The following is a 57,671-nucleotide window of genomic DNA, read 5'->3' as shown; positions in this document are numbered from 1 at the left end:
CAAGATCGCCGTTCTCGTCAAGTCAACGCGCAACGCCTTGATCGGTTTCGTCGTACTCGGCTTCGCGCTGTACTGGGCATCCCGCGGCGAGGCCGACGAGATTGCGCCGGGTCTGCGAGCCAAAGCCGCCTTCATCTGGGAGAAGTTCCCGAAGTTCGTGCTCGGCTTCTTGGCTGTGTCGGCCATCGCCACCGCGGGTTGGCTGACCAAAGGCCAAAGCACCAACCTCGCGAACATTTCGAAATGGGCGTTCCTTCTGACGTTCGCCGGCGTCGGACTGAACACCAACTTCCGGGAACTCGCCCGCACCGGCTGGCGTCCCTTGGTTGTCGCGATCATCGGCCTCGTCGTAGTGGCGGCGGTATCCCTTGGGCTCGTGCTGCTCACATCCCGCGTATTTCATTGGGGCATTGGGGCGGGCTGACTTCGGCGAGTTCGTCACCGTCCTGCCAGATTTGCCGGTTACGCTCACGCCGTGCTGAGCAGGCGTGGTTTCTTGGGGGTAGCCGGTGCCGCGTTGGCCGCCGCCTGCAGCCGCCAGAAACCGGGCACCGTCGCCAAGGACGGCTCGGTCACCGTCAAGCACGTGTTCGGTGAGACCAAGATCCCGGCACCACCCAAGCGGGTCGTCAGCGCGGGTTTCACCGAACAGGACGACCTGCTCGCCGTCGGCGTCGTCCCCATCGCGATGACCGACTGGTTCGGCGGTCAGCCGTTCGGCGTATGGCCTTGGGCGCAGCCCAAACTCGGCGCCGCGCAGCCCGTAGTACTCAGCCTGGCCGACGGTATCCAGGTCGATCAGATTGCGTCGCTGAAACCCGACCTGATCGTCGCGACCAACGCCGGGCTCGACCGGGACACCTACACCAAGCTGTCGGCCATCGCGCCGACGATCGCGCAGTCCGGCCCAGACGCGTTCTTCGAGCCGTGGAAGGACCAGGCCACCACGATCGGGCAGGCGGTTTTCAAGAACGACGACATGCAGAGATTGATCGGCAGCGTCGACGAGAAGTTCAAGACGGTGGGCTCCACCAGTCCGCAATTCGCAGGCAAGAAGGTACTGCTGCTGCGGGGCACTCTCTACCAGGACAGCGCGCAGGTGACGGAGACCGGCTGGCGCACGGACTTCCTCACCCAGATGGGATTCACAATTCCCGACACCGGCGGCTGGCTCATCCCCCGCGACAAGATGGCGTCGGTGCTCGACACCGCCGAGGTACTGATCTGGAGCACCGAGAGCGACGAGGAACAGGCGGCGCTGCTCGCCGACCCGACGATCGCCAAACTGCGAGCAACAGTCCAAAACCGCAACGTCTTCACCGGTAAGGACCTCGCCGGTGCGATCGCGTTCGCGTCGGCGCTGTCCTACCCGATAGTGGCCGACCAGCTGCCGCCCCTCATCGCGAAGGCGCTTGCCTGATCTAATGTGCGGGTGACCAGCGACCAGACCGACACCAAAGAGCAGCACGCCGCATTCGCTCAGGTCGGGTCCGCTTATTATCCGGCTCTCGCCGCTGTCTTCACCGCGCTCGTGATCATCTCGAACGTGACGGCGACGAAGGGCGTCGCGTTCGGCCCGATCATCGGCAACTGGTCGATCATCACCGACGGCGGATTCATCGTCTTCCCCCTCACCTACGTCATCGGCGATGTGTTGTCTGAGGTCTACGGGTTCAAGGCCGCCCGCCGGGTGATCTATCTCGGATTCGCGATGAATGCGCTGGCCGCCCTCGCGTTCTGGGTGACGATCTACCTGCCTGCCGCCGACTTCTATACCAACCAGGAGCACTTCGAGAACATCGTGCACGCCTACACCCAGCTGATCGTCGCGGGGCTCGCTGGGTTCATCGTCGGGCAGACCATCAACGCCTGGGTCGTCGTGCTCATCAAGGAGCGCACCAAGGAGAAGCACCTCTGGGCGCGTTTGGTCGGCTCGACGTTCGCGGGCCAGCTCGGTGACACCCTGGTGTTCTGCAGCCTCGCGGCGAGCGCGATCGGCATCAACACCGTCAGCGACTTTGTCACGTACACGGTGCTGGGTTGGTTGTACAAGACCGGCGTCGAGGTGGTCATGCTGCCCATCACCTACCGCGTGATCGCGTATATCAAACGCCACGAACCCACCTACGCACCCACAGTTTGAGCCTTCGATAAGGCTCCTCTGGCAAGGCTCATAGAGCCACCCCATGGCTTGCTACTCGCGAGTAGGTTCGGGTCATGAGCGTGACAGCGGATGTGATGGATACCGGCCTGAGCACCGGCCCCATCACGGTTCATGACTACGGCGATGCGGCCCTGCTGCTTGAGTTCAGCAGCACCGCAGAAGTATTGGCCTGGACCGAGGCGCTACGGCGGGCCGAGCTGCTCGGCGTGCTCGACATCGTTCCGGCATCCCGCACCGTGTTGATCAAGCTGGCCGGGCCGCGATATCAATCGCCGACCCGGCAGCGGCTCAGCAAGCTGCCGGTGACGGCCGAATCGGTGGCGGAGCTGAGCTCGCCACCCGACGGCCGCGCCGACGTTGAGATCGATGTGGTCTACGACGGCGAGGACCTCGACGAGGTGGCCCGCCTCACCGGATTGACGCCCGATCAGGTGATCGCCGCGCACACCGGCACCCCATGGCGGGTCGGATTCGGTGGATTCGCACCAGGATTCGCCTACCTCATCGGCGGTGATTCGCGGCTGGAGGTGCCCCGCCAATCCGAGCCGCGCATGAAGGTGCCAGCCGGTGCCGTCGGCTTGGCCGGCGAATTCAGCGGTGTCTACCCGCGGGAATCGCCCGGCGGTTGGCAACTGATCGGTCACACCTCCGAAAACGCAGCCGTGCTGTGGGACGTCGACCGGGAGAATCCCGCGCTGTTGACGCCCGGCATGTGGGTTCAGTTCAAGGCGGTGAGGTCATGACCACAGCTGAATACGCGGCTCAGCCGCGCGTCACGCTCGAGATTCTGCGCACAGGGCCGCTGGCGCTGGTCGAAGACCTCGGCCGGCCAGGACTGGCACAGATGGGCGTGACGCGCTCCGGCGCCGCCGACCGCCGGTCGCACATGCTGGCCAACCGTCTGGTGGCCAATCCCGGTGACCGCGCCACCGTCGAGGTGACGTTCGGCGGATTCTCCGCGCGGGTGCGTGGTGGCGATGTCGCAATCGCGGTGACGGGCGCCGACACCGATCCGTCGGTGAACGGAAAGCCGTTCGGCACCAACAGCATTCACTACGCGCATGATGGCCAAGTGATCTCGCTGGGGGCACCGCATTCCGGCCTGCGTTCATACCTTGCGGTGCGGGGCGGGATCGATGTCTCGCCCGTTCTCGGTTCACGCTCGTATGACGTGATGTCGGCGATCGGGCCGCTGCCCCTGCAGCCCGGCGACGTACTGCCGATCGGCGATCACGCCGAGGAATTTCCCGAACTGGACCAAGCACCGGTGGCCGCGATCGAGGACGATGTCGTCGAACTGATGGTGGTACCCGGTCCGCGCGACGACTGGTTCGTCGATCCGGATGTGTTGATCCGCACCAACTGGCAGACCACCAACCGCACCGACCGCGTCGGCATGCGGCTGGTCGGTATGCCACTGGAGTACCGCTGGCCAGACCGGCAACTGCCGAGCGAGGGAGCGACCCGCGGGGCAATTCAGGTGCCGCCCAACGGGTTCCCGGTGATTCTGGGGCCAGACCACCCGGTGACCGGCGGGTACCCGGTGATTGGCGTGATCGTCGACGAGGACATCGACAAGATCGGGCAGATTCGCCCGGGCCAGACCGTACGGATGCACTGGTCGCGACCACGGAAGCCGTTCGAGGACTAGCTTCGGGGTGCCGAACGTTCCGTACCGCTCGACAATCGGGCCGGAATTCGAGCGGTAACGAACGTTCGCCCGGCCGCTGGAGCGCGGATCCTGGTAGAACGACAGTGTGCACACCCAGGTCCACACTGCCCGCCTGGTCCACACCGCCGATCTCGACAACGAGACCCGCGACGACGCGCGCCGGATGGTCGTCGAGGCCTTCGACGGTGGGTTCTCCGACGCCGACTGGGAACACGCGCTCGGCGGCATGCACGCCCTGATCTGCTACCACAACGCGCTGATCGCACATGCCGCCGTCGTCCAGCGGCGCCTGATCTACCGCGACACCGCCCTGCGCTGCGGTTACGTCGAAGCCATGGCGGTGCGTGAGGACTGGCGCGGGCAAGGCCTGGCCCGCGCCTTGATGGACGCGGTCGAGCAAGTCCTGCGCGGCGCCTACCAACTCGGGGCGCTGAGTTCCTCGGAGGCCGCCAGGCCCATCTACATGGCCCGCGGCTGGCTGCCTTGGAAGGGGCCGACGTCGGTACTCGCGCCGGCCGGGGTGACTCGCACGCCCGACGACGACAACGGGCTGTTCGTCTTGCCGATCAGCGTCGAGCTCGACACCACCGCCGAAATCACGTGCGACTGGCGCGACGGCGACGTCTGGTGACGGGCGTAGTTTGGAAGAGGTGACGACTCCGGCCTCCTTCCGCCCCAACCCCGAAGCCTTCGACAAGCTCTACCGCGGGGAAGCCGCGTTCGAGGGCGGCCCTCCGCCCACCGCTATTCCGTGGGACGTTCATCAGGCGCAGCCGCGGTTGATGGAAGTCGAAGCGCTGGGCGGCATTTCGGGTGAGGTACTCGACATCGGCTGCGGCCTCGGCGACAACTCGATCTACCTGGCGTCGCGCGGACACTCGGTCACCGGGCTGGACGGTTCGCCTGCCGCGATCGAAGAGGCACGCCGGCGCGCGGCCGACGCCGGCGTCTCCGTCACATTCGATGTGGCCGACGCCACAAGCCTGACGGGATACGACGGCCGATTCGACACGGTCATCGACAGCGCCTTGTACCACTGCCTCGCCGAGGATGGCCGGCATGCGTACATCGCCGGGCTGTACCGCGCGACGCGGCCCGGTGCGCGACTACATCTGTGGTGCTTCTCGGACGGCAACATCAACGGCGTGATCGCACCGATGGGTTCCGTGCCGGAATCCGATCTTCGCGACACCCTGACGGCCAACGGTTGGCGCATCGACTTCCTCGGCCCCACCGCGTATTTGGGCAACGCGCTCGCGTTCGGCGGTGGCCGAGAGCTTCCCGAGGCGATTGCCGAGCAAATGCCTCCCGAAGTGCTGGCGCAGATGCGCGAGGTGGCCGCGCGGTTCGAAAAGATCGCCGACCTGCTCGACGACGGCCGCGTCTATCTGCCGTTCACCGTCGTGCACGCCCATCGCGTCGATTAGATCTCACACGGCCGCCCGCGCAAAGGTGAGCGGAATTTCACGGCGGGGTTATCGCGGAGCACTTTCGGGCAATAAAGCGTTCCTAGCGTTAACCGCATGTCGCATCGCATCACCGATTGGGATCCCGAAGACACCGTCGCCTGGGAGGCCGGTAACAAGTACATCGCCCGCCGCAACCTGATCTGGTCGGTGGTGGCCGAGCACATCGGCTTCTCGATCTGGTCCATCTGGTCGGTGATGGTGCTGTTCATGCCCGAGTCGGTGTACGGCTTCTCCGCTGGCGACAAATTCCTGCTCGGCGCGACCGCGACGCTCGTCGGCGCCTGCCTGCGCATCCCTTACACGCTGGCCACCGCGACCTTTGGCGGCCGCAACTGGACGGTGTTCTCGGCGTTCGTGCTGCTGATCCCGACTCTCGGGACGATGTGGTTGCTGGCCCATCCCGGTCTGCCGCTGTGGCCGTATCTGGTGTGCGCCGCGCTGGCCGGCTTCGGGGGCGGCAATTTCGCGTCATCGATGACCAACATCAACGCGTTCTACCCGCAGCGGCTCAAGGGCTGGGCGCTGGGCATCAACGCCGGCGGCGGCAACATCGGCGTTCCGATGGTCCAGCTCGTCGGCCTGCTCGTCATCGCCACCCTCGGCAACCGGCAGCCCTACTGGGTGTGCGCGTTCTACCTCGTCGCACTGGCGGTCGCAGGCGTCGGCGCCGCATTCTTCATGAACAACCTGGAACAGCACAAGATCGACTTCACCGCGATGGGCGCGATCCTCAAGGAGCGTGACACCTGGGTGATTTCGCTGCTCTACATCGGCACGTTCGGCTCATTCATCGGGTTTGCGTTCGCGTTCGGCCAGGTGCTGCAGATCAACTTCACCGCCGGCGGTCAAAGTGCGTCCCAGGCGTCGCTGCACGCCGCCCAGATCGCGTTCATCGGCCCCCTGCTCGGGTCGCTGTCGCGGGTGTACGGCGGCAAGCTCGCCGACCGCATCGGTGGCGGCCGCGTGACACTGTGGGTGTTCGCCGGGATGATCCTCGGCGCCGGCGTGTTGGTCGCGACGAGCACCATGGACGACAACACCAAGGGACCGGCGACGGCTTTGATGCTGGCCGGTTACGTGATCGGCTTCATCGCGCTGTTCCTGCTGTCGGGCATCGGCAACGGGTCGGTCTACAAGATGATCCCGTCGATCTTCGAGGCCCGCAGCCGCTCCCTCGACGTCACCGAAGCCGAGCGGGTGACGTGGTCACGCGCGATGTCGGGGGCGCTGATCGGGTTCGCCGGCGCGATCGGCGCGCTGGGCGGTGTCGGAATCAACCTCGCGCTGCGGCAGTCGTATCTGACCAGCCATTCCGCCACGTCGGCGTTCTGGATCTTCCTGGCGTTTTATGTGCTGGCATCGGTGGTGACCTGGGTGAAGTATGTGCGGACCCCGGTATCGGCTGCCGTTCACACGTCGCAACCCACCTCGGACTTGGCCCGGACGTGACCTCCTTCGTCTCCGGTCAGGGCTGCAGGGCAACAACGGCGTTGCCCTGCTCACACCGGGCGACACGTCGCGGCAACGGCCGAGTAATCGCTTGGAAACATGAGCCGCATACACAGGAATCATGAGTGAGCCGGACTGGGCGCCGCTCACCGGCTTTCGGGTGGCGGTGACGTCGGCCCGACGTGCCGACGAACTGGGTGCGCTGCTGAAACGCCGCGGCGCCACGGTGACCAGTGCAGCTGCGATCGCGATGGTGCCGCTGCCCGACGACCAACAGCTGCGCGCCAACACCGAGGCGCTGATCGACGTTCCACCCGACATTGTGATCGCTACGACAGGGATCGGCTTCCGGGGCTGGGTGGCCGCCGCCGACGGCTGGGGGCTGGCCAACAACCTGATCATCGCGTTGGGCAAAGCGCGCATTGTTTCCCGCGGCCCCAAGGCGACCGGCGCTCTGCGCGCCGCGGGCTTGCCCGAGGAATGGTCGCCGGAGTCCGAGTCGTCCCGCGAGCTGCTGCACTACCTCGTCGAGGGCGGGATTTCCGGGCAGCGCATCGCGGTGCAGCTGCACGGCGCGACCGACGAATGGGACCCATTTCCGGAGTTCCTCGACGAGTTGCGCGCGGCAGGCGCAGAAGTGGTGCCGATCCGGGTGTACCGCTGGCATCCGGCGCCCCGCAACGGCGACTTCGACGCGCTGGTCGCCGGCATCGCCGAGGAGCGGTTCGACGCGGTCAGCTTCACGTCGGCGCCCGCGGTGGCGTCAGTGTTGATGCGTGCGGCCGAGATGGGCATCGAGGACGAGGTTTTGAGCGCGTTCCGGACAGTTGTGCATGCGATGTGCGTCGGCCCTGTCACCGCGCGGCCGCTGGTGCGGTTGGGCGTCCCGACGTCGGCACCCGAGCGAATGCGCTTGGGCGCGTTGGCTCGCCACATCACCGACGAGCTGCCGCTGCTGCAGTCGCGCACGGTGCGCGTGGCCGGGCACCTGCTGGAGATCCGTGGTACGTGTGTGCTGGTCGACGGTGCGGTCAAAGCACTGTCGCCCGCAGCGATGGCCACGATCCGCGCGCTGGCGCATCATCCGGGATCGGTCGTGTCACGAGCCGATCTGCTCAGCGCGCTGCCGGGCAGCGGCACCGATACGCACGCGGTGGAGACGGCCGTGCTGCGTCTTCGAACGGCGTTGGGCGACAAGAACATCGTCTCGACGGTGGTGAAGCGGGGCTACCGACTCGCCGTCGACGAAGAAATGCCACACGCGCAATGAGTCTGATATTGGTCGCCCACGGCACCCGCAAACAGCGGGGTGTGGAATTGATCGGTGATCTCGCCGAACGAGTGTCGGCGAGCTTGGGCCGCCCCGTGAATGTTTCGTTCGTCGACGTGCTCGGGCCTACACCATCCGAGGTGCTGCGGCAGATGCCAGACGAGCCCGTGGTGTTGGTGCCGGCGTTTCTGTCGCGCGGGTATCACGTCACCAGTGACATTCCTGCGCATGTCGAGGCCAGCGGGCATCCCGACGTCACGGTGACCGAAGCCCTCGGCCCCGGCCCCGAGCTGGTCCGGGTGCTGACCGACCGGCTGATCGAATCGGGTTGGCGGCGAGACGATTCGGTCATCCTGGCGGCAGCTGGCACTTCCGATCCGATGGCGCAGCGCGATTTGCATACCACCGCGACGGGACTGTCGGCGATCACCGGCTCCCGGGTCGAGTTGGCGTTCGCCGCCACAGGAACGCCACGAGTTTCGGACGCGGTGGCCACCCTTCGACGGCAACGGCGCGGACGCATCGTCGTCGCGTCATACCTGTTGTCGGACGGTCTGTTTCAGGACCGACTGCAAGCCAGCGGCGCGGACGTGGTCACCGAACCGCTCGGCACACATCCGCGTCTTGTGCGGCTGATCGCGAACCGGTTCAGTCGTGCCCGCTATTCGGCGGAAGGCCTGCGACAAGCGGTGTATCGACACCAACCCGTCCCAGTGCACTAGCACCGCCAGGATCGCCTAGCGGAGCGTCGCGCCCTGGCAGGATTTCGGTGAAAAAAGCGGCGTTGTCGGCAAGGTGCCGTAACTGATCTTCCGGCAGGTCGGTCTCGTAGTAGATCGCGTCCATCCGGCAGATCAGTTTGCATGCTCCGCAATCCACGCACTCGTCGGGATTGATGTACATCACGCGGTCGCCCTCGTAGATGCAGTCGACGGGGCACTCGCCCACGCACGACTTGTCCACGACATCAACGCATGCGCTACCGATCACGTAGGTCATGCTTTCGACGGTATTGAACTCCTGCGCCGAAATCGTGGGCCAAAAGTCCTCACTTTTGTCCGCCAGCAGACGCAAAACTGCCCAAAATCACCGCAAAATGGACACTTTTGCGTCTGCTCGCGGTGGGTAATTAGGCACCGATTTCCACGGAGCCGTCCACGATTCGAGTGGGGTAGACCGGCAGGGCGACATCAGGGTCATCGAGGCAGGCACCGTCGTCAAGGGCGAAGGCCTGCTTCTTGATCGGCGTCTGGACGGTCGGACGACCACCGCGATCGCCGACAATCCCGCGCGACATCACGGCCGCCCCGGAGAACGGGTCGATGTTGCCGACCGCGTGCAGCGAACCGTCGTCAAGTTTGAACAGCGCCACCTGTGCGCCGTCGGGCAGCAGCACCCCCACCCCGCGGTTGGGGATCAAAAAGTCGTACGCGCAGGCGGTCGTCCAAACCTGGACATCGTTGAGCAGAGTCATCCTTGGGGCACCTTTGGCATTCCGATGGGCACTATCCGACCCGACTGTTCTGTGAACTCGATGGTGGGATCCGCGACGTCGGGCGCATTGACGAACGAGACGAAACGCGACAGTTTGTCCGGGTCCTCGAGCACGCCCTTCCACTCACAGGCGTAGCCGGCGACATGGCGCTCGATGGCCTCTTCGAACTCCGCGGCAAGGCCTAGCGAGTCGTTGCAGACCACGTCACGCAGATGGTCAAGCCCGCCTTCCATCGCCTCCAGCCACGGCGCAGTGCGCTGCAGCCGGTCGGCAGTGCGGATGTAGAACATCAGGAACCGATCGATGTAGCGGATCAGGGTCTCGTCGTCGAGATCGCCTGCCAACAGCTGCGCGTGTCGCGGCGACATACCGCCGTTGCCGCAGACGTAGAGGTTCCAACCCTTCTCGGTGGCGATGACACCCACGTCCTTGCTCTGTGCTTCCGCGCATTCGCGTGCGCACCCCGAGACGGCCATCTTGATCTTGTGCGGCGCGCGCAGGCCCCGGTAGCGCTTCTCGATATTGACCGCCATGTCGACGGAATCCTGCTGACCATAGCGGCACCAAGTGCTGCCGACACAGCTCTTCACCGTCCGCAGCGCCTTGCCGTAGGCGTGGCCGGATTCCATGCCGCCGTCGACCAGGCGACGCCAGATCTCCGGAAGCTGATCCACCCGGGCGCCGAACATGTCGATGCGTTGACCGCCGGTGATCTTGGTGTACAGGTTGAAATCCCTTGCGATCTCACCGATCAGGATCAGCTGCTCTGGGGTGATCTCACCGCCCGGCGACCGCGGCACGACCGAATAGCTGCCGTTCTTCTGGATGTTGGCCAGAAAGTGGTCGTTGGAGTCCTGCAGCGACGCCTGCTCGCCGTCCAGAATGTGCTCGGAGCTGGTAGACGCCAGTATCGACGCGACCGCGGGTTTGCAAATGTCGCAACCCTTTCCGGTGCCGAACCGTTCGATCAGCCCGGTGAAGGTCCGGATCGATGTCGCGGAGACGATCGAGAACAGCTCGGCCCGCGACTGGCTGAAGTGTTCACACAGCGCCTTGGACTGTTCGACGCCCTCGGCCTCCAGTAGCTGCTTGAGCAGAGGCACACACGAGCCGCACGAGGTGCCCGCCAGAGTGCACTTCTTCAGCTCCGGAACATCACAGCAGCCGCCCGCGATGGCCTCGGTCAGATCGCCCTTGGTGACGTTGTTGCACGAGCAGATCTGTGCGCCGGCCGGCAATGCGCCGACCCCCAAGGCGCTGCCGCCCTCGGATCCGGCAGGAGCGATGAGCGCCATCGGGTCGCCGGGCAACGCCTCGCCGACCATCGGCCGCAGCACACCGTACGCTGACGCGTCGCCGACCAGGATGCCGCCGAGCAGCGTCTTGGCATCATCGGAGAGCACCAGCTTCGCGTAGGTCTGGTTGACTGCGTCGTTGACAACCACCTCGAGGCATTTCGGCGTGACGCCCATCGCGTCGCCGAAGCTGGCGACGTCGACGCCGAGCAGCTTGAGCTTGGTCGACATGTCGGCCTCGGGGAACTCTGCGGCTCCGCCAAGCAGCCGGTCGGCGACGACCTCGGCGCTGGTGTAGCCCGGGCCGACCAGGCCGTAGCATCGGCCCTCGATGGCGGCCACCTCGCCGACCGCATAGATGTTGGGATCTCTCGTCGCACAAGATAAATCAGTGAGCACACCGCCGCGCTCGGCGATCTCGATGTCCGCTGCCCTTGCCAACTCGTCGCGGGGACGCACGCCAGCCGCGAACACGACCAGGCCGGCGTCGATGACCGTCCCGTCGCTCAGCTTCACCCGCACCGAGTCGTGTTCGGCGGACCGCCGGACGGGCCGATTGCGTTGTGCCGGTTCGATGGCTTGGGTGCCGACACCGACATGCACGGTGATGTCGAGCTCGCCGACCATCCTGCCGAGCAGTGCACCGCCCGCCTCGTCCAGCTGCTGGGCCATCAGGCGCGGGGCCATCTCGACGACGTGGGTCTGAAGGCCGAACTGGCGCAACGCATTAGCGGCCTCGAGGCCAAGCAGACCGCCGCCGATCACCACACCGACCGGGGCATGGCCACCGTTGACCGCACGCTGCGCGTCCGCGCGAATCGCGTCGAGGTCGTCGAGCGTCCGGTACACGTGACAAGACGGAAGGTCGTGACCCGGCACCGGCGGTACAAAGGCGTACGAGCCGGTGGCGAGCACCAGCGCGTCGTAGGCAACGCGATCGCCGTCCGCGGTCATGACCGATTTGGCCGTCCGGTCGATCTCGGTGACGCGGCTGCCCAACCGCAGATCCACCAGCTCGTCGCCGCGGTAGTCGTTGCCCGGTAGCGCGAGCAGGCCGCGGTCCCAGTGGTCGGTGTATCCAGTGAGCCCCACGCGGTCGTAAGCGGCGTCGCTCTCCTCGGCGAGCACGGTCACCCGCCAGGCGCCGTCGCCGTCGCGCGACCGCAGCGCCTCGACGAACCGGTGACCGACCATGCCGTGGCCGACGACCACGACGTTTCTTGTAGACCGCATGCCGCAGAGGTTAAGCAGCCGATATTGCCGCAATGTCGCCTTGTGTGAACCGGCCATCACGGTCTCCTCACTGTCCTTCCCGACTGGGTGTGAGCGGTTCGCCGACGGCGAACGCACAGCTGGAACATGAGTGGGGTCAACTCAAGTTCTACAAGTAGCGGGCCGGCACGGCGCCGGCCGCCGCAACCGAGGAGACAGAACAAATGAGCACTTTGGCGTTACGGACGCATCCCGCACGAGACATCGATCGCTGGGTACGGGGCTTCTTCGGCCCGGTGACGGCCGACGACTGGTTGGCCGGCGCCTTCACACCGGCCGCGGAGATCGTCAAGGACGGTGATGACGCGGTGGTCCGCGTCGAGCTCCCCGGCGTGGATGTCGAGAAGGACGTCAACGTCGAGGTCGATCGCGGCTACCTGGTGATCCGCGGCGAGCGCCGCGATGAGCGCGCCGACGAAGCGGGCGGCCGCACGCTGCGTGAGGTCCGCTACGGCTCGTTCCGCCGATCCTTCAAGCTGCCGACTCACGTGACCGGTGAAGCCATCTCGGCGTCATACGACAAGGGTGTGCTGACCGTACGGGTCGCCGCCGCCCACAAGGGTGCCGAGGCGCAGCACATCGCAATCGAAAGCAAGTAGGGCTAGCGACAGCAGAATCCGGTGGGACCCTTAGGGTTCCACCGGATCGTCGTTCTCGTCGCCGAAGCTAGATGAACGCCGCCACATCCCTTAGATATGGCCGGCGTTTGTCGGCGTCGTCGTCACATATGGGTTGGTGGTCGTGGCGCTCGTCGACGTCTCGTCGTCGCCGGGAGCCTCGGCGGTCGACTGGGCGGGCCCGGTGACGACTGGATTGTCTTGGCTGGTTTGCACGCTCGGCAGCGTGTAACTCGTGGTCGACTTCGAGGTCGTGGTGTACCTCGACGAGGTGGCCGACGAGGAAGGGAACTCGACGGGCGCAGGGGGTCTCGACGACTTGTGGGCGGTGTGGATCACGGCCCACACCAGCAACGCCAGCAGGACGGCGGCTGCTACACCGCCAGCAATCACCACCTGCTGCTGGTCGTGCCAGTTGGACTCGTCGTCGTCGCTCACGGCCGGAATGCTAAGCCCAGCGAGCCAAAATCTCCTTGGCGCGGGCGGATAGCGCGTACTGGAAGAACGGGCCGAAGCTGATCCGGCCCACGCCCAACGGGCCGAAGGACGCGGGGTCGGACTCGTCGGGAAGCGCGATCGCATTGATCGGCAGAGGCAGCTCGGAGGCCAAGCGCCGCAACGTGTCCGAGTCGTGGCGGCCGACCGGGTAGAGCGAATCGGCGCCGGCCTGCGCCGCTTCCTTGAGTCGGGCGATCGCGCGGTCGACGCGGTCGGATTCGTCGCCGTCCTGCCTGAGGAACAGATCCGTGCGGGCGTTGATCACCACGTGCACGCCTGCATCGTCGGCCGCCTTGCGAAGAGCGCCGACCAGCTCGGCGTGCTCGGTGGATGAGCGCAGGCGCCCACCCTCGCTGTGCACGGTGTCCTCGATGTTCAGTCCGACGGCCCCGGCGTCCAGCAGTCCTTCGATCAGGCGGGTGGGCGCTTCGCCATAGCCGGATTCGATGTCGACCGATACCGGCACGTCAACGGCGGCGGTGATCTGCTTGACGCGGGTGAGCACGTCGTCGAACGTCATACCCTCCTGGTCGGCCTTGCCGACCGAGTCGGCCATGGGATGACTGCCCACCGTCAGCGCGACGAATCCAGCATCCACGGCTAGCCGCGCCGACCAGGCGTCCCAGACCGTCGGCAACACCACCGGGTTCCCCGGCTGGTGCAAGGCGAGCAGCGCCTCCGCGCGCTGCTGCAAGACAAGGTTGGGCACTGACCTACCTCCGCTTTCCGACGTGATCTGTCTCACTCCAAACTGCATGATGTGGCTAGCATCAGGTGTCGTAATGTGATCCCTGACACCTTCAGCCCAAGGAGGTCAATTGTCCACCACTACAGAACTTGCCGAGCTGCACGACCTTATCGGCAGCCTGCGTCGGTGCGTGACATCGCTAGCGTCGAGGTATGGGGACAGCCCCGCCACCCGCCGGATCGTCAACGACGCCGAACGCCTCCTCAATGACATTGACCGGCTTGATATTGACGCCGAGGAGCTGGAACTCGCCCGCGGCGTGAGCCATCACCACCAGGTCGGCGAGAAGATCCCGATCCCCGACACCCCTTACGACACCGCCTTCTGGGGCGATGAGGACGATCGAGGAGTCGCAGGCTAGCGTCGCGGCTGTCTGATCGGGTCATAACCACACCGAAAGGGAAAAGTGAGCGCACCCACCGCCGACCGCAAGGCGACCGGCGTCTTCTCGCCGAGCCGTGCCCAGATTCCACAGCGCACCCTGCGCACCGACCGGTGGTGGCAGTCACCGCTGATCGTGGATCTGGGCTTCGCCGCGTTCGTGATCTACGCGACGGTCCGGGCGTTCCTTCAGAACAACTATTACGTAGCGGAATACAACTACCTGACGCCGTTTTACTCGCCGTGCATGAGCAAGGGATGCATCCCCGAAGCCAGCCACTTCTGGCCGCAGATCATCCCCGACGTGTGGTGGATTCCGTTCGCGGCGTTATCGCTGCCCTTCCTGCTGTTGTTCCGGCTGACCTGTTACTACTACCGCGGCGCCTATTACCGGTCGGTGTGGCAGTCCCCGACCGCGTGCGCGGTGGCTGAACCGCACGCGAAATACACCGGCGAGACCCGCATTCCGCTGATCATCCAGAACACGCACCGCTATTTCTTCTATGTCGCCGGGATCATCTCGGTGATCAACACCTACGACGCGATCGTCGCGTTCCACTCCGACAAGGGCCCCGGCGGCTTCGGATTCGGTTTGGGCAACGTGATTCTGGTCATCAACGTGATCATGCTGTGGGTGTACACGCTGTCATGCCACTCGTGCCGGCACATCGTCGGAGGCCGCCTCAAGCACTTCTCGAAACATCCGGTGCGCTACTGGTTCTGGTCGCAGGTGAGCGTGCTCAACAACCGCCACAAGCTGTACGCGTGGGTAACGCTCGGCACACTGATGCTCACCGATTTCTACATCATGCTGGTCGCCAGCGGGACGATCTCTGATCTCAGATTCATTGGCTGACAACGCATTCTGACGTATGGCGAATTAGCGAGCGAGGATTAATGGCTGAAGTTGAACGGCACTCCTACGACGTCGTCGTGATCGGTGCCGGCGGCGCGGGTTTGCGTGCGGTCATCGAGGCGCGTGAACGTGGCCTGAAGGTCGCGGTGGTCTGTAAGTCGTTGTTCGGCAAGGCCCACACCGTGATGGCCGAGGGCGGCTGCGCGGCCGCGATGGGCAATGCCAACCCGAAGGACAACTGGCAGGTCCACTTCAAGGACACCATGCGCGGCGGGAAGTTCCTGAACAACTGGCGAATGGCCGAGCTGCACGCCAAGGAGGCGCCCGACCGAGTCTGGGAACTCGAGACCTACGGTGCGCTTTTCGACCGCACCAAGGACGGCCGCATCAGCCAGCGCAACTTCGGCGGGCACACCTACCCGCGACTGGCCCACGTCGGCGACCGCACCGGCCTGGAGATCATCCGCACCCTGCAGCAGAAGATCGTCTCGCTGCAGCAGGAGGACAAGGCCGAGTTCGGCGACTACGAGGCCCGCATCAAGGTGTTCCACGAGTGCACCATCACCGACCTGATCTTGGACGACGCAGGCGGTGAAAAAAGAGTGGCCGGCGCGTTCGGATACTGGCGGGAGAGCGGGCGTTTCATCCTGTTCGAGGCGCCCGCGGTGGTGATGGCCACCGGCGGAATCGGCAAGTCCTACAAGGTGACGTCGAACTCGTGGGAGTACACGGGTGACGGGCACGCGCTGGCACTGCGGGCCGGCGCGACGCTGATCAACATGGAGTTCGTCCAGTTTCATCCGACCGGCATGGTGTGGCCGCCCAGCGTGAAGGGAATCTTGGTCACCGAGGGTGTGCGCGGCGACGGCGGAGTGCTGAAGAACTCCGAGGGCACCCGCTTCATGTTCGAGTACATACCTCCGGTGTTCAAAGGCCAGTACGCCGAATCCATCGAAGAGGCCGACCAGTGGCTGAAGGACAACGACTCCGCGCGCCGCACTCCTGACCTGCTGCCGCGCGACGAGGTGGCCCGAGCCATCAACTCTGAGGTCAAGGCCGGGCGCAATTCGCCGCACGGCGGCGTCTTCCTCGACATCGCGTCGCGGCTGCCCGCCGAGGAGATCAAGCGCCGGCTGCCGTCGATGTATCACCAGTTCATGGAGCTGGCCGAGGTCGACATCACCAAGGAGCCGATGGAGGTCGGGCCGACCTGCCACTACGTCATGGGTGGCATCGAGGTCGATCCCGACACCGGCGCGGCCAAGACGCCGGGGCTGTTCGCCGCGGGCGAGTGTTCGGGCGGCATGCACGGCTCCAACCGGCTGGGCGGGAACTCGCTGTCGGACCTCTTGGTCTTCGGCCGCCGCGCCGGGCTCGGAGCATCGGACTACGTCCGGGCGCTGTCGGATCGGCCAAAGGCATCAGAGGAGGCCATCGAAGAGGCCGCCAAGCTGGCACTGGCGCCCTTCGAAGGTCCGACCAACGGCGACAGCGCCGAGAACCCGTACACCTTGCAGCTTGACCTGCAGGACACGATGAACTCGCTGGTCGGCATCATCCGTAATGCCGACGAGGTCTCCGAGGCGCTGGGCAAGCTCAGCGAGCTGCGCGAGCGGTTCAAGCATGTGCATGTCGAGGGCCATCAGCAGTTCAACCCCGGCTGGCATCTCGCGGTTGACCTACGCAACATGCTGCTGGTCAGCGAATGCGTGGCCAAGGCCGCACTGGAGCGCACCGAGAGCCGCGGCGGCCACACCCGCGACGACCACCCGTCGATGGACCCGACGTGGCGCAAGGTTCTGCTGGTGTGCCGGGCGGAAGGCGACGCGGTTGTCCCCGACGTCAGCATCACCCGCGAGGATCAGGTGCCCATGCGGGGTGACCTACTCGAGCTGGTCGACATCGAAGAGCTGGAAAAGTACTTCACCCCTGAAGAGCTCGCCAACCACCCGGCAAGGAGTAGCTGATGGCCTATCAAGCGAAGATGCGGGTGTGGCGGGGCGACGATGACGGCGGCGCGCTGAAGGACTACTCCGTCGAGGTCAACGAGGGCGAGGTGGTGCTCGACATCATCCACCGGCTGCAGCAGACGCAGGCGGGCGACCTGGCCGTGCGATGGAACTGCAAGGCGGGCAAGTGCGGCTCGTGTTCAGCTGAGATCAACGGGCGGCCCCGCCTGCTGTGCATGACGCGGATGTCGACGTTCGACCCGGCCGAGACCATCACGGTGACACCACTACGGACCTTCCCGGTGATCCGCGACCTCGTCACCGACGTATCGTTCAACTACGAAAAAGCCCGGGAAATCCCGTCATTCACGCCGCCGAAGGATCTGCAGCCCGGCGAGTACCGGATGATGCAGGAGGATGTGAACCGGTCGCAGGAGTTCCGCAAGTGCATCGAGTGCTTCCTGTGCCAGAACACCTGTCACGTGGTGCGCGACCACGAGGAGAACAAGAAGGCGTTCGCCGGCCCGCGCTACCTGATGCGGCAGACCGAGCTCGACATGCATCCGCTCGACACGCTCAGCCGTCGTCCGGAGCAGGCGCAGGAAGAGAACGGTCTGGGCTTCTGCAACATCACCAAGTGCTGCACCGAGGTGTGCCCCGAGCACATCAAGATCACCGACAACGCGTTGATCCCGCTGAAGGAGCGTGCGGTCGACCGCAAGTACGACCCGGTGGTGTGGCTCGGTAACAAGTTGTTCAGGAGGAGTTGAGCCGCAGGCTGTCGTGGGTAGTCTTCATGACAGCGGCCAATCAACGACGAAAGGCAGCATCGTGAACATGCGAGAGCCCCATAGCATCAACGACATTCGTACGGCGATCCGCGAGCTCAGCGCGCGAGCAGAGCTGGCCCGCAAGGAAGGGCGTCCCGAGGATGCCGCCGAGATCGAACAGCGCATCCAGGGCTATCGCGACGAACTCAGCGCGCGTCCTTAGTCAGGCGCCCAGCCGGCGAAATGTGCTGCGGTGAAACACAATCGGCGCGACATCGGCATGCACGGTGATGTCGCACACCCGCAGAATGACGATGGTGTGATCCCCGGCTGGGACCAATTGCTCGATTGCGCTCTCCAACCAGACGGCGGTGCCGTCGACGAACACCGCACCCGAGTCGCGTGACACCGTCGCGAGTCCCGCGAACCGATCACCGGTCTTGGCGGCCAATGTGCGGGCGGCGTCGTCATGAGCTTCGCCGAGGACGCTGATGCCCAGATAAGGCAGGCCCTTCAGCTTGGGCCACGTCGTGGAGGTGTTCTGCACACAGAACGACACCAGCGGCGGGTCGAGGGAGACCGGTACGAAGGTGCTCGCGGCCAGTCCCACCCGGGTGCCGTCCACCTCGGCGGCGATCGCGATGACGCCGGACGGGAAATGGCCAAAAGCATCCCGCAGCGTGGTCGGGGTCAGATCGTCAGCGCTCATCGGTTCCATCTTTTCATGCACCCGTGCACGGTGGCCACGGCCCGGCGGGCGGTAACCTGACGTCGTCATGTGGATCACGCTCCTGGCGATGGCCGTTGCGGTCAGCCTGGAGCCGTTCCGGATCGGCATGACGGTCCTGATGATCAACCGGCCGCGGCCGCGGCTACAGCTACTCGCCTTCCTCGCTGGCGGCTTCACGATGGGCACCACGGTGGGCGTGATCGTGCTGTTCGTGCTGCGGCCGGCCTTGGGGTCGGCCCATTTCACCCTGCCCAGAGTGCAGATCGTGGTCGGTGCGGTGCTGCTGGTCAACGCTGCACTGGTGGCCACAGGCCTAATGGGACGCGTGGGAGGTAAGCGCGTGGGCCGAGCGGGCCGAGCCGACCGAGAATCGGGAGCCCTCGCGACGCGTACCCGGCAACTGCTCGACGGCCGTTCGCTGTGGACGGCGGGCGTCGCGGGCCTCGGCATCGCGCTGCCGTCCGTCGACTATCTCGCGGTGCTGGCGCTCATCGTCGCCTCGGGTGCCGCAGCCGCCACCCAGGTCGGTGCCTTGCTGCTGTTCAACGTGGTGGCGTTCGGATTCGTGGAGATCCCGCTGATCTGCTACCTGATCGCACCCGAACGCACCCGCGCGACCCTGGCGGCGCTGTACGACTGGCTGCGATCGCGTCGGCGCCGAGCGGTGACCATCTTGTTGGCCGTGGTCGGCTGCGTGCTCCTGTTCGCGGGGTTGGCCGGACTCTAGCCGGGGTGATTCAACACGTACTGCATGCCGGCGAGGAGTTGCGACACTGGATCGGCACCACCGCCGAAGGCCGCCTGGGTCGCAGGTGCGGTGACCGCAGCCGGGTCGTAGCCGCGCGCCGGATCCACGGTGATCGGAGCGGTCAGCGGATCGTCGTTTCGTGAATAGCCCGCATCCACCATCGGCTTCAGTACGCCGTCGAGCTGATTGAGAGTGCCCTCATCCACCCCGAGGTATTTGAAGGGCAATACCAGGGGAAGGTGCTGCTCGGGAATCAGATAGGTCGTCGTCTTCGCGCCTCGGGAGTTGACGGTCGTCCTGATGTTCTGCGGCGGTACGTTGCTCGGTTTGGTGAACGCCACCGCGGTGTGACCGGTCGCAAGGCCCACGACCGCGTTGAGGAGCGACATCCAGTTGTCCGGCCTGTCTGGCCAGTCGGCGATGCTGTCGTATGCAGAGACGAATTGGTGGGTGTCGTACTGGCTGTCCACCGGAGCCGGCATGCGGAAATCGAGTGCCGGAACGACGCTGCCGACGGGGAACATCTGCGTCAGGAAACTCTCACCGAAGGCGTGCTTGGCCAACGGGTCGCCATAGGTCGCGAAGCTCAAGGTATTCGGCGGCGGCGCGGTCGGATCGTTCGCGAGCTTCGCCTGTACGGCGTCGAGCACCATCGCACCCTCGGACAAGCCGATCGCGGTGCCGGGACCACCGCTGCGGATCGCCCCTTCGAGGTTGCCCTCTCCCTCGTCGACCGACTCGCCGATGCTCGGACCGTCGATACCAAGGCCGGGAAAGCCGTCCTGCAGCCGGCTGATGCCAGGAAACAACCGTTCCAGGACGTGCCCCTGAACCTGGCCCGCGGGGTAGTTGACGATCTGCCGATCCAGTCCTGGGAACCAATCGGCACCCGTGCGCTTGATGTACTCGTCGTACGGAATGCCCAGCACGTGCGCACCGCCGAGCGCGTACCCTCGCCCGGGCGTCCCCAACGGCGGCGGCCCGTCGCTCGGCGCGCCATGGTCGGGTGTCCAGCCGGCTTGCGCGTCATCGGCTGCCGCCATCCCGGACCCGAAACACCCTGCGACGCCGACGGTTACCAGCGCAGTGACAGATGCGAACAGCCTCCGCATTCCCACTCCCGCCTGCCCGACGACGCGTCTGTACTGAATCGGACCCTACTCCGCCTACCCCGCGTCCAACCGAACGAACTGGTCCTGCCGGTACTGCTCGGCGCAGGCGGCGCGCCGGACCTTGCCGCTCGTCGTGGTGGGAATCGACCCGGGCGGTACCAGTACGAGATCCCCGACATTCAGGCCGTGCGCGTTGGATATCGCCGAGGTGACATCGCTCTTGACCTCACTGAGCCAGTGCGTCGCCTCTGTCGTGGAATCTCCCCGCTTCTTGACCTCGACGACGGTCACCAGCTTCTCGGTACTGTTCACCGGAACCGAAATCGCCGCGACCCGACCGCGCGTGATCTCTTGGACCGTGGCCTCGATGTCCTCGGGATGATGGTTACGACCGCGAATGATCAGCATGTCCTTGATGCGGCCGACAATGAACAGCCCACCGTCGGAGACGAAGCCCAAATCGCCGGTTCGCAGCCAGGGTCCGTCAGCGGTGCCGGGCGAAGGGTCGACGAGCGTCGCGCCGAAGCACTGCTGCTCCTCCGGTGACCTGCTCCAGTAGCCGGCCGCGACATTGTCGCCATGCACCCAGATCTCGCCGACGACGTCCGGCGCGCATTGCCGGTGTGAGTCGACGTCGACGATCCGCACCACCGGCGACTGCGGCAGTTCGTATCTCACCAAGGCTGAGCCGGTCCCGGGCGCACACCGCGCAGCGCGTCCCGCGGATAATTCGTCCACATCGAAACGGGCCGCCTCCGACGAATCACTCCAGGTGCCACTTGCCACGAAGACGGTCGCCTCCGCAAGGCCGTATGAAGGACGCAGCATGTGGTCGCGAAAATTGAAGTGCGCAAACCGATCTGCGAAGCGTTCCAAGGTGGCCGGCTCGACACGTTCGGCGCCGTTGATGATGCCCACCACCCCGCCGAGGTCGAGCCCGGCGAGGTCACTGTCGGTGGTGTTGCGGGCGGCCAGGTCAAAGGCGAAGTTAGGCGCCCCCGAAAAAGCACGAGCATTCAGCGCCAGCGCCCGCATCCATCTGGCCGGGCTTTCCACGAACGCAGTCGGGCTCATCAGCGCGGCGCGATGGCCGCTCAGGATGGGTGCGCAGATGCCGACCATCAAACCCATGTCGTGGTAGAAGGGCAACCACGAGACCCACGTGGCATCCGTCGAGGATTTGGCGTTTGCACCCCCGAAATACGAGCGCATCAACTGCTCGAAATTCGTCTGGAGGTTGCTGTGCGAGATCATCACTCCGGTTGGCAGCCGGGTCGAACCCGAGCTGTACTGCAAGTACGCGGTGTGGGGAAAGTCAGCTGTCGAAAAGGCGGCGCCGCCCTCGGCGTTCAGATTGATCGAGTCGATTTCGACGACCTTCGGAAGCGCATCCAGCGGTGCTTGATCGATGTACCCGGTGACGTCGTCGGCAACCGCGGACGTCGTGATGACGACGGAAGGCGACGTATCGGCCAAGACCGCACTCAGACGATCGTGACTCGAACCGCGGTGGGGAAGCGGGAGCGGCACCGCGACGAGCCCGGCCTGCATGGCTCCCAGGAATGCCACGACGTAATCCAGGCTTTGCGGAGCAAGGATCACCGCCCGGTCTCCGATTGACGCGTGAAGGCTGAACTCGCGTGCCATATTCAAGGTTCGGTGAGATAGCTGCGACCACGTGAGACTCTCGGAAACACCCGCCGCGTCACCGACATAGTCGGTGAACGTGAACGCGTCGTCGTCGGGGCGCAGGCTGGCACGTCCGTGCAGCATCGAGAGGATGGATGACTGGGGCTGCAGCGTCGTAGGCGTCACATTCCGTCCGTAACAACTCGTCGAAGCCGGCGGCTCGCTCGGCTTCGTCTCGTAGTTTCACACACCCCACGGGTGCGCGCTGACCCGGCTGGGCGCGGCTCGTTGGTCACCGCGGCACCGACCGTTGCATGCTCAGTCGTGAGGGCCACCAGTTTGCCCGCCCCACCAGCGTGGCCATGGCTGGCACCGTGACGGTCCGTACCAGGAAGGTGTCCAGAAGGACGCCGACACCGATCAAAAATCCGCCCTGGACCACCGTGGTGATGTTGGAAAACAGCAGACCCGACATCGAGGCGGCAAAGATCAAACCAGCCGCAGTGATCACCCCGCCGGTCGACGTCAGGGTGCGAATGACGCCGTACCGCATGCCGTGCGGAGACTCGTCGCGCATTCGCGACACAAAGAGCAGGTTGTAGTCGGCGCCCACCGCGACCAACACCACGAAGGCCAGTGGAGGCACGCTCCAATGCAATTGCTGGCCGAGTAAGTATTGAAATGTCAGGACGCTGATACCGAGCGCCGCAAAGTACGAGATGACCACGGAGCCAACCAGATAGAGCGGCGCGACAATCGCACGCAACAGCGCCATCAGGATGAGCAGCACGACGACGAGCGTCACGATGATGATGAACCGGATGTCGTGCTCGTAGTAGTCGCGCGTGTCCCGCAGCGCGGTCGGAAATCCGCCCATCGATATCTTGGCGTCCGCCAGTTGGGTGTTCGGTTGCGCGCTTTTCGCGGCGTCGGTGATCGCATTCACCTGATCCATCGCTTCGGCGCTGAACGGATCGAGTGTGGTCTGCACCAGGTAACGGGCCGTGTGGCCATCGGGCGAGATGTAAATCTTCGCGGCCTTCTTGAAGTCGTCGAGTTGGAGAATCTGGGCCGGAAGATTGAAGCCCGCCATCGACGGATCTGCCGCGTCATTTCGCATTGCCAACAGAAACGCCGCGGCCTCGTCGAGTCCGTCGCCCATCAGCTTGACCTGGCCGACGAGTTGGTCCACTCCGCCCGCCACCTGCTGGCTGCCGTCTGCCAACCGGTTGGCGTTCTGCCTGGCCTGGGTCAGGCCCGCCTGCAGTCCGCCGGGTTTGTCGAGACCCATGCTGCGCATCGCCGAGCTGAACTGCGAGAGCGCATCGTTGAGTTGTTTCACCGTTGCGTTGAGGGTCTGTTTGTCCTCGAACCCCTGCAGTTGCCCGGCCAGCGTATTGATCTGGTCAAGGCGACCGTCGTCACGCGCGGCCATCAGTTTCTGAAACTGCATGCGGGTATCGCTGCATGAAGGGTTGGCATCGCAGACCGCGTTGCCGTTGAGCGCCGCCAGCACGGGACCCACCCACCCGAACATGTCCCTGACGGTCGCGAAGTTCATGCCCATGGCATTGCCGAGCGCATTGATGCTCTGCACAAGCTGGGCGGCGGTTTCGACCTGCTTGACCAACTTGTCTCCGCCAAACTGGCTTCGCATCGAGCTGACGGCGTCGATCAGCCGCTGCATGCTGGGGGCGATTCGGTTGATTTGAGCGCGTACATCGCTGAGGCTGGCGGCCAGGGTGCCGGCCCCGTTCTGCAATCGGTTGAGATCCTTGGAGTTGTCGCTGATCACGGCCGAGCCCTGGGCCATCCGATCGCCGACGATGCCCGCCTGATAGGTGGCTCTGAACTCCTGCGGCACCTCTCCGGTGGGTCGGGTGAGGCCGCTGACGAGACCGATGTTGGGCAGTTGGCTGACCCGCTGTGCCATCTGCTCCAAGTCTGCGAGGGCCTGCGGTGTGCGCAGGTCGCGCGGTGACTGAACGAGGATGTATTCGGGGACGGCCTGACTGATGGGGAAATGGCGTTCCAGCGCGGCGTACCCGATTGAGCTCGGTGCCGAAGGCCCGAGCGCTTTGCGATCGTCGTAGTTGTAGTGCACCAGGCTCGCGCAGCTGGCGAGGATGATCAGCACGAGCAGGCTCCCAACCAGATGGGCCTTCGGCCGCCGCGCAATGCGTATCCCCGAACGCCGCCAGAACCGGGCGGTGAGTTCGCGCCGCGGTTTGACCCAGCCGCGCGGCCCGGCCAGGACAAGGATGGCCGGCAGCAGAGTGACCGCGGCGAGGTATGCCACCCCGACCCCGATCGCGCACGCCACACCGACCGTGGAGAACACCCCCATCCGGGCGAAGCTGATCCCGAGGAAAGTGATTCCCACCGTGGCGGCGGAGGCAGTGATCACCTTGCCGATCGAGATCAACGCCCGCCTCACCGCGTCATCGAGATCTGCGCCTTGTCGCAGATAGTCGTGATAGCGGCTGATGAGAAAAACCGCATAATCGGTCCCCGCGCCGGCGATCATCGCGGACAGAAATATGACGGACTGGTTTGAAACACCGATTCCGAAGAGATCAGAGACGCCGGCCACCACGGCCTGTGCGGTCACCAAGGACGCTCCGATCGCCGCCAGCGGCAGCAGCATGGTGATCAGGTTGCGATACACCACCAGCAGCACGAGAACTACCAGGACACCGATCGCAATCTCAATCGGGAGGCGATCGTGTTCGCCCGCGACGGTGAGGTCGGCAACAGTGGCCGCGGGTCCGGTGACATGCACGTCCAGTGAAGACCCAGCGGCAGCGGAGACACTGTGTTTGACGATGGCGGCAACTCGGTTATAGGCCTCGTAGGCGCGCGGCGTGCCCAACTCGCCCGCAAGACCGACCGGCAACACCCAGGTCGTCTTGTCCTTGCTCGTCAGGAACGGGCGCAACTGCGGTGTGGTGAAGAAGTCCTGAACCATCACGACATCTGTGACGTCGTCGCGCAGCGCGTCCACCACCTTGCGGTAGGTGGTCTCGTCGGCGGGCTTGAGCCCGGATTTGCTGATGAAAGCAACGACGAGAAGGTTCTCCGAGCCCGATTCATGAAACGCGTCGGTCATCTGCCGAGCCGCGACACTCGATGGGGCGTCGCTGGGCAGGATCGCGAGCGGATGCCGCTGGGCCATCTCGTTCAAGCTCGGGAAGGTCAGCGGGAGTGCCACCGCAATCGCGACCCAAACCCCTATGACCACCCAGGGCAACCGCACCACGAGATCGGCTAGCCGTCGCATATCGCCCTCACCCTCTGGAATTGCTCCACGCTATGCGATGCGTCCCCAGTGCCCGCTGTCAGCGACCCGTACAGATACCGACTTCATTGCCTCCATGTAGCGGGTAACCGATTTCTGGGCAACCGGGTTGTCGGGATGCATGATCGCCATCACCGTGCCCTCGCCGTACCGAAAAATGTAGATAGTCAGCTGATACGAAAACCGTCCGTCAGGGTAGATGCCGACGTTATTCGCGAGGCCCATATCGGCTGCCGCGAGGATGGCGTTGAGCGGAGCGGCGCCGCCGTGCAAGAAGTTCGACACCGGGAAGTTCGGCTGCGGCCATTTCAACCACGGTGCCAATTCCAGCACGCGGTAGTACGGCACTCTCGACATGTCCAGGCCCGAATCGAAAGAGGCCTGCGCTGCCCATGCGGCGTCGCTGAATGAGGTCGCTGCTATCGGTACGGTGATCGGGATCAAGCCGGTAAACCAGCCCTGCGTCATGAAATTGTCGCTGGCTGTGCGGGAATCCCTCGGAGTGAGCCCGTAGTAGGTGAGAGCACCGGTGAACTCGTGCTCCACCAGGCCGAGACAAGCGAACAAGCCGCCGACGAAGCGGGCGCCGGCCGCGGTGCAGGCTGACTCGAAGCGTTCCGTCTGTGCGGTGTCCATCAGGATTTCAGAGGTCATGCCGCTGGTGGTCGACTCCTTCGGATCGCCGAGCGGGAGCGGAAATTCGGGAAAGCCGTCAGCGTTGTTCTCGGCGAAGTCAATCCAGGCGCGTACCCCTGGCGAATCCACCGTCAGCGCTGAGGTGTTTTCGCGCTCGCGGACACAGAAATCGTCATAGCTACCGGCATCCGGAAGCGTAAGGGCCTGACCGCCGCCGCTCAACGCCGAATACATGCCGTTGGCTTCCATCATGGTGGTGCCGATCAGCGTCGCGTCGCCGTGTACGTGATCCATCGCGGCGAAGAAGGTGAAGTGCCCGTCGTGCTGGACGATGCCGAACGTGAAGCAGCCCCATTCCAGCGGACTCGGGATGTCCACGACATGCGCGCGGATCTCGTCGACGGTCAGGTGGCCCTGATCGATTGGTACGAATTCGATGTCAGCCGGATCGTCGATCGAATGCCGGACGAACTCGCCGTCCGAGGTCTGTTCGAACCAACTGCGGAACGTGTCGTGCCGCCGCAAGTACTCGTTGACCGCGTGATCCATGGCAGGGATGTCGCACTGGCCGGCCACGTCACAGCTCGCGATGATTTGCCGGGAAAAGTTCAGCCCCGCCGATGTCCGTTCGCTGTAGTTACGAAGGTGCTGGCCTTGCATGTAGCTAACCGGGACCGGGCTGATCTTTGCTCGGAGCGCCTTCTCCTGCGCCTCGGCGGTCGGATGCCAGGAGGTGACCGACCCCGGTTTCAACGACCATTCTTCAAGTGCGCCAACCGTGATTTTCCCGATGCGCAAAACTCGGTCCTCTCCGTACTCCCGCTATCGCCGGCTCCGGGTCCGGCATGGCCCGTTGCTGCGTCAACATACCCCCGGTTTCACCGCAGGCACCCGGCGCAGGCCGAGCCCCGGCCAGCTACGCCGCGCATGCCACAGGTGTGCGTGCAATAGTGTCCTGTCGGGGGAAGGTCATCTGCAGGCACGACAGGTGTCCCGCAGAGTTACGTTCGGACCGCCGATGCAAGGAGGCCAACGGCATGGGATCCGCCGACCATCCGTTCGAGTCGGCCCCGCGTTTTGCAATTGTCGGCTACGCAGCGCGTTTCCCGGGTGCCAGGGATGCCGATGAATTTTGGGACGTTCTGCGCGAGGGCCGCGACGCGATTTCGGAGGTGCCCAAGGACCGCTGGGATGCCGACGAGTTCTTCGACCCGGAACCCGGTGCGCCCGGCAAGGTCGTGACCCGTCGTGCGGGTGTCGTCGATGACGTAACGGGGTTCGACGCGCCGTTCTTCGGTATGTCGACCCGCGAGGTCAGATTGATGGACCCGCAGCACCGGCTCCTATTGGAGACAGCGTGGCGCGCCGTGGAACATTCGGGTACCGCGCCGACGGCTCTGGCTGAAACCAACACTGGTGTGTTCGTCGGTTTGGCCACCCACGACTACCTCGGCATGGCGTCCGACGAGATGTCTTATTCCGAGATCGAGGCCCATTTGGCCATCGGGACATCGAATGCGGCGGCGGCCGGCCGGATCAGCTATCGGCTGGGGCTGCAGGGCCCCGCGGTCGCCGTCGACACGGCGTGCAGCTCGTCGCTGGTGGCAATCCATCAGGCGTGCCAAGCGCTGCGCTTGGGAGAGTGCGACCTCGCACTGGCCGGCGGCGCGAACGTCCTGCTCACTCCGGCGACCATGATCACCTTCTCCAGCGCGCACATGCTCGCGCCCGATGGCCGGTGCAAGACGTTCGACGCGGCCGCGGACGGCTACGTGCGTGGCGAGGGATGCGGCGTCATCGTCATCAAGCGCCTCGAGGACGCGATTCGCGACGGTGACCGGATTCGGTCCGTGATCCGCGGCAGTGCGATCAACCAAGACGGCGCATCGGGTGGCTTGACGGTGCCGAACGGCGTTGCCCAGCAACGGGTTATCACTGAGGCGCTGAAGCGCGCCCACCTCGAACCCAGCGACGTCGGATACCTGGAAGCACATGGCACCGGGACATCGTTGGGTGACCCGATCGAGGCTCAGGCCGCAGGTGCGGTGCTCGGCGCGGGGCGCGAACCCAGCCAGCCGCTATTGATTGGCTCGGTCAAGACGAACATCGGACACCTGGAAGCGGCGGCGGGTATCGCGGGCGTCATCAAGGTCATCCTGTCGCTCGAAAACGAGTTACTGCCGCAGCACCTCCACTTTCAGAACCCGTCGCCCCACATTCCCTGGGACAGGCTCGCGGTGCAGGTGGTCGGCGAAGCCACCGCCTGGGAACGCAACTCTCGGCCGCGCATTGCGGGAATCAGCTCATTCGGGTTCGCCGGGACAAACGCTCACGTCATCCTCGAAGAGGCACCCGAGGAAGCGGCACAGGTCACCTCGGCACCGGGGCCGGTCGAGCAGCCCGAGCACCGACGGTTCAGCATTCTTCCCCTCTCGGCGCGGACGCCCGCCGCGTTGGTGCAGGTCGCCGATCAATACCGCAACTGGTTGAACACGCACCCGGAGGCCACGTTGGCCGACGTGTGCTTCACCGCCGGCACGGGGCGCGCACACTTGGAGCACCGGGCCGGCTTGGTGGTCGATTCGAAAGAATCCGCCATCGAGTTACTCGGCGCGCTGGCGGACGACCGCCCGGCATCGGGTTTGGTTCGGGGCGAATCCCATGACACACCGAAAACGGCGTGGCTGTTCACCGGTCAGGGCAGCCAGTATCCCGGCATGGCCCGGGAGTTGTTCGACACCGAGCCGGTGTTCGCCGAGACGCTGAATCGTTGCGCTGCGGCGGTCGCTGGAGTTCTCGAAAAGCCCTTGCTGGACGTGATTTTCGATGTGGACAGCCCCGAAGGCGAAGAGACGCTACGGCAGACTTCCTACGCGCAGCCCGCTTTGTTCGCGGTGGAACTGGGGTTGGCCCGCCTCTGGCAGTCGTGGGGATTCGAGCCCGACGTAGTGCTGGGCCACAGCGTCGGCCAGTATTCGGCGGCCTGCGTCGCGGGCGTCTTCGGTCTCGAGGACGGCGCGCTGCTGATGGCCGAACGCGGTCGCCTCTTCGGCACTCTGCCCGCGGGTGGCCGGATGGTCGCGGTGTTCGCCGCCGCCGAGCGTGTCGAGCGCCTGACCGACGAGTTCCCGACTCTGTCGGTCGCCGCCTACAACGGTGCCAACACCGTATTGTCCGGACCCGCAAGGGATCTGGAGAAGGCAGTGGCTGGGCTGGCGGCCGACGGCGCCCGGTGTGACTGGCTGGACACCAGCCACGCGTTTCACTCGGCGCTGCTGGACCCGATCCTCGACGAATTCGAGTCGTATGCGGATCGGTTCACTTTCAATACGCCACAACGGGTTCTGATTGACAACCGCACCGGCGCCGCACTCGGCTGGACCGTGAAACTCGACGGCGCCTATTGGCGCCGTCACGCACGCCAACCGGTGGAATTCGCCAAGAGCGTGCGCACCCTTGCCGATCTGAATTGCAAAGTGTTGCTCGAGATCGGCCCTCAACCGGTGCTCACCGCCGCAGCCCTGCGGACATGGCCTGACTCGGCCACCGCACCGCGGGCGATCGCGTCCTTGCGTCGAAACACCGCCGATCACCGACAGATCACCGAAGCCGTTGCAGACGCATACGTATCCGGCCACCTGCCCGACTTCGGCGCGTTCCGGCAGGCGCACACGCGAAAGATCGACCTGCCCACATATCCGTTCGAACGCCGCCAGTACTGGTTCCGCGACAATCGGCCTGACAATCGGCAGCGCCCCGACGAACTACCGCACCTTGCCGCGCGTACCCAAGCCGTCCGGCTACTCGAGGACGGCCGGCTCGAGGAACTCGCAGCACTGCTCGATGGCGCAAGCGGCGATCATCAGACCCTCAACGTGCTGACCAAGCTTGCGGCACAACACAACCAGCAACGTGGAGCCCAGTCCATCGCCGACGACCGCTACGAGATCCGCTGGGAGAAGTCCGCTGCGCCAATCTCCAGCGCGCGAGCCGACGACGGATCCGCCTGGATCCTCATCGGCGACGACCCCGATGCAGTCCAGCCTCTTGTCGACGTGCTGACTGCACGTGGCCACCGGCATCGGTTCCTGAGGTTGCCGGTGTCCGACACAGACGAGGAAAAGCTTGCAGACGCGTTGCGCGCTGCGGCAGTGGACGATTCGACACTACGTGTCGTGCATGTCGCGGCACTCGACTCCGAGACCGCATCGCCGATGCGGTCACTCCTGCGGATGCAACACCGGATCTTGGGCGGAACTCGGCGACTCTTTCGGGCCGCGATCGCCTCTGAACTGAGGGCCCCCATCTGGGTGGTGACGCGTGGCGCACAGCGAGTCACCGACACGGACACGGTGGCGCCGGATCAGAGTTGTCTGTGGGGATTCGGTCGCGCCGCGTCACTGGAGCTTCCGCACGTGTGGGGCGGACTGGCCGACTTGCCGGCAGGCAGGGAAATCCTGGCTGACGAATGGGACCGGTTCCTCAACACGATCACGACGCCCCGCGACTCGGCCACCTGGGAGGACCAGATCGCGCTGCGCGATCAAGCGGTCTACGTTCCGCGGCTGGTTCGGCGGACGGAGGCGCCGGGCGGTACACCGCTGGAACTGCACGCTGACGCAACGTATTTGGTGACCGGCGGGCTAGGGGCGATAGGACTGGAGATAGCCGGATACCTGGCCGCGCACGGCGCCAGGCATCTTGTGCTGACCAGCCGGCGCTCACCCAGCGATGCCGCACAACAGCGCATCGATGCATTGAGCGAAGAGCACGGCTGCGAATTCCGCATCATTTCGGCCGATGTCGCGAATGCGCACGATGTCGCACGCCTGTTGACCACCGTGCGAGCGGAGCTGCCGAAGTTGGCGGGCATCGTCCATGCCGCGGGCGAGATCGGTACCACGCCGCTGAGCAACCTGGACGACGCCGAAGTGGATCGCGTCTTCGCTGGGAAGGTCTGGGGTGCTTGGAATTTAAGTGAGGCGGCGGCTGACCTGCAGCTCGACTTCTTCATCAGCACCAGCTCGATCGCCTCGGTATGGGGCGGATACGGTCAAACCGCCTACGGCGCGGCGAACGCATTCCTCGACGGGCTGGCCTGGCGCCTGCGCGAGCAGGGCATCTCTGGGATAAGCGTCAACTTCGGTCCATGGTCGGCGGGCATGGCCGATGCGGAGTCACGTGCGCGACTGGATGAGCGCGGGGTCCGAACGTTGTCACCTGCCGATGCGCTGGCGGGTCTGGCCGATGTCGTTGCGGCTTCTTCAGCGCAGGGCTCGGCACAAGGGGTGGTAGCCCGGATCGACTGGGCCCGCTTCTTACCCCTCTACCAGCAAGCGGGCAGGCGGGCATTCCTGGCGGAGTTGGAGCGCGAGGTGCCCAGCCAGCTGACGGGGGTGCTGCCGTCCGCGACTCTCTCCGGCAAGACGGAACTGGTCGAGCGGCTCACCAATGCTCCAGTGCAGCAGCGCAGGAGGCTTCTGACCGACTACCTGCGCGACGCGGTGGCAGAGGTGACACGCGTGAATGCCGCGGAAATCCGCGAGGATACCGGGTTTTTCGACCTCGGCATGGATTCGCTGATGGCTGTCGAATTGCGGCGCCGCCTGGAACAGGGAGTGGGCAAAGAGGTCCCGGTCACCCTGGTGATGGATCATCCCCGGTTGGCCGATGCGGCCGACTACTTGCTCGGCGACGACGTGCTCGGGCTCAGCACGCAGGCGTCCGCGCCTCGGCAGGCCTCGGCGGTGGCGACGCGCACGGACGAACCGATCGCGATCGTCGCGGTATCGTGCCGCTTCCCCGGCGCACCCGACCCGGAAGCCTTCTGGGACCTGCTGTCCGGCGGTGTCGATGCGATTCGGGAGATCCCGGAGGACCGCTTCGACATCGACGAGTTCTACGACCCGGATCCGGAGAGTCCCGGCAAGATCTACACGCGCTTCGGCGGATTCCTGGACGGCATCGACGGATTCGATCCCGAGTTCTTCGGCATCTCCCCGCGCGAGGCGGTTTGGATCGAGCCGCAGCAACGGCTGATGCTTGAGACGGTGTGGGAGGGTCTCGAAAGGGCTGGGTACGCGCCATCCGCCTTGCGCGGCAGCCGCACCGGCATCTTCGCAGGCGTCGCCGCCAATGAATACGCGCATCTGCTGTCCTCGGAGTCACTGGACAAGATCGAGCCCTACTTCATCACCGGCAATGCGCTCAACGCGATTTCGGGCCGAGTGGCCTTCGCGCTCGGGCTCGAAGGACCGGCAATGGCGGTCGACACTGCCTGCAGTTCGGCACTGGTGGCCGTCCATCAGGCCTGCCAGGCCTTGCACTCCGGTGACTGCGACCTGGCGTTGGCCGGCGGTGTGAACGTGCTGCTGAGTCCGGTGACGGTCATCGCTGCGTCCCGCGCGCGGATGCTGTCCCCCGTCGGCCGCTGCAAGACCTTCGACGCCTCGGCCGACGGGTACGTGCGCAGTGAAGGCTGCGGAATCCTCGTCCTCAAGCGGCTGAGCGACGCGCAGCGCGACGGCGACCAAATCTGCGCGGTCATCTCGAGCAGCGCGGTCAACCAGGACGGCGCGTCCAGCGGTTTGACGGTGCCCAACGGTGGTGCGCAGCAACGGCTCATCGGGTCGGCGCTGGCGCGCGCCGGTCTGACGGGCGGGGACGTCGACTACCTCGAGGCGCACGGGACGGGCACCCCGCTGGGGGATCCGATCGAGGTGCAAGCGGCCGCAGCCGCCTTCGGTGCGTCACGCGACGCCGATCGACCATTGCTGATGGGATCGGTGAAGACCAACATCGGCCACACCGAGTCGGCCTCGGGGGCAGCGGGTCTGATCAAGGTGGTGTTGTCGCTGCAGCACGAGGTGCTGCCGAAGAGCCTGCATTTCGACAACCCGTCACCGCACATTCCGTGGGACTCGCTGCCGGTGCGGGTCGTGGACGAAGCGATGCCATGGCAGGCCAACGGCAGGCTGCGACGGGCCGGCGTGAGTTCCTTCGGATTCACCGGCACGAACGCACACGTGCTGATCGAGGAGGCGCCCCCGCAGGCGCCCACCGACGACGACGAGCCTGACACGGCGGCTCCCGTCAACGTGCTCGCGCTGTCCGCGCGGTCACCGGAGGCACTGGGGGCGTTGGCACAACGCTACGACGAGTGGTTGGAAGCCCATCCGGATGTCGAGCTGGCCGACGTGTGCCTCACTGCGGGCACGGGCCGTTCACATTTCGAACACCGCGCCGCGTTGGTGGTGGATTCCGTCGAGGGTGCCCGCGGCGGCCTGGCCGACTTGGCCGAGAACCGGCTGCGACCGGGTGTCGTACGTGGTGAGCACACGCACCGCCCGACGACGGCGTGGTTGTTTACCGGACAGGGCAGCCAGTATCCGGGAATGGCGCGTGAATTGTTCGACGCCGAGCCGATTTTCGCGGAAACAGTGACCCGCTGCGCGGACGCGGTCGATGACATACTGCCGCGTCCTTTGCTCGAGGTGATGTTCGCGACCGATAGAGAAACCGCCGGAGAAACTGGAAAGTCTCTGCGGCACACGTCGTTCGCGCAGCCCGCGCTGTTCGCCGTCGAGATGGGCCTGGCTCGGCTGTGGCAGTCGTGGGGTATCGAGCCCGACGTCGTGCTGGGGCACAGCGTGGGCCAGTACGCGGCCGCATGTGTGGCCGGGGTGTTCAGCCTCGAGGACGGCGCACGGCTGATCGCCGAGCGCGGCCGGCTGTTCGGCAGCCTGCCCGAAGGCGGGCGAATGGTGGCGGTGTTCGCCGACGCCAAGCGGGTCGAGGAGATCACCGGCGAGTTCCCGCGCGTTTCGGTCGGCGCCTACAACGGACCCAACACCGTGCTCTCGGGTCCGGGCGAGGACCTTGAAGAGGTCGTTACCCGCTTCGAGGAAGATGCGATCCGCTGCACCTGGCTGGAGACGAGCCACGCTTTCCACTCGGAGCTGCTGGATCCGGTGCTCGACGAGTTCGAATCGTACGCAGCGCAGGTGCAGTTCGCCGCCCCGACGCTGCCGTTGGTCTGCAACCGCACCGGCGCAGTGCTCACGGCGCAAACCCCGATCGATGCGCAGTACTGGCGACGGCATTCCCGCCAGCCGGTGCAGTTCGCCGAAAGCGTGCGCACCGTGGCTGCGTTGGGATGCTCGGTGTTGATGGAGATCGGTCCGCAGCCGGTGCTGACCGGAGCTGCGGTGCAGGTCTGGCCGGAGCACCTGGCCGCACCGCGGGCAATCGTCTCGCTGCGCAAGGGCGTTGGCGACCGGCGCCAGATCGCCGACGCGCTGGCCGGGGCCTACGTCGGCGGGCACCGGCCCGATTTCGCTGCGCTGCATCATCAGCCGCGCCGTGTTCTCGAACTACCCACGTACCCGTTCCAGCGCCGTCGTTTCTGGCCCAGAACCTCAGGCATCAGCGGCTCTGATTCTTACGGTTCGGCAGCTCTCGGAATCCTGGGCAGTGCCAAGGATCTCGCATCCGGTGACTCCGTCTACACCAGCAGGTTGTCGGTGAAGTCGCAGCCGTGGCTTGCCGACCACGTGATCTACGGCACCGTCATCGTCCCCGGCGCGACCTACGCGGCAATGGCGTTGGCTGCCGTCGGTACCCCCGCGCGGGCGGAAGACGTCTTCTTCTACGAGCCGATCATCCTGCCCGAGAAGAGCTCTCGCGAGGTGCAGCTCACACTGCATCCGCTCGAAGACGGCAGCGGTTCGACCTTCAAGGTGCACAGCCGCCCGTACGGTGACCGCGGCGCCGAATGGTCGTTGAACGCCGAAGGCACCGTCGTCCCCGGCGTCGACGACGAGCAGGCACCCGAGCAGGCGGATCCGGTCGATGAAGCCGTCGAGCGCCTGGAACGCATGCGTCCGCAGGAGCTGTTCGAGACCTTCGCCGACCTGGAACTGGCGTGGGGGCCGACGTGGTCTGGTTCCCTGAAGTCGCTGTGGCTCACTGAGGGCGAGGCGATCGGCGACATCCTCGTCGGCGAGGAACTCGCCGGACAACTCGGAACCGAGCCGATGCACCCGGTGCTGATGGATCTCTGCACCGGTGTCGCCTTCCCTGCGTTCCCGGCGCTGCTCGCGGCCGAGCAGGGTATGAACGATCTGTTCCTGCCGTTGCGGTACGGGCAGGTGACACTGCGGGAGAAAATGCCGCGCCGGTTCTACTGCCGCGCGAGGTGGCACGAGGGCCCCCTCGACAACGAAACCCAGGTCTTCGATATCGACTACCTCGATCGGGATGGTCGTCACCTGGGCGGGATTCGCGAGTTCACGGTGAAACGCGCACCGCGCGAGGCGTTGTTGCGCGGCCTGGGCGGCGATGCCACCCGGCTGCTCTACACCCTCGGTTGGCACGAGGTGCCGGTGTCGAGCGACGAAACCGCCCCTGTGAACGGCACGTGGCTGATCGCCAATTTCGATGGATTAGCTGACGTGGTGCCTGGCTGCATTCCGTTCGATCGGAACACCGATCCGGAACCCCTGGGACAGGTGCTGGCGCGGGCACACGAGCGCGGTGTGGGGTTCTCCGGTGTCGTCTGGCGCACCAGCGCGCCGAGCGCAGAAGAAGGAGGCGCCGGCTCGGAAAGGGCAGCAGCACGCCTCGAAGCGGAAATCGCCAACCTTCTCAGCGCCGTGCACACCGTGCAGGGCGGCTCACAAAACGGCAGTGTGAAACTTCCGAATGGTCTGTGGATCGTCACCGAGCGGGCCGTGGCCACCGAATCCGGCGAACCAGTCGACCCAGTGCAGGCGGCGCTGTGGGGATTCGGGCGCACCACGATCAACGAGGAACCCGCGCTGCGCTGCAAACTGGTCGATTGCGACGGATCACAGGAGGCGATACGGGCGCTGGCCAACCTGCTCGCCACGCCGATCGACGAGCCGGAACTCGCGCTGAGACAAGGGAAGTTGCTGGCCTCACGGTTGTTGCCGTGGGCGCGCAGCGGTCATCTCACGGTGCCCCACTCGACCGACTATGTCCTGGCGCCCACCGAACGCGGCGCGATCGACAACCTGCGGCTGACCGAGACGGACGTGCCGCCGCCGGACGAGGGTTATGTCCAGGTCCGGGTGGAGGCCGCGGGCCTCAACTTCCGGGACGTGCTCAACGTTCTCGGCCTCTACCCCGGCGACCCCGGACCGATCGGCGGCGACTTCGCAGGCACCGTCACGCAGTTGGGTAGCGGCGTCACCGGATTCGAGGTGGGCCAGCGCGTCTACGGCTTCATGCAGGGCGCGTTCTCCAGTCGCTTCAATGTGCCTGCCCAGTTGCTGGCGCCCATTCCCGACGGAGTGAGCGCGGTTGAGGCGGCCACCATTCCCGCTGCGGCGCTCACGGTCCGACTTGCGTTCGACTGGGCGCAGCTGAAGCCCGGCGACCGTGTGCTCATCCACGCCGCGAGCGGTGGCGTCGGGCTGGCGGCGATCCAGATGGCACAGCGGCACGGCGCCGTCGTCTTCGCGACCGCCAGCACCTACAAACGCGCGACGCTGCGCAAAATGGGTGTGAAATACGTTTACGACTCGCGCACTACGGATTTCGCCGATGAAATCCTTGCCGACACCGACGGCCAGGGCGTCGATGTGGTGCTCAACAGCCTGACCAACGAGGGATTTCTCGAAGCGACCGTGCGGGCCACCGCCCAGAACGGCCGATTCGCCGAGATCGCCAAGCGCGACATCTGGACACCGGAGCAGATGGCGGCGGCCCGCCCAGACATCGCCTATGAGATCGTGGCGCTGGATGTGACCACGTGGGCGAACCCCGATCACATCAAGCGTTTGTTGAACGAGGTGTCGGAAGGCTTGGCCACTGGCGAGTGGACACCACTGCCCGCCGAGATCTACCCGCTGACGGAGGCGAGGCCCGCGTTCCGCCGCATGCAGCAGGCGCGCCACATCGGGAAGATCGTGCTGCAGATACCGAACCCGCTACAGCCGCAAGCCGATCGGAGCTATCTGATCACCGGCGGACTCGGTGCGATCGGTCTGCGTACCGCGTCGTATCTGGCCCAACTCGGTGCCGGTGACATCGTGTTGACCAGTCGGCGCGCGCCCGATGCGGACGCACAACGGGTAATCGAGGAGATCACCGAGCGCTTCCGGTGCCGCATCCACACCTTCGCGGCCGATGTGGGCGACGAGTCCGAGGTTGCAAAACTACTGGACCGTATCCGGGCGGAGTTGCCGCCGCTCGCCGGAGTCGCGCACCTGGCCGGCGTGCTCGACGATGCGTTGCTGTCGCAGCAGAGCCTGGAGAGATTCCGAACGACGTTGGCGCCCAAGGCGTTCGGTGCCTGCCATTTGGACCGGTTGACGAGGGACGACGATCTGGACTTCTTCATTGTGTCCTCATCGGTTTCGAGTTTGTTCGGTTCACCAGGTCAATCCAATTACGCGACGGCCAATGGGCTGCTCGACGGCCTGGTCGCGCAAAGAAGGGCGCAGGGCTTGCCGGCCACGGGCATCAACTTCGGTCCCTGGGCCGAGGGTGGGATGGCCTCTTCGGACGCCGCGCGCGCCAATCTCGGTGCGCAGGGCCTGGTGCCACTGGAGCCGTCGGCCGCACTGAGCGCACTTGCCGAGGTCGTCGCGAACGGCACCGGCCAGGCAGCCGTCATCAAAGCCAACTGGCAGCGTGCGGCGAAGTTGTTGGGCGCTTCTCGCCCGCCGATTCTCGACCTGGTGTTGCCGAGTGCAGTCGGGGAAGCCACCGGTGACAGTGAGTTGCTTCGGCAGCTGCAGGAGATACCGGTGCCACAGCGCGCCACTTTCGTGACCGAATTCCTTCAGCGCGAGGTGCAGAACTTCCTGCGGCTCGCGCAACCGCCCGCCGCAACCAGTCGGTTCCTGGATCTGGGTACGGATTCGCTGATGGCGATCGAACTCCGCAACCGGTTGCACAGTCAGTTCGGCGGCGCGTTCACGATCAACGCGACCGCGGTATTCGACTATCCGACCATCGGGGGGCTTGCCGAGTATCTCGTCGGTCAGCTGCCCGACTCGGAATCGCCGGCGGATGAGGCGCAACCCGTCGCGGCGTCCGAGCCTAAAGACTGAACGAAACGGAATTCCACCCGCGCGACGAGATTCTCAACAGCGTCCGTCACGGGAGTGCTCAGACGCACCAACGATCGGCGTTTTGCGGGCCGCCACTCGAACTTTCTCTGCGAAACGTCGATGTGTGAGGTTGCCTGCCGGCGGCCGTTGCCCCGAGGCGGATGACGGCGGATCAAGCCGCTAACTGTCACCGTGCGACAGATTGCTGGCACAGCCAAATTTCTGCCTCGACACGGCCGTGCGCGACAGCAGGACACGCCAGGGATAGCGAAGTGACGAGTCTCACACCAGGTGAAACTCCCTGCACAGACGCGTGTCAACTGCACTTTCGCACTCCCGCCCAACCACTGGGTTAATTAGCCCGTGGAAATTGCTCAGGGGGGCTTTGCGTTGAAGTTACTGAGCGGTATAGTTTGGGCCAGTTACTGGTGGGTAACTTGAACAAAAAGTACCCAACCGCAGGTGGCATTCTCGACGAGGAGGAAACGTGAGCCACTACAAGAGCAACGTCCGTGACCAGGTATTCAACCTGTTTGAGGTGCTCGGCGTTGACAAGTCATTCGGTGAGGGTGAGTACGCCGAGCTCGACGTCGACACTGCCAAGGAGATGCTGGGCGAAATCGCCCGGCTCGCCGAGGGTCCGATCGCTGAGTCCTTCGTCGATGGCGACCGCAATCCCCCGACGTTCGACCCCAAGACGCATTCGGTGACGCTGCCCGAGTCGTTCAAGAAGTCGGTGCGCGCCGTCCAGGAGGCCGGCTGGGACCGCGCCGGCCTTGATGAGGCGCTAGGCGGAATGCCGATGCCCAAGGCCCTGATGTGGGCGCTGCACGAGCACATCCTCGGCGCCAACCCCGCCGTGTGGATGTACGCCGGCGGCGCTGGCTTCGCCAACATCATGTACCACCTGGGCACCGAGGAGCAGAAGAAGTGGGCCGTCATCGCCGCCGAGCGCGGCTGGGGCTCCACCATGGTGCTGACCGAGCCGGACGCCGGTTCCGATGTCGGCGCCGGCCGCACCAAGGCCGTCAAGCAGGAGGACGGTTCATGGCACATCGAGGGTGTGAAGCGATTCATCACGTCGGGTGACTCGGGCGATCTGTTCGAGAACATCTTCCACCTGGTGCTCGCCCGCCCCGAGGGCGCAGGCCCGGGCACCAAGGGTCTGTCGCTGTTCTTCGTGCCGAAGTTCCTCTTCGACTTCGAGACCGGCGAGCTCGGCGAGCGCAACGGTGTCTATGTGACCAACGTCGAGCACAAGATGGGCCTGAAGGTTTCGGCCACCTGTGAGCTGTCGCTTGGTCAGCATGACAAGCCCGCCAAGGGCTGGCTGGTCGGCGAGACGCACGACGGCATTGCGCAGATGTTCGACGTCATCGAGCAGGCGCGAATGATGGTCGGTACCAAGGCCATTGCGACCCTGTCGACCGGCTACCTCAACGCGCTGGACTACGCCAAGAATCGCGTGCAGGGCGCCGACATGACGCAGATGACCGACAAGACCGCGCCGCGCGTGTCCATCACGCATCACCCCGACGTGCGTCGGTCGCTGATGACCCAGAAGGCTTACGCCGAGGGTCTCCGTGCGCTGTACCTGTACACCAGCACCTACCAGGACGCCGCGGTGGCCAAGGCCGTCCACGACGTCGCCCCCGAGCTGGCGGTCAAGGTCAACGACCTGCTGCTGCCGATCGTCAAGGGTGTGGGCTCGGAGCAGGCCTACGCGAAGCTGACCGAGAGCCTGCAGACCTACGGTGGCTCCGGCTTCCTGCAGGACTACCCGATCGAGCAGTACATCCGTGACGCCAAGATCGACTCGCTGTACGAGGGCACCACGGCCATCCAGGCGCAGGACTTCTTCTTCCGCAAGATCGTCCGCGACAAGGGTGAGGCGCTGGCGCATGTGGCCGGCCAGATCGAGCAGTTCGTCAAGAACGAGTCCGGCAACGGCCGGCTCAAGTCCGAGCGCGCGCTGCTGGCGACCGCACTGGAGGACGTCCAGGGCATGGCCGCCACGCTGACCGGCTACCTGATGTCGGCGCAGGAGGATCCGCGCAACGTCTACAAGGTGGGCACGGGTTCGGTGCGCTTCCTGATGAGCGTCGGCGACCTGGTCATCGGCTGGCTGCTGCTGCAGCAGTCCGCCAAGGCCATCGAGGCGCTCGATGCCGGGGCCAGCGGTGAGGATCGCGCCTACTACGAGGGCAAGGTCGCGGTGGCGTCGTTCTTCACGAAGAACTTCCTGCCGCTGCTCACCAGCACCCGCCACGTCATCGACACCATCGACAACGAGATCATGGAGCTGAACGAGGCGGCGTTCTAAGCCTTCTGGAACATCCGAGCCGCCTCAAACACAAAAGGTCTCCGGGAAGCCGGGGGCCTTTTGCGTTGGTCTCCTGCACGAGCAGACGCAAACCTGCCCAAATCGCTCCAGAACTGGGCAGGTTTGCGTCTGCTCGCGGTGAAAACTGTCGGGCAAACTGGACTGATGACGAATGCCCCTCGCGCCGTTCTGATCGTCGCGCTGGTGGCAAGCACCGTTTTGACAGGTGTACTGGGAATCACGGACCCGACCAGACGACTCCTCTACCCCACTGGGTTCCTCATCTGGAATCTATTCCTCGCCTGGATTCCCGTCTTTTTTCGCCGCCGGCTTCGCAGGTGTGCATCGTCGAGTGTGGCTACTGCCATTGGGCTTGGGCTGGCTGGCGTTCCTGCCGAATTCGCCGTACCTGGTCACCGACCTCGTGCACCTCGGCGGACGCAATGAACTCTGGCGTCACGTCCTGCAGTACGGGTTCGCAGCCTGGACGGGCATCATGCTCGGCGTGGTGTCGATGCGACTGGTACACGAGCGCATCCAACGCGAGTGGGGTGCGGTTGCGGGCTGGGCGGCAGTCATCGTGTCGATCGGGTTGTGTGCGATCGGAGTGGTCATCGGACGGTTCCAGCGTTGGAGTTCTTGGGATTTGGTGACACAACCAAGAGCGGTGGTAGCAACCACGCTCGAGTGGGTACGTTCGCCGTTCGCATATCACCAATCGACTGGAGTGGCGCTGGCTGTGGCGGCGTTCTTCGGGCTGGCGTACCTGACGATCTGGTCGCTTCAGGAATTGAGCTACGTCACCACCGCCAGCACACGGCGGTGATGGGCCTGCGACGGCGGCAGGTCGAGCTTGGCGAAGATCGCCGAAACGTGTTTCTCCACTGCGCGCTCAGTGATCGAAAGGTGCTGCGCGAGAGCGCTGTTCGAAGGCCAGCGGAGTGAGAAGCGTTCGGGTCCAATCGAATTAGCTGGAAACAGCGGTGATAGTCACGTCATCCACGGTGGCGCACTGCGGTCGTCGGCCTCGATTGTGGTGCTCGGCGAATCTGCGGTGTGGCTAGCCACACCCCTCCGACACAAAAAGGGCGGGTTCGGGAGGACACTTGAGGGCGTCTTTTCAATCTCGCGCGGCCGGCTTCCACCTCTTGTACCGGCACTTCGGATCGGTCACTCCCGAACCCGTCGTGCGATCGATCGTACGCCCGATCAACGGGGCACACCAGAGGAATTTCCGGCGCTATTTGTCTCTCGTTCGCAGCAGCGCACGCGTCCGTTCACGCACCTCCGGCGAGGAATCGAACACGACAGCCGCGAACTCGTCGACACCAGCTGCGCTCAGTTCGTCGAGTCGGTCGGACACTGTTTTCTCGTCGCCGATGATGGCCGCGTCCTCGGGTCCGGCGTACCCCTCGCGGTCGAGCATGGCGCGGTACGACGGCAGCTGCCCGTAGATCGCGAACTCTTGCGCGGCCTGGCGACGCGCAGCGTCGACGTCGTCGGTGACGCTGATCGGCAGCGAGGCGCCGACCCTCACCGAACCGGCCGGGCGGCCCGCCTCGGCTGCCGCTTCACGCAGCGTCGGGCTGACGTGCTCGGCAAGCGTCTTAGGTCCGGTCATCCACGTCAGCGTTCCCCCTGTGCGACGACCCGCCAGCCGCAACATCTGCGGCCCCAGCGCGGCGAGGTAGACGTCGGGCGCGGGTGCGCTGGGTATCTGCAGCGACCCTCTCGTCGTGACGGTCTCGCCGACAGCATCGGCGGCCTGCCCGGCGAGCAGCGGCAGCAGGCCGTCGAGATACTCGCGCATGCGGCGCAGCGGCTTGTCGTAGGAGATGCCCCACATCTGTTCGGTGACCATGCGATGGCTCAATCCAAGGCCGAGGGTGAACCGTCCGCCGGCGATCGCGTTCAGCGTCAGGGCGCGCTGCGCCAGCTGCGTCGGATGCTGCACCTGGATCGGCACCACCCCGGTCCCGACCTCGATCGTGTCGACCTCGTGCAACGCAACGGCGAGGATCGTCATCAGGTCCGGGTCGTAGGGCAGCTGGGCCATCCAGACTCTGCGGAAGCCTTCGTCGCGCAGCTCGGCGAGCTGGCGCACGGTCGCATCGACCGGCGAACCGCCACCCGTATCTGAAAGTAATCCGACGAGGCTGAGGCTGATCTGCATACTCACCATCGAAGCACCCGGCGGCACAAATTAAGAGCCCCGTATTGCCGTCGGGTCGGGGGGTCAGACGGCAACACGGAGCTACCACGTGTATCGACTACCCCCTCGCGGCCGTTACACACTCCCCGAAAGTTTTTTCCGAAGTTTTTTCTACGCCTCGAGAATCGCGGCGACGCCCTGCCCACCGGCCGCGCAGATCGAAATCAGGCCCCGGACCGGCTGGCCGGTTTCCTGTTTCTTCTCGGCGAGCTGCTTGGCCAGCTGAGCGACGATCCGCCCGCCGGTGGCGGCGAACGGGTGACCCGCCGCGATCGACGAGCCGTTGACGTTCAGCTTCGACCGGTCGATGCGGCCCAGAGCCTTATCCAAGCCAAGCCGCTCCTTGCAGTACTCCTCGGACTCCCACGCCTGCAGGTGGCACAGCACCACCGACGCGAACGCCTCGTGGATCTCGTAGAAGTCGAAGTCCTGCAGGCTAAGGCCGTTCCGGGCCAGCAGCCGCGGCACCGCATAGGTCGGTGCCATCAGCAGGCCATCCTTGCCGTTGACGTAGTCGACGGCCGCGGTCTCGGCGTCGACGAAGTAGGCCAGCGGTTCGATCGAATGCGCGGCGGCCCACTCCGGCGTCGCCAGCAGCGCCACCGAAGCGCCGTCGGTCAGCGGCGTCGAATTGCCTGCCGTCATCGTCGCGTCACCGGCCTTGACGCCGAACACCGGCTTGAGGTTCGCGAGCTTCTCGGCCGACGAATCCGGACGCAGATTGTTGTCGCGGTACACGCCAAGGAACGGCGTGACGAGGTCGTCGAAGAAGCCACGGTCGTAGGCGGCGGCCATGTTGCGGTGACTGGCTGCCGCGAGCTCGTCCTGGTCGACGCGCTTGATGCCCATCTGCTTGGCGGTGATGGCCTGGTGCTCGCCCATCGACAGCCCTGTTCGCGGCTCGCTGTTGACCGGTATCTCCACACCCAGCGATGCGGGCAGCTTGCCGACGAGCTTGAGCCGGTCGACGTTCGACTTGGCGCGGCGCAGGCCAAGCAGCACGCGACGGAAGTCGTCGCCGAACGCGATCGGCGCATCCGACGTGGTGTCCACGCCGCCGGCCGCGGCCACGTCGTAGCGGGCCGCCGCGATCCCGTCGGCCGCGGCGATCGTCGCCTGCAGACCGGTCCCGCAGGCCTGCTGAAGGTCGAACGCCGGCGTGTACGACGACAGTGAACTGCCCAGCACGCATTCGCGCATCAGGTTGAAGTCGCGGCTGTGCTTGAGCACCGCGCCGCCGATCACCGCGCCGAGCTTCTCGCCGTCCAGGTTAAAGCGGTCGATCAGTCCACCCAGCGCAGCGGTGAACATGTCCTGGTTGGATGCGTTGGCGTACGCGCCGTCCGAGCGCGCGAACGGAATCCTGTTGCCGCCGAGGACCGCGACCCGTCGGCTAATTGTGCTGCTTGCCACGTTTGCCTGCCTGAAGTTGTTGGGTTCTCTATGGCCATACTACCCACCGTTCTTACTCTGGAGTAAGTTCGTCCCATGGCTACCGATCTGTATTCCCAAATCGTTCACTCGACACCGGGATCGTTCCTCGCCAAGCAGCTCGGCATCCCGCAGCCCGAGACGTTGCGCCGCTACAAGCCCGAAGAACCGCCGCTGGCCGGCACGCTGCTGATCGGCGGAGAGGGCCGCGTCGCCGAGCCTCTGCGCACCGCACTGGCCGAGGACTACGACGTCGTGTCCAATAACCTCGGGGGCCGCTGGGCGGATTCGTTCGGCGGACTGGTGTTCGATGCGACGGGCATCACCGAGCCCGCGGGACTGAAGGGTCTGTACAAGTTCTTCACCCCGCTGCTGCGCAACCTGGGGCCGTCGGGTCGGGTCGTCGTCGTCGGCACCACGCCGCAGGAGACCGGCAGCGCTCATGAACGAATCGCGCAGCGGGCGCTCGAGGGGTTCACCCGCTCGCTGGCCAAGGAGATGCGGCGCGGTGCGACCGTCAACCTGGTGCACCTCTCCCCCTACGCCAAGCCCGCCGCGACCGGCGTGGAGTCGACGATGCGGTTCGTCCTGTCGGGGAAGTCGGCCTATGTCGACGGGCAGCTGTTCCGGGTCGGCGCGGCCGATTCGGCGCCTCCGGCCGACTGGGACAGGCCGCTGGACGGCAAGGTCGCGATCGTGACGGGCGCCGCGCGGGGTATCGGCGCGACGATCGCCGAGGTGTTTTCGCGGGACGGGGCCAAGGTGGTCTGCATCGACATAGAAGAGGCGGCCGAGGCGCTGGGTCAGACCGCGTCGAAGGTCGGCGGTACGGCCCTGACGCTGGACGTGACCGCCGAGGACGCCGTCGACAAGATCACCGAGCATCTGCGTGACGTCCACGGCGGTCGGGCCGATGTGCTGATCAACAATGCGGGCATCACCCGCGACAAGCTGCTGGCCAACATGGACGAAGCCCGCTGGGATTCGGTGCTGGCGGTGAATTTGCTTGCGCCGCTTCGGCTTGCCGAGGGCTTGGTGCACAACAACACCCTCGGCGAAGGGGGTCGTATCGTCGGGCTGTCGTCGATGGCGGGCATCGCGGGCAACCGTGGGCAGACCAATTACGCCGCGACCAAGGCGGGGATGATCGGGCTGACGGAGTCTCTGGCCGCCGCCTACGCCGACAAGAACGTCACGGTCAACGCCGTCGCGCCCGGGTTCATCGAGACCAAGATGACTGAGGCGATTCCCCTGGCGACCCGTGAGGTCGGCCGTCGGCTCAACTCGCTGTATCAGGGCGGCAAGCCCGTCGACGTCGCCGAGACGATCGCCTACTTCGCCAGCCCGGCGTCGAATGCCGTGACGGGCAACACGATCCGGGTGTGTGGCCAGGCGTGGCTGGGAGCATGAGGTGACGCAACCGTCGGGTCTGATGAACCTGGTGCGCGCTGCGGCGGGGGCGCTGCCGTTCGTGCCGCGGGGCGACGCGTTGCCCGATCGCACGCTGACTGTCGACGAGCTGACGATCGACCCGGCGAACGTGGCCGACTATGCGAACGTCACCGGCTTGCGATTTGGCGACAAGGTGCCGCTGACGTACCCGTTCGCGTTGACGTTCCCGACGGTGATGTCGTTGGTGACGGGCTTCGACTTTCCGTTCGCCGCAATGGGTTCGGTGCACATCGAAAACCACATCAAGCAGTACCGGCCGATTCTGGTGAGCGATACCGTCTCCGCACGTGTGCACGCGGAGAACCTGCGTGAGCACCGCCGCGGGCTGCTGGTCGACGTGGTGACCGACATCAGCGTCGGGAACGACAAGGCGTGGCATCAGGTGACGACGTTCCTGCACCAGCAGCGGACCAGCTTGTCCGACGAGCCGAAGCCGCCGCCGCAGAAACAGCGCAAGCCGGGGCCGCCGAACGCGGTGCTGCGGATCACTCCGGGACAGATCCGCCACTACGCCTCGGTCGGCGGTGACCATAATCCGATCCACACCAACCCGATCGCGGCGAAGCTGTTCGGCTTCCCGACGGTGATTGCGCATGGGATGTTCACGGCCGCAGCCGTTTTGGCGAACATCGAGGGCCAGCTGCCGGATGCAGTTAGGTATTCGGTGCGCTTTGCCAAGCCAGTGGTGCTGCCGGCCCGCGCAGGGCTTTACGTCGATCGCGTGTCCGAGGGGTGGGAGCTCACGCTGCGGCACTTGACGAAGGGTGACCCGCATCTGAAGGGCACGGTGACCGCTCTTTAAGTTCGCCGAGACTGCGGGGAGATCGCGATTTCGTCGACTTTTACGATCTCCCCGCAGTTTCGGCGAAGGCGTCGGCGCCGGCGAGGTCGAAATCGCCGTGATCGCTGCCTAATCCCTGCTCGACCAACGCCGTGTCCTGCCCAGAAGGAATCTCCGACACCGGACGGACCAGCACATCGAGAATGTGGCGCCCATGCAAACAACAGATGTGATGACGTTCATCGGGCGCGAGCTTAGTTGGACGCCACCGCCTGAGCGTCTTTATCCGAAGGCGTTCCCTTCAAGCCGCGCCAGAACAGGTCGATCATCAGCTCCGCGGCCTCGTGGACGTCGGCCTCGCCAGTGCTGACGCGGGTGGCCACCGCCTCACCCGCGCCCACCAATGCCACGGCCATCATGTCGAAGTCGGTGTCGGGCTCGGGGTGACGGGTGCCAGAGCGCAGCAGCCTGCCGACGAGCTCGATGATCCGCTCTCGTCCTTCGCGCACGGTGTGGGCGAACGCCTGTGAGCTGGTGGCCTGCGTATACAGCACCATCCACGATGCCCGGTTGGTGTCGATGTAGTTCAGGAATGCCAGAACGGCGTTGCGCAGCAGATCTTTCGGGCTCTGCGTGAAGTCGATCGTCTGGCGGACCTCATCGACGAACCGTTGCAGCTCACGATCCAGGCACGCGCCGAACAGCTCCTCCTTGGAGCCGTAGTACAGATACAACATCGGCTTGGAGATCTGGGCCTCGGCGGCGATCGCGTCCATCGACGTCTCGTGATAGCCGTTGACCGAGAACATCTGCACCGCGGCGTCGAGCATCTGCTGCTCGCGCACGGCGCGCGGCAAACGCTTCGTACCTCCGGCCATTGCTCAAGGGTAAGCAATGGGTGGCCGATCAGCGGCCGCAGCGTGGATTCGGCCCCTTCACACCGGCGATCCTCAGCACAGACGCGTCGACGCCCGACATCGTCAACTCGCCGGCCGCGAGCGCTTTCTCCAGCCGGTCCAGGACCGCAGGCACCTCATCCGTCGTAACCCATAACGCGACGTCGGCGCCGGCCTGCAAACCACGCAGCGCGGCCTCCGCCACGCCGAAACGATCGCTGATCGCCTGCATGGACGACAGGTCGTCGGTGAAGACCGGCCCGTTGAACCCAGGGCCGCCGTAGTCGCCCGAGCGCAGCAGCGCGTATGCGGCCGGGCTGAGGCTCGCCGGGTCGCTGCCGGTCAGCCCGGGCACCTGCATGTGTCCGACCATCACGGCGACCGGCGCTTGGGTGGTCAGCGTGCGGTACGGGATCAGATCGTTGGTCTGCAGATCCGCGACGGGCGGGGTGACGACGCTGCCGGTGTGCGAGTCGCCCGAGCCGTGGCCGTGTCCGGGGAAGTGCTTGAGCACAGGCAGCAGGCCCGCGTCGCGCAGTCCGCGGGCGTACGCGCCGGCGTAGTCGGTGACCGCCGTTGGGTCGGCGCCGAACGAGCGGTCACCGATCACCGTGTCGTCGGGCGCATTGGTGACGTCGACGACCGGCGCGAAGTCAATGGTGATGCCCAGCTTGCGCATCGCCTGACCGCGCTGCAGGGCGATGTTGTACACCTCTTCAGGCGTGTGGCTGGCGGCGAGCACGCGCGGCGACGGCTGGCTGCCGATCAGCCCGGCCAGCCGCGATACGCGGCCGCCTTCTTCGTCGACGCTGACAGCGAGCGGCAGCGGGCCCACGGACGCGATGTCGGCCAGTGTGCCGTCCGACAGCATCGACATGTCAGTCCAGCTGCCAATGAAGATGCCACCGACGTGATGGGTGTCGACGACCGCGCGCGCGTCCGCGGCGTCCTTGACGCCGACCATGACCAGCTGGGCCAGTTTGTCGCGCGTCGACATGCCCGCCAGCAGGGCCTCACCGTCACCACAGGCAGGAGCGACAGGTAAGCCTGCCGGAGCGGGACCCGGCGCGACGGTCGCGGCCATGGTCGGAGACGGCATCGACGACGAAGGGCCGGGGGTCTGCGCCGGCGACGAACAGGCCGCAAGAAGAGAGGACAGCGCCGCCAAAACACAGAGTCGACGAGGCAAGGCCATTCGGCCATGCTGTCATGCGCGAGTGACGGCCGTCTCGCGGGCTGGGTGGCAGACCATACCGATCAGCTTCAGTTGGAGCCGAGATAACTATCGATGCCGTGGTCGTCAAGCCAGGTCCGGGCGTCGTCATAACCGACCCACACGCAGCACGTTCCCGAGCGCCAGAGGACACGTTCGGGCGGCGGCACGCAAAACATTGTCTGCTACGTTGGCCGCATGGACCGGTTTCTCGTGCCCGCCGCGGCCAGCATCGTCGTCGGCCTGCTGCTGGGTGCGGCGGCCATATTCGGAGTGACGCTGATGGTGCAGCAGGACAGCAAGCCGCCGCTGCAACCGGGCGATCCGGCGTCGTCAGTGCTCAACAGGGTTGAGTACGGCGACCGAACCTAATCTGTGGACAGCTTCGCTGTCCTCGGACGCTAGTGTGCGCCAGCCGCTGTCGCGGCGCTGGTTGTGGGTGGCCGCCGCGGCGGCGCTGCTCCTGACTTTTGCCCAGTCGCCCGGACAGATTTCGCCCGACACCAAGCTGGACCTGACCGCCAACCCGCTGCGGTTCCTGGCCCGTGCGTTCAACCTGTGGAACAGCGAGCTGCCCTTCGGCCAGGCGCAGAACCAGGCCTACGGCTATCTGTTCCCGCATGGGGCGTTCTTTGTGCTCGGCGATGCGGTGGGGCTGCCCGGCTGGGTGACCCAGCGACTGTGGTGGGCACTGCTGCTGATTGTCGGTTTCTGGGGCCTGCTGCGGGTGGCCGAGGCGCTCGGCATCGGTAGTCCGACGTCGCGCGTCGTTGCCGCGGCCGCGTTCGCGCTGTCGCCGCGTGTGCTCACCACGCTGGGCGCGATCTCGTCGGAGACTCTGCCGATGATGCTCGCGCCTTGGGTGCTGCTCCCGGTGATCCTCGCGCTTCGGGGCGACAGGTCGGTTCGGCTGATGGCGGCGCGGTCTGCTTTGGCGATCGCGTTGATGGGCGCGGTCAATGCCGTTGCCACGCTGACCGGCTGTCTGGCCGCGGTGATCTGGTGGGCTTGTCACCGACCGAACCGGCTGTGGTGGCGCTTCACCGCGTGGTGGCTTCCATGTGTGGCGCTGGCCGTGTTGTGGTGGGTGGTCGCGCTCTTGCTGCTGGGGCGGATCAGCCCGCCGTTCCTTGACTTCATCGAGTCCTCAGGCGTGACCACGCAGTGGATGTCGCTGACCGAGATGCTGCGTGGCACCGACCGCTGGACACCGTTCGTCGCGCCGAACGCCACCGCCGGTGCCTCACTGGTGACCGGATCGGTCGCGGTATTGGCGACGACGCTGGTCGCGGCGGCCGGGCTCGCCGGGCTGGCAATGCGGTCGGTGCCTGCGCGCGGCCGGCTCATCATCATCCTGCTGATCGGTGTCGTCCTGCTGGCCGCGGGCTATTCGGGTGGGCTGGGATCGCCTGTGGCCCACTATGTTCAGGCGTTCCTCGATGCAGGCGGCACACCGCTGCGCAACATGCACAAACTCGAGCCGCTGTTGCGGCTGCCGCTGGCGCTCGGGTTGGCGCATCTGCTGGGCCGCATTCCGTTGCCGGGCAGCGCACCACGGGGCGAGTGGATGACCGCGTTCGCTCACCCAGAACGCGACAAGCGCATCGCCGTGGGCGTCGTGGTGCTCGTCGCGCTGGCCGCCTCCACTTCGCTCGCATGGACCGGCCGGCTAACTCCGCCAGGGGCTTTCGACGCGATCCCGCAGTACTGGCATCAAACAGCCGACTGGCTCGACGAGCACAACGACGGCGGCCGAGTGCTGGTGGCTCCCGGTGCGCCGTTCGCCACCCAGATGTGGGGCACCAGCCACGACGAACCGCTCCAGGTCCTTGGCAACAGCGCATGGGGGGTGCGGGACTCGATCCCGCTGACGCCGCCGGAGACCATCCGCGCGCTGGACTCGGTACAGCGACTGTTCGCCTCCGGTCGGCCGTCGGCAGGCTTGGCCGATACCCTTGCAAAGCAAGGTATTTCGTATGTCGTGGTGCGAAACGACCTAGACCCGCAGACGTCGCGCTCGGCGCGACCGCTGCTGGTGCACCGGGCGATAGAAGGTTCGGGCGGGCTCGTCAAAATGGCACAGTTCGGCGAACCTGTCGGCCCCGGCACGCTGACCGGATTCATCACCGACAGCGGGCTGCGGCCGCGCTACCCCGCCGTCGAGATCTACCGCGTGGACGGCGCAGCGGGGATGCACCCATATCTCGTCGACACCGACGCGATGGCCCGCGTGGACGGCGGGCCCGAATCACTGCTGCGGCTCGACGAGCGGCGACGACTTCTGGGTCAGCCGCCGTTGGGACCGATGCTGCTGACCGGTGACGCACAACGCGCAGGTCTGCCGGTCCCGCGTGTCACCGTGACCGACACCCCCCTGGCGCGCGAAACCGACTACGGCCGCGTGGACGATCACTCGTCGGCCATCCGTTCCCCTGACGATTCCCGGCACACCTTCAACCGCGTACTCGACTATCCCGCCCGCGGCACCGACTCGGTCTACGGGCAATGGAACGGCGGACGGATCTCCGTGTCGAGTTCGGCGGCGGACTCGACCGCGCTACCCAACGTCGCACCGGCGCTCGGCCCGGCGGCGGCCATCGACTCCGACTCGTCGACCAGCTGGGTGTCGAATGCGTTGCAGGCGGCCATCGGTCAATGGCTGCAGGTTGATTTCGACCATCCGGTGACCAACGCGACCCTGACGATCACACCCAGCGCCACCGCTGTCGGCGCGCAGGTCCGCCGGATGGAGGTGTCCACCATCAACGGCACCAGCACGGTGCGGTTCGACAACCCCGGCAAGCCGTTGACGGTCGCACTGCCCTACGGCGAGACACCCTGGGTGCGCATCACCGCCGCAGGCACCGAGGACGGATCGGCAGGCGTGCAGTTCGGCATCACCGACTTTTCTGTCACGCAGTACGACGCGAACGGCTTCGCCCATCCGATCAACCTGCGGCACACGGTGAACGTACCCGGACCGCCCACGAATTCGGCTGTCGCACAATGGGACCTGGGGCCGGAGTTACTTGGTCGCCCGGGCTGCGCGGACGGCCCGAACGGGGTGCGGTGCGCGGCGGCGATGGCGCTGTCCCCGGAGGAGCCGGTGAACCTGAGTCGCACACTGACCGTGCCGTCACAGATCGCCGTGACACCGACGGTGTGGGTGCGCGCACGGCAAGGGCCCAACCTGGCCGACTTGATCAGCGCGCCGGGCGCTGCGCGGGCCACTGGCGACGCCGATCCGATCGACGTGCTCGGCTCGGCCTATGCCGCGGCGGACGGCGATCCGGGCACCGCGTGGACGGCGCCGCAGAGCGTCGTTCAGTACAGGACGTCGCCGACCCTCACGTTGAAACTGCCCACCCGCAGCGAGGTCGCCGGCGTGCGGATAACGCCGAGTTCCTCGGAGCTGCCTGCCCATCCGACGCTGGTGGCCGTCGACCTCGGCGACGGTCCGCAGGTGCGCCGAGTGGCCGCCGACGCCGGGGCTCAGACACTCGACCTCAAGCCGTACATCACCGACACCATCAGGGTGTCGCTGCTGGGCTGGAACGACGTCATCGACCGCACGGCACTGGGATTCGATCAGCTCAAGCCGCCCGGCCTGGCCGAAGTCACCGCGGTCGACTCGCGGGGTGCTCCGATCGCCGCTGCCGACGCGGCCCGCAACCGGGACCGGCGCATCGACCTGCCCTGCGGCCGCGGCCCGATCATCGGTGTCGCCGGGCAGTTCGTGCAGACGTCGATAGCGACGACGGTCGGCGCACTGCTCGACGGCCAACCCGTGGCCGCGAAGCCCTGCCGGGCCGAGCCGATCACGCTGCCCGCCGGCCAGCAGGAGCTACTGGTCAGCCCCGGCGCAGCATTCTTCGTCGACGGCGTACAACTGGCTGGTCCGCTGGCTAGCCAATTGCACACGGCCACAACCGTTCCCACGCAGAAGGGAGCGTGGAGCGCGGACCGCCGCGAGCTGACTGTTCCGCCGTCTGACGCCGCGCGTGTGCTGGTCGTCCCCGAGAGCATCAATCCGGGCTGGACCGCCCGCGCCGGTGACGGCTCTCAGTTGAACCCGGTGACGGTGAACGGCTGGCAGCAGGGCTGGGTGATACCGCCGGGGACCTCAGGACCGATCACGCTCACGTTCTCGTCCAACACGCTCTATCGCGCTGGACTCATCGGCGGGCTGGCACTGCTGCCCCTTCTGGCGCTGCTGGCGTTCCTGCCTGTTCGCAGACAACGTCCGCCCGATGAGCCGGCACGGCCATGGCGGCCAGGACCGGCCGCTGCCGGCGTCGCGGTGCTGGCGGCCGGAGCGGTCATCTCCGGGATGGCGGGCATCGTCGCCGTCGGAGCTGCACTTGGCCTGCGATACATGCTGCGGCGACGCGAAAAGCTTTGCGACGCAGTCACCGTCGGGCTGTCCGCAGGCGGGCTGATCCTGGCGGGTGCGGTGCTGAGCCAGAATCCGTGGCGCTCGGTCGACGGCTATGTCGGGCACGCCTGGGGCGTGCAGCTGCTGGCGCTCGCGTCGGTGGCGATGGTTGCGGCATCCACGGTGGCGATGAGCGCGCGGTCAGTTGTCGACTCTCCGGACGAACGTTCCTTACCGCTCGAGATTTCGCTCAGATCTCATACGTAAGGGAACGTTCGCCAGGAGACGTCCTAGCATCGACTAGATGACCGCACCGATCCCGCCCATCGGCACACAGTTCGCCCGCCTGGCCGAATTGGCGCCCGACGAGCCCGCGGTCACCTGCGAGGGCCGCAGCATCACACGCGGTGAACTCGATGCGGCGACCAACCGGCTCGCGCGTGCGTACGCCGAACTCGGTGTCCGACAAGGTGACTACGTGACGGTGGTGCTGCCCAACTCGATCGAATGGGTACAAGCTGTACTCGCTGCCTGGAAGCTCGGCGCGACGCCGCAACCGCTGTCGGCCCGTATGCCCGATGCCGAACTCACCGCGCTGCTGAAGCTCCGGCAACCGGCCCTGCTCGTCGGGCGTGAGGATCCGAACACTGTGTCGCCCAGTGTGCCAGGCGATTTCACACCTGACCCTGCGACGTCTGACGCGCCACTGCCCGAGGCGGTCTCGCCGGTATGGAAGTCGATGGCGTCGGGCGGCAGCACCGGGCGGCCCAAGCTCATCGAGGCCGGCGGCGACAGCCGATTACCCGCGGCGGCCGGCTACCCGCTGGGTGCAATGGAGGGCGACGTCAACCTGCTCTCTGTGCCGCTGAGCCACAACACGGGCTTTACCACCTTCGCCGTCGGCCTGGTGCAGGGACACCATCTGGTTCTGATGCCTCGATTCGAACCGCACGAGTTTCTTCGGTTGGTCACCGAGTACCGCATCACATTCCTCACCACGGTGCCGACCATCATGCAGCGCCTACTTCCGGTCTACCGCGCCAACCCGGACGCATACGACTTGTCGTCGATCAGGAGGTTCTGGCATCTCGCCTCGCCGTGCCCGCCGGTCATCAAGCAGGCGTGGATCGACCTGCTGGGTCCCGAGGTGATCTGGGAGCTGTACGGCGGCACCGAATTACAGGCACTGACGTTCATCTCCGGCTCGCAATGGCTCGAGCATCCCGGCTCGGTCGGCGTCGTCGTCGCCGGCGAGATGAAGGTGCTCGACGACGACGGCAACAAATGCCCGCCGGGCGTGGCAGGCGAAATCTATATGCGCCGGTCACCGGGCAGCGCGCCGACTTACCGCTACGTCGGCACCACCGCCAAGAGCCGCGACGGCTGGGACTCGCTGGGCGACCTCGGCTACTTCGATGAGGATGGCTTCCTGTATCTCAACGATCGGCGCGTCGACATGTTCACCGTCGGCGGCCGCAACGTCTACCCCGCCGAAATCGAATCGGCTCTATCCGCACATCCGAATGTCTTGTCGTGCTTGGCAGTTGGTGTCCCAGACGAGGACCTTGGCCAGGTGCCTCACGCGATCGTTCAGGCGGACGGCCTTGACGAAGACGCCGTAATCGCGTTTCTGGCCGAGCGCATTGCGTCCTACAAGGTGCCGCGCACCGTCGAGTTCAGCGACAAGCCGTTGCGCGACGATGCCGGCAAGGCGCGCCGGTCCGCCGTGCGCGACGAGGTCATCGCGCGACGGGCTCGGGCACGTTCCTGACCGCGCTGTCCAACGGCGGCACCGGACGCTCGTTGCGAAACTCCCATCGCCGCAAAGCAACTCGACACGGCGACTCGACCAGCGCATAGCTGACCGCCGCGATCGCGAACCCGAATACCACCGTAAGCACCAGCACCGCCGGCATGTGCCCGTTGAAGGCGAACTCGCCGATGACCGGGAACACCATCGCCAGCGCGGCCAGGTGCCAGACGAACAGGCCATAAGACCATCGGCCAAGCGTCACCATCGCGGTGTTGCCCAACCAGCGATGCGGGGAGTCCGGGGCGTCCAGAACAAGCGGAGCCAATAAGGCCGCCGCGACGACCGCGCCCATTGCCGTCTTCACCATGAACTGGCTGATGGTCCCCGGCGTCAGCCCTTCCGGGCCGGCCAGTGGCGAGGCCGCCACCAGGAACGCTGCGACCGCGATCACGGCCATCACCACGCGCCGACGGGCCAGCCGGTGCGGCCAGCCGATCGGGTTCACGGTCAACTCGGCGAGCAGCATGCCCGCCGCGAACCAGGAGAAGAAGGCGGGCGGCCAGTTCAACGGGTTGACGCCGAAGGGCGCGTCGAACGGGATCAACGCCCACCCGAAGCTGATCACAGCGGTGGCTGCGATCGCCGGGATCCGGGCACGCACCGGCAGCCGTCGCGCCAGCAGCGCCAGCACCGGAAGAGCGAGGTAGAAGCTGACCTCGACCGACAGACTCCACATCTGCGTAAGGCCCGCGGTCAGCGTCAGCGGCACATAGATCTGGGTCAGCGACAGATTCGCCAGCCATACCGTCAGGTCGGCCTTGGCGTCGGGCAACAACGTCAGAATCACCACGACCGCAACCAGGTAGCCGGGCATGATCCGCACGATGCGGGATCGCAGGTAGTGCCCGGTCGGCGGAACGGTCCGCAGTCCGCGTGCGGCGGCGGCATGGCCTCGCCACAACAAGAACCCCGACAGCGCGAAGAACACCGCGACGGCGAGGTCGAAGCGACCGAACAGCCGGCCGGTGATGCCACCGGTGTGGCCGGTCTGAAATGCGACGTGGGTGACGACGACGCCGACGGCTGCGCAAGCGCGCATCCCCTCGACGGCGGGCAAAAACGAACGCGTCCCGCCGACGCTTGGGCTTTCCGTCACGACGACCAGTGTGCCGGGCGGATCGAATACAGGAGAAAACGGGTAGTCAAGCGGCCGTCGGCCGAAGCGCCTGGATAAAGCGTCGGCCTTAAATTGTGCTGTTAGGGTCGAACGGGTTTGCGGCTGGCCCAGGGCTGAAGGAGGCACAGTTTGAATCGCGCAGTGGCGCTGCGTATAGCGGCATGCGGGATCATGGGGCTCGGTGCTGCCCTGCTGATCGCCGCGTTGTTGCTGTCCACCTACACCAAGGGCAAGATCGCCAAGATTCCGCTCAACGTCGAGGCCTCGCTTGTCAGCGACGGAACCGGGAGCGCATTCGATCCCATATCACTGAACAGCGACAAGTTCGTCGTCAACAAGAACGTCCCGCTGGCGCTGCAGCAGCAGGTGAGCGTGGAATCTCCGGCCAATGCCGACGTGGTCACGCTTCAGGTTGGCAGCACGCTGCGGCGGTCGGACAAGCAGCAGGACAACGGGTTGCTGCTGGCGATGGTCGACACGGTCACGCTCAACCGCAAGACCGCCATGGCGGTCTCGAGCGAGAGCAACCCCGGCGGTGCGGTGCAGAAGCCGCGCGCGATCGAGGAAGAGAATCCGCCGACCAACATCGCGCTGCCACACGACGGGCTGGCTTACCGGTTCCCGGTCGACACCGAGAAGAAGACGTATCCGTACTTCGACCCGATCGCGCAGAAGCCCTACGACGCCAACTACGACGGTGAAGAAGACGTCAACGGCCTGACCACCTATCGGTTCACCCAGAACGTCGGCTACGACGCCGACAACAAGCTGGTCGAGCCGATCAAGTACTCGTCGCTGTACGACGACGACGCCGACGCCCAAGTCACCGCGCGGGCGACACTGTGGGGCCTTCCGGGCAACCCGGAAGAACCGATCACCATGACGCGCTACTACGCCGCGCAGCGCACCTTCTGGGTGGACCCCGTCTCGGGGACGATCGTCAAGGCCAAGGAGCACGGCTACCACTACTACGCCCGCGAGCCCCTCAAGCCGGAGGTGACGTTCGTCGACTACACGGTCACCTCCACCGAACAGACCGTGGAGTCCCAGGTCGCCAGCGCCCGCGACGAGCGCGACCGCATCGGGCTGTGGGGCCGCATCCTGCCGATCACGTTCACGGGGCTGGGTTTGGTGGCGCTGATCGGCGGCGCGCTGCTCGGGTCGTTCAGCCTGCGGGCCGAGTCCGCGCTGATCGATCCGGGTCTGGACGAGGCCGACCATCGCTTCTTCGCGCGCGACGACGCCGGTGAGCCCGTGCCGGGCGCGGAGGCCAAGACCGAAAAACTGCCTGCGTCCCGGCCGTCGGATCTGCCCCCGGACAGACCGGTCTGATCGCGCGGATACAGGCGCGGTCCGCCCTAGCGCCGGCCTACGCGCTGCTGCTTGCTCTACTGGTGACGGCGCCGCTGCTGTCTCCGGGTTATCTTCTGTTCCGCGATGCGGTGTCGACGCCGCGCTCGTATCTGTCCGAGTCGGCGCTGGGGTTGTCGGAGGCCGCGCCGCGGGCATTGCCACAGGACTTCTTCGTTGCCCTGGTCTCCGGGGTGGCCGACGGTGGTGTGGTGGTCAAGGCGCTACTGGTGGCCGGGCTGTGGCTGGCGGGATGGGGCGCGGCTCGGCTCGCGGGGTTTGTGGTGCCCGAGGCAGGCTTGGCCGGTCAGTTCGTCGCGGTGACGATCACCATCTGGAATCCGTATGTCGCCGAACGACTTTTGCAGGGCCACTGGAGTCTGATGGTGGGCTATGGCTGCCTACCGTGGGTGGCGGCGACGGTGCTGCGACTGCGGACGTCGACCGCGGCGCCGTGGGCTGGGATGTGTGCGCTGGTGTTCTGGACCGCGATGGCCGGGCTGACCCCGACGGGTTTGATGCTGGCGGCCACGGTCGCGTTGACGTGTGTTTTCGCGCCCGGCTCCGCGC

The 57,671-nt window shown here is 65.7% G+C and carries 41 protein-coding genes and 3 pseudogenes (1 of these 44 running past the window's edge); 27 read left to right on the top strand and 17 right to left on the bottom strand.

The window, feature by feature from the left end:
- The 10 genes from VJV41_RS09180 to VJV41_RS09135 form a co-directional block, all read left to right on the top strand.
- Positions 1 to 424: the 3' end of a YeiH family protein gene (locus VJV41_RS09180; protein ID WP_325332986.1), read on the top strand. Its footprint begins 695 nt before the window's first position; 424 of the gene's 1,119 nt are visible here — the last part of the coding sequence; its start codon lies off the left edge, out of view; it ends in the stop codon at positions 422 to 424.
- Positions 425 to 478: 54 nt separating this feature from the next.
- Positions 479 to 1,420 (top strand): ABC transporter substrate-binding protein, encoded by a 942-nt coding sequence (locus VJV41_RS09175; protein WP_325333004.1) that lies wholly within the window; start codon positions 479 to 481, stop codon positions 1,418 to 1,420.
- 12 nt (positions 1,421 to 1,432) lie between these two features.
- A complete protein-coding gene (locus VJV41_RS09170) occupies positions 1,433 to 2,143 on the top strand; it encodes a queuosine precursor transporter (RefSeq protein ID WP_325332985.1) in 711 nt (236 codons plus the stop codon).
- A 74-nt stretch (positions 2,144 to 2,217) separates the two neighbouring features.
- Complete coding sequence (locus VJV41_RS09165) at positions 2,218 to 2,907, top strand: allophanate hydrolase subunit 1 (protein ID WP_325332984.1); 690 nt, start codon at positions 2,218 to 2,220, stop codon at positions 2,905 to 2,907.
- The gene (locus VJV41_RS09160; RefSeq protein WP_325332983.1) at positions 2,904 to 3,815 is read left to right on the top strand and encodes a 5-oxoprolinase/urea amidolyase family protein; all 912 of its coding nucleotides are present in this window, start codon (positions 2,904 to 2,906) and stop codon (positions 3,813 to 3,815) included. Before VJV41_RS09165 ends, VJV41_RS09160 begins: the two co-directional genes overlap by 4 nt.
- 106 nt (positions 3,816 to 3,921) lie before the next feature.
- Positions 3,922 to 4,467 (top strand): GNAT family N-acetyltransferase, encoded by a 546-nt coding sequence (locus tag VJV41_RS09155; protein ID WP_325332982.1) that lies wholly within the window; start codon positions 3,922 to 3,924, stop codon positions 4,465 to 4,467.
- 19 nt (positions 4,468 to 4,486) lie between these two features.
- On the top strand, positions 4,487 to 5,263 hold the full coding sequence (locus VJV41_RS09150) for a class I SAM-dependent methyltransferase (protein ID WP_325332981.1): 777 nt from the start codon (positions 4,487 to 4,489) through the stop codon (positions 5,261 to 5,263).
- 96 nt (positions 5,264 to 5,359) lie between these two features.
- Positions 5,360 to 6,754, top strand: a complete 1,395-nt coding sequence (locus tag VJV41_RS09145) for a nitrate/nitrite transporter (protein WP_325332980.1) — start codon at positions 5,360 to 5,362, stop codon at positions 6,752 to 6,754.
- A gap of 121 nt (positions 6,755 to 6,875) precedes the next feature.
- Positions 6,876 to 8,024 carry a uroporphyrinogen-III synthase gene (locus VJV41_RS09140; RefSeq protein WP_325332979.1) on the top strand — a complete coding sequence of 383 codons (1,149 nt, stop codon included), beginning with the start codon at positions 6,876 to 6,878 and terminating at the stop codon, positions 8,022 to 8,024.
- The gene (locus tag VJV41_RS09135; RefSeq protein ID WP_325332978.1) at positions 8,021 to 8,746 is read left to right on the top strand and encodes a sirohydrochlorin chelatase; all 726 of its coding nucleotides are present in this window, start codon (positions 8,021 to 8,023) and stop codon (positions 8,744 to 8,746) included. The genes VJV41_RS09140 and VJV41_RS09135 overlap by 4 nt, the downstream gene beginning before the upstream one ends.
- Here VJV41_RS09135 and fdxA read toward each other — a convergent pair.
- From fdxA to nirB, 3 genes are all read right to left on the bottom strand, one after another.
- The gene (gene fdxA, locus VJV41_RS09130) at positions 8,673 to 9,023 is read right to left on the bottom strand and encodes a ferredoxin (protein ID WP_325332977.1); all 351 of its coding nucleotides are present in this window, start codon (positions 9,021 to 9,023) and stop codon (positions 8,673 to 8,675) included. The genes VJV41_RS09135 and fdxA overlap by 74 nt on opposite strands.
- Before the next feature lie 130 nt (positions 9,024 to 9,153).
- A complete protein-coding gene (gene nirD, locus VJV41_RS09125; RefSeq protein ID WP_325332976.1) occupies positions 9,154 to 9,498 on the bottom strand; it encodes a nitrite reductase small subunit NirD in 345 nt (114 codons plus the stop codon).
- A complete protein-coding gene (gene nirB / locus VJV41_RS09120; RefSeq protein ID WP_325332975.1) occupies positions 9,495 to 12,047 on the bottom strand; it encodes a nitrite reductase large subunit NirB in 2,553 nt (850 codons plus the stop codon). The genes nirD and nirB overlap by 4 nt, the downstream gene beginning before the upstream one ends.
- Positions 12,048 to 12,250: 203 nt before the next feature.
- On the opposite strand from nirB, the gene VJV41_RS09115 reads away from it, so the two are divergent.
- Positions 12,251 to 12,685, top strand: coding sequence for an Hsp20/alpha crystallin family protein (locus VJV41_RS09115; RefSeq protein WP_325332974.1), 435 nt, complete (start codon positions 12,251 to 12,253; stop codon positions 12,683 to 12,685).
- A gap of 90 nt (positions 12,686 to 12,775) precedes the next feature.
- Here the strand turns inward: VJV41_RS09115 and VJV41_RS09110 are convergent, their stop codons facing one another.
- Both VJV41_RS09110 and VJV41_RS09105 read right to left on the bottom strand, forming a co-directional pair.
- Positions 12,776 to 13,141 (bottom strand): hypothetical protein, encoded by a 366-nt coding sequence (locus VJV41_RS09110; RefSeq protein WP_325332973.1) that lies wholly within the window; start codon positions 13,139 to 13,141, stop codon positions 12,776 to 12,778.
- Positions 13,142 to 13,151: 10 nt separating this feature from the next.
- A complete protein-coding gene (locus VJV41_RS09105) occupies positions 13,152 to 13,910 on the bottom strand; it encodes an isocitrate lyase/phosphoenolpyruvate mutase family protein (protein WP_325332972.1) in 759 nt (252 codons plus the stop codon).
- A 109-nt stretch (positions 13,911 to 14,019) separates the two neighbouring features.
- Between VJV41_RS09105 and VJV41_RS09100 the strand changes: the two genes are divergently transcribed.
- The 5 genes from VJV41_RS09100 (at position 14,020) to VJV41_RS09080 (ending at position 18,128) form a co-directional block, all read left to right on the top strand.
- Positions 14,020 to 14,310 carry a hypothetical protein gene (locus VJV41_RS09100; protein ID WP_325332971.1) on the top strand — a complete coding sequence of 97 codons (291 nt, stop codon included), beginning with the start codon at positions 14,020 to 14,022 and terminating at the stop codon, positions 14,308 to 14,310.
- Positions 14,311 to 14,355: 45 nt separating this feature from the next.
- On the top strand, positions 14,356 to 15,186 hold the full coding sequence (locus VJV41_RS09095; RefSeq protein WP_325332970.1) for a hypothetical protein: 831 nt from the start codon (positions 14,356 to 14,358) through the stop codon (positions 15,184 to 15,186).
- A gap of 41 nt (positions 15,187 to 15,227) precedes the next feature.
- On the top strand, positions 15,228 to 17,153 hold the full coding sequence (locus VJV41_RS09090; protein WP_325332969.1) for a fumarate reductase/succinate dehydrogenase flavoprotein subunit: 1,926 nt from the start codon (positions 15,228 to 15,230) through the stop codon (positions 17,151 to 17,153).
- Positions 17,153 to 17,905: a succinate dehydrogenase/fumarate reductase iron-sulfur subunit gene (locus tag VJV41_RS09085; protein WP_325332968.1), complete on the top strand. Its 753-nt coding sequence runs from the start codon at positions 17,153 to 17,155 to the stop codon at positions 17,903 to 17,905. The genes VJV41_RS09090 and VJV41_RS09085 overlap by 1 nt, the downstream gene beginning before the upstream one ends.
- Before the next feature lie 67 nt (positions 17,906 to 17,972).
- Positions 17,973 to 18,128 carry a hypothetical protein gene (locus VJV41_RS09080; RefSeq protein WP_325333007.1) on the top strand — a complete coding sequence of 52 codons (156 nt, stop codon included), beginning with the start codon at positions 17,973 to 17,975 and terminating at the stop codon, positions 18,126 to 18,128.
- On the opposite strand, the gene VJV41_RS09075 is transcribed toward VJV41_RS09080, so the two are convergent.
- Positions 18,129 to 18,614, bottom strand: coding sequence for a flavin reductase family protein (locus VJV41_RS09075; protein WP_325332967.1), 486 nt, complete (start codon positions 18,612 to 18,614; stop codon positions 18,129 to 18,131). It lies immediately after the preceding gene.
- A gap of 67 nt (positions 18,615 to 18,681) precedes the next feature.
- On the opposite strand from VJV41_RS09075, the gene VJV41_RS09070 reads away from it, so the two are divergent.
- Positions 18,682 to 19,362 carry a GAP family protein gene (locus tag VJV41_RS09070; protein WP_325332966.1) on the top strand — a complete coding sequence of 227 codons (681 nt, stop codon included), beginning with the start codon at positions 18,682 to 18,684 and terminating at the stop codon, positions 19,360 to 19,362.
- On the opposite strand, the gene pe is transcribed toward VJV41_RS09070, so the two are convergent.
- The 4 genes from pe to VJV41_RS09050 all read right to left on the bottom strand — a co-directional run bounded on the left by pe (position 19,359) and on the right by VJV41_RS09050 (position 26,856).
- A complete protein-coding gene (gene pe / locus VJV41_RS09065; RefSeq protein ID WP_325332965.1) occupies positions 19,359 to 20,495 on the bottom strand; it encodes an acyltransferase PE in 1,137 nt (378 codons plus the stop codon). The genes VJV41_RS09070 and pe overlap by 4 nt on opposite strands.
- A gap of 54 nt (positions 20,496 to 20,549) precedes the next feature.
- Positions 20,550 to 22,310 (bottom strand): AMP-binding protein, encoded by a 1,761-nt coding sequence (locus VJV41_RS09060; RefSeq protein ID WP_325332964.1) that lies wholly within the window; start codon positions 22,308 to 22,310, stop codon positions 20,550 to 20,552.
- Between the two features lie 106 nt (positions 22,311 to 22,416).
- Positions 22,417 to 25,404, bottom strand: a complete 2,988-nt coding sequence (locus tag VJV41_RS09055) for an RND family transporter (protein WP_325332963.1) — start codon at positions 25,402 to 25,404, stop codon at positions 22,417 to 22,419.
- A gap of 30 nt (positions 25,405 to 25,434) precedes the next feature.
- Positions 25,435 to 26,856 carry a condensation domain-containing protein gene (locus tag VJV41_RS09050; protein WP_325332962.1) on the bottom strand — a complete coding sequence of 474 codons (1,422 nt, stop codon included), beginning with the start codon at positions 26,854 to 26,856 and terminating at the stop codon, positions 25,435 to 25,437.
- 239 nt (positions 26,857 to 27,095) lie between these two features.
- Here VJV41_RS09050 and VJV41_RS09045 point away from each other — a divergent pair, with 239 nt between their 5' ends.
- From VJV41_RS09045 to VJV41_RS09035, 3 genes and pseudogenes are all read left to right on the top strand, one after another.
- Complete coding sequence (locus VJV41_RS09045) at positions 27,096 to 38,138, top strand: type I polyketide synthase (protein ID WP_325332961.1); 11,043 nt, start codon at positions 27,096 to 27,098, stop codon at positions 38,136 to 38,138.
- A 487-nt stretch (positions 38,139 to 38,625) separates the two neighbouring features.
- Positions 38,626 to 40,461, top strand: a complete 1,836-nt coding sequence (locus tag VJV41_RS09040; protein WP_325332960.1) for an acyl-CoA dehydrogenase — start codon at positions 38,626 to 38,628, stop codon at positions 40,459 to 40,461.
- Positions 40,462 to 40,626: 165 nt separating this feature from the next.
- Positions 40,627 to 41,287: pseudogene (locus VJV41_RS09035) on the top strand (DUF1361 domain-containing protein).
- Here the strand turns inward: VJV41_RS09035 and VJV41_RS09030 are convergent.
- From VJV41_RS09030 to VJV41_RS09020, 3 genes and pseudogenes are all read right to left on the bottom strand, one after another.
- Positions 41,257 to 41,391, bottom strand: a pseudogene (locus VJV41_RS09030) (DNA-binding response regulator); the annotation flags it as partial. The pseudogenes VJV41_RS09035 and VJV41_RS09030 sit on opposite strands and share 31 nt — an antisense overlap.
- A gap of 310 nt (positions 41,392 to 41,701) precedes the next feature.
- Positions 41,702 to 42,634 (bottom strand): TIGR03564 family F420-dependent LLM class oxidoreductase, encoded by a 933-nt coding sequence (locus tag VJV41_RS09025; protein WP_325332959.1) that lies wholly within the window; start codon positions 42,632 to 42,634, stop codon positions 41,702 to 41,704.
- Positions 42,635 to 42,784: 150 nt separating this feature from the next.
- Positions 42,785 to 44,086: an acetyl-CoA C-acetyltransferase gene (locus VJV41_RS09020; protein ID WP_325332958.1), complete on the bottom strand. Its 1,302-nt coding sequence runs from the start codon at positions 44,084 to 44,086 to the stop codon at positions 42,785 to 42,787.
- 75 nt (positions 44,087 to 44,161) lie between these two features.
- Between VJV41_RS09020 and VJV41_RS09015 the strand changes: the two genes are divergently transcribed.
- Positions 44,162 to 45,514, top strand: a complete 1,353-nt coding sequence (locus tag VJV41_RS09015) for a 3-oxoacyl-ACP reductase (protein ID WP_325332957.1) — start codon at positions 44,162 to 44,164, stop codon at positions 45,512 to 45,514.
- Position 45,515: 1 nt separating this feature from the next.
- On the top strand, positions 45,516 to 46,358 hold the full coding sequence (locus VJV41_RS09010; RefSeq protein WP_325332956.1) for a MaoC/PaaZ C-terminal domain-containing protein: 843 nt from the start codon (positions 45,516 to 45,518) through the stop codon (positions 46,356 to 46,358).
- A gap of 40 nt (positions 46,359 to 46,398) precedes the next feature.
- Here VJV41_RS09010 and VJV41_RS09005 read toward each other — a convergent pair whose 3' ends face one another.
- From VJV41_RS09005 to VJV41_RS08995, 3 genes are read right to left on the bottom strand one after another with little or no spacing between them, the layout of a single operon-like run.
- On the bottom strand, positions 46,399 to 46,533 hold the full coding sequence (locus VJV41_RS09005; protein WP_325332955.1) for a hypothetical protein: 135 nt from the start codon (positions 46,531 to 46,533) through the stop codon (positions 46,399 to 46,401).
- A 58-nt stretch (positions 46,534 to 46,591) separates the two neighbouring features.
- The gene (locus VJV41_RS09000) at positions 46,592 to 47,215 is read right to left on the bottom strand and encodes a TetR/AcrR family transcriptional regulator (protein WP_325332954.1); all 624 of its coding nucleotides are present in this window, start codon (positions 47,213 to 47,215) and stop codon (positions 46,592 to 46,594) included.
- A gap of 28 nt (positions 47,216 to 47,243) precedes the next feature.
- Entirely contained in the window at positions 47,244 to 48,428 is a 1,185-nt protein-coding gene (locus VJV41_RS08995) for a glycoside hydrolase family 3 N-terminal domain-containing protein (RefSeq protein ID WP_325332953.1), read from the bottom strand.
- A 216-nt stretch (positions 48,429 to 48,644) separates the two neighbouring features.
- Here VJV41_RS08995 and VJV41_RS08990 point away from each other — a divergent pair, with 216 nt between their 5' ends.
- The 3 genes from VJV41_RS08990 to VJV41_RS08980 are packed head-to-tail and all read left to right on the top strand — an operon-like array spanning position 48,645 to position 54,592.
- The gene (locus VJV41_RS08990) at positions 48,645 to 48,818 is read left to right on the top strand and encodes a DUF2613 domain-containing protein (RefSeq protein WP_325332952.1); all 174 of its coding nucleotides are present in this window, start codon (positions 48,645 to 48,647) and stop codon (positions 48,816 to 48,818) included.
- A gap of 34 nt (positions 48,819 to 48,852) precedes the next feature.
- A complete protein-coding gene (locus VJV41_RS08985) occupies positions 48,853 to 53,088 on the top strand; it encodes an alpha-(1->3)-arabinofuranosyltransferase (RefSeq protein WP_325332951.1) in 4,236 nt (1,411 codons plus the stop codon).
- A gap of 37 nt (positions 53,089 to 53,125) precedes the next feature.
- Positions 53,126 to 54,592 (top strand): AMP-binding protein, encoded by a 1,467-nt coding sequence (locus VJV41_RS08980; protein WP_325332950.1) that lies wholly within the window; start codon positions 53,126 to 53,128, stop codon positions 54,590 to 54,592.
- On the opposite strand, the gene VJV41_RS08975 is transcribed toward VJV41_RS08980, so the two are convergent.
- Complete coding sequence (locus tag VJV41_RS08975; RefSeq protein ID WP_325333003.1) at positions 54,561 to 55,673, bottom strand: acyltransferase; 1,113 nt, start codon at positions 55,671 to 55,673, stop codon at positions 54,561 to 54,563. The two genes, VJV41_RS08980 and VJV41_RS08975, sit on opposite strands and share 32 nt — an antisense overlap.
- Before the next feature lie 207 nt (positions 55,674 to 55,880).
- Between VJV41_RS08975 and VJV41_RS08970 the strand changes: the two genes are divergently transcribed.
- Together VJV41_RS08970 and VJV41_RS08965 are read left to right on the top strand one after the other, a co-directional pair.
- Positions 55,881 to 57,083 carry a DUF3068 domain-containing protein gene (locus VJV41_RS08970; protein ID WP_325332949.1) on the top strand — a complete coding sequence of 401 codons (1,203 nt, stop codon included), beginning with the start codon at positions 55,881 to 55,883 and terminating at the stop codon, positions 57,081 to 57,083.
- Positions 57,080 to 57,671: pseudogene (locus VJV41_RS08965) on the top strand (hypothetical protein); the annotation flags it as partial. The gene VJV41_RS08970 and the pseudogene VJV41_RS08965, both read left to right, overlap by 4 nt.

The organism is Mycobacterium sp., assembly GCF_035274705.1.
Lineage (GTDB): Bacteria > Actinomycetota > Actinomycetes > Mycobacteriales > Mycobacteriaceae > Mycobacterium.
The sequence above is the reverse complement of the archived record's forward strand: the minus strand, read 5'-3'. Positions and strand labels throughout refer to the sequence as shown.

Bases quoted from the DNA above. Each gene is read 5' to 3' on its own strand.
- VJV41_RS09165 (WP_325332984.1), top strand. From the start codon at position 2,218: ATGAGCGTGACAGCGGATGTGATGGATACCGGCCTGAGCACCGGCCCC.
- VJV41_RS09160 (WP_325332983.1), top strand. From the start codon at position 2,904: ATGACCACAGCTGAATACGCGGCTCAGCCGCGCGTCACGCTCGAGATT.
- VJV41_RS09145 (WP_325332980.1), top strand. From the start codon at position 5,360: ATGTCGCATCGCATCACCGATTGGGATCCCGAAGACACCGTCGCCTGG.
- VJV41_RS09140 (WP_325332979.1), top strand. From the start codon at position 6,876: ATGAGTGAGCCGGACTGGGCGCCGCTCACCGGCTTTCGGGTGGCGGTG.
- VJV41_RS09135 (WP_325332978.1), top strand. From the start codon at position 8,021: ATGAGTCTGATATTGGTCGCCCACGGCACCCGCAAACAGCGGGGTGTG.
- fdxA (WP_325332977.1), bottom strand. From the start codon at position 9,023: ATGACCTACGTGATCGGTAGCGCATGCGTTGATGTCGTGGACAAGTCG.
- nirD (WP_325332976.1), bottom strand. From the start codon at position 9,498: ATGACTCTGCTCAACGATGTCCAGGTTTGGACGACCGCCTGCGCGTAC.
- nirB (WP_325332975.1), bottom strand. From the start codon at position 12,047: ATGCGGTCTACAAGAAACGTCGTGGTCGTCGGCCACGGCATGGTCGGT.
- VJV41_RS09115 (WP_325332974.1), top strand. From the start codon at position 12,251: ATGAGCACTTTGGCGTTACGGACGCATCCCGCACGAGACATCGATCGC.
- VJV41_RS09090 (WP_325332969.1), top strand. From the start codon at position 15,228: ATGGCTGAAGTTGAACGGCACTCCTACGACGTCGTCGTGATCGGTGCC.
- VJV41_RS09085 (WP_325332968.1), top strand. From the start codon at position 17,153: ATGGCCTATCAAGCGAAGATGCGGGTGTGGCGGGGCGACGATGACGGC.
- VJV41_RS09080 (WP_325333007.1), top strand. From the start codon at position 17,973: ATGCGAGAGCCCCATAGCATCAACGACATTCGTACGGCGATCCGCGAG.
- VJV41_RS09075 (WP_325332967.1), bottom strand. From the start codon at position 18,614: ATGAGCGCTGACGATCTGACCCCGACCACGCTGCGGGATGCTTTTGGC.
- VJV41_RS09070 (WP_325332966.1), top strand. From the start codon at position 18,682: ATGTGGATCACGCTCCTGGCGATGGCCGTTGCGGTCAGCCTGGAGCCG.
- pe (WP_325332965.1), bottom strand. From the start codon at position 20,495: ATGCGGAGGCTGTTCGCATCTGTCACTGCGCTGGTAACCGTCGGCGTC.
- VJV41_RS09055 (WP_325332963.1), bottom strand. From the start codon at position 25,404: ATGCGACGGCTAGCCGATCTCGTGGTGCGGTTGCCCTGGGTGGTCATA.
- VJV41_RS09045 (WP_325332961.1), top strand. From the start codon at position 27,096: ATGGGATCCGCCGACCATCCGTTCGAGTCGGCCCCGCGTTTTGCAATT.
- VJV41_RS09025 (WP_325332959.1), bottom strand. From the start codon at position 42,634: ATGCAGATCAGCCTCAGCCTCGTCGGATTACTTTCAGATACGGGTGGC.
- VJV41_RS09015 (WP_325332957.1), top strand. From the start codon at position 44,162: ATGGCTACCGATCTGTATTCCCAAATCGTTCACTCGACACCGGGATCG.
- VJV41_RS09000 (WP_325332954.1), bottom strand. From the start codon at position 47,215: ATGGCCGGAGGTACGAAGCGTTTGCCGCGCGCCGTGCGCGAGCAGCAG.
- VJV41_RS08995 (WP_325332953.1), bottom strand. From the start codon at position 48,428: ATGGCCTTGCCTCGTCGACTCTGTGTTTTGGCGGCGCTGTCCTCTCTT.
- VJV41_RS08990 (WP_325332952.1), top strand. From the start codon at position 48,645: ATGGACCGGTTTCTCGTGCCCGCCGCGGCCAGCATCGTCGTCGGCCTG.
- VJV41_RS08980 (WP_325332950.1), top strand. From the start codon at position 53,126: ATGACCGCACCGATCCCGCCCATCGGCACACAGTTCGCCCGCCTGGCC.
- VJV41_RS08975 (WP_325333003.1), bottom strand. From the start codon at position 55,673: ATGCGCGCTTGCGCAGCCGTCGGCGTCGTCGTCACCCACGTCGCATTT.